General features: G+C 31.7%; 62 protein-coding genes (2 of these 62 cut by a window edge). 34 read left to right on the forward strand and 28 right to left on the reverse strand.

The window, feature by feature from the left end; genetic code table 11:
* The 11 genes from atpA to LW133_RS01015 all read left to right on the forward strand — a co-directional run.
* Positions 1–408 carry the end of a F0F1 ATP synthase subunit alpha gene (gene atpA / locus LW133_RS00965; RefSeq protein WP_233075550.1) on the forward strand. The gene continues 1,104 nt to the left of window position 1, outside the view, so 408 of the gene's 1,512 nt are visible here — the last part of the coding sequence; the start codon falls outside the window, past its left edge; its stop codon occupies positions 406–408.
* A gap of 8 nt (positions 409–416) precedes the next feature.
* A complete protein-coding gene (atpG, locus tag LW133_RS00970) occupies positions 417–1,313 on the forward strand; it encodes an ATP synthase F1 subunit gamma (RefSeq protein WP_233075551.1) in 897 nt (298 codons plus the stop codon).
* Positions 1,314–1,330: 17 nt separating this feature from the next.
* Entirely contained in the window at positions 1,331–2,731 is a 1,401-nt protein-coding gene (gene atpD / locus LW133_RS00975; RefSeq protein ID WP_233075552.1) for a F0F1 ATP synthase subunit beta, read from the forward strand.
* Between the two features lie 9 nt (positions 2,732–2,740).
* The gene (atpC, locus tag LW133_RS00980; RefSeq protein WP_233075553.1) at positions 2,741–3,121 is read left to right on the forward strand and encodes an ATP synthase F1 subunit epsilon; all 381 of its coding nucleotides are present in this window, start codon (positions 2,741–2,743) and stop codon (positions 3,119–3,121) included.
* Positions 3,121–3,672, forward strand: coding sequence for a MotA/TolQ/ExbB proton channel family protein (locus LW133_RS00985; RefSeq protein ID WP_233075554.1), 552 nt, complete (start codon positions 3,121–3,123; stop codon positions 3,670–3,672). The genes atpC and LW133_RS00985 overlap by 1 nt, the downstream gene beginning before the upstream one ends.
* 33 nt (positions 3,673–3,705) lie before the next feature.
* Positions 3,706–4,092 (forward strand): biopolymer transporter ExbD, encoded by a 387-nt coding sequence (locus LW133_RS00990; protein WP_233076174.1) that lies wholly within the window; start codon positions 3,706–3,708, stop codon positions 4,090–4,092.
* Positions 4,092–4,868 (forward strand): TonB C-terminal domain-containing protein, encoded by a 777-nt coding sequence (locus LW133_RS00995; protein WP_233075555.1) that lies wholly within the window; start codon positions 4,092–4,094, stop codon positions 4,866–4,868. Before LW133_RS00990 ends, LW133_RS00995 begins: the two co-directional genes overlap by 1 nt.
* Complete coding sequence (gene tolB, locus LW133_RS01000; protein WP_233075556.1) at positions 4,861–6,117, forward strand: Tol-Pal system protein TolB; 1,257 nt, start codon at positions 4,861–4,863, stop codon at positions 6,115–6,117. Before LW133_RS00995 ends, tolB begins: the two co-directional genes overlap by 8 nt.
* 73 nt (positions 6,118–6,190) lie before the next feature.
* On the forward strand, positions 6,191–6,688 hold the full coding sequence (gene pal / locus LW133_RS01005) for a peptidoglycan-associated lipoprotein Pal (protein ID WP_233075557.1): 498 nt from the start codon (positions 6,191–6,193) through the stop codon (positions 6,686–6,688).
* Positions 6,689–6,704: 16 nt separating this feature from the next.
* Positions 6,705–7,655, forward strand: coding sequence for a tetratricopeptide repeat protein (locus LW133_RS01010; protein ID WP_233075558.1), 951 nt, complete (start codon positions 6,705–6,707; stop codon positions 7,653–7,655).
* Positions 7,642–8,190 carry an FKBP-type peptidyl-prolyl cis-trans isomerase gene (locus LW133_RS01015; protein WP_233076175.1) on the forward strand — a complete coding sequence of 183 codons (549 nt, stop codon included), beginning with the start codon at positions 7,642–7,644 and terminating at the stop codon, positions 8,188–8,190. The genes LW133_RS01010 and LW133_RS01015 overlap by 14 nt, the downstream gene beginning before the upstream one ends.
* Before the next feature lie 126 nt (positions 8,191–8,316).
* On the opposite strand, the gene hisA is transcribed toward LW133_RS01015, so the two are convergent.
* Positions 8,317–9,036, reverse strand: a complete 720-nt coding sequence (hisA, locus tag LW133_RS01020; protein WP_233075559.1) for a 1-(5-phosphoribosyl)-5-[(5-phosphoribosylamino)methylideneamino]imidazole-4-carboxamide isomerase — start codon at positions 9,034–9,036, stop codon at positions 8,317–8,319.
* Positions 9,037–9,132: 96 nt separating this feature from the next.
* On the opposite strand from hisA, the gene LW133_RS01025 reads away from it, so the two are divergent.
* Genes LW133_RS01025 through xseA form a run of 11 tightly spaced genes read left to right on the forward strand, consistent with a single transcriptional unit; the run spans position 9,133 to position 17,875 of the window.
* Positions 9,133–10,809, forward strand: a complete 1,677-nt coding sequence (locus tag LW133_RS01025; protein ID WP_233075560.1) for an N-6 DNA methylase — start codon at positions 9,133–9,135, stop codon at positions 10,807–10,809.
* Positions 10,806–11,261 (forward strand): acyltransferase, encoded by a 456-nt coding sequence (locus LW133_RS01030; protein WP_233075561.1) that lies wholly within the window; start codon positions 10,806–10,808, stop codon positions 11,259–11,261. The genes LW133_RS01025 and LW133_RS01030 overlap by 4 nt, the downstream gene beginning before the upstream one ends.
* Positions 11,258–11,443, forward strand: coding sequence for a hypothetical protein (locus LW133_RS01035; RefSeq protein ID WP_233075562.1), 186 nt, complete (start codon positions 11,258–11,260; stop codon positions 11,441–11,443). The genes LW133_RS01030 and LW133_RS01035 overlap by 4 nt, the downstream gene beginning before the upstream one ends.
* Positions 11,444–11,502: 59 nt before the next feature.
* Positions 11,503–11,709 carry a flagellar biosynthesis anti-sigma factor FlgM gene (locus LW133_RS01040; protein WP_233075563.1) on the forward strand — a complete coding sequence of 69 codons (207 nt, stop codon included), beginning with the start codon at positions 11,503–11,505 and terminating at the stop codon, positions 11,707–11,709.
* Positions 11,710–11,750: 41 nt separating this feature from the next.
* Positions 11,751–12,179 carry a hypothetical protein gene (locus tag LW133_RS01045; protein ID WP_233075564.1) on the forward strand — a complete coding sequence of 143 codons (429 nt, stop codon included), beginning with the start codon at positions 11,751–11,753 and terminating at the stop codon, positions 12,177–12,179.
* A 2-nt stretch (positions 12,180–12,181) separates the two neighbouring features.
* Entirely contained in the window at positions 12,182–14,002 is a 1,821-nt protein-coding gene (gene flgK / locus LW133_RS01050) for a flagellar hook-associated protein FlgK (RefSeq protein WP_233075565.1), read from the forward strand.
* Between the two features lie 7 nt (positions 14,003–14,009).
* The gene (locus LW133_RS01055; RefSeq protein ID WP_233075566.1) at positions 14,010–14,765 is read left to right on the forward strand and encodes a TIGR02757 family protein; all 756 of its coding nucleotides are present in this window, start codon (positions 14,010–14,012) and stop codon (positions 14,763–14,765) included.
* Between the two features lie 59 nt (positions 14,766–14,824).
* A complete protein-coding gene (rpmB, locus tag LW133_RS01060) occupies positions 14,825–15,013 on the forward strand; it encodes a 50S ribosomal protein L28 (protein ID WP_233036840.1) in 189 nt (62 codons plus the stop codon).
* Between the two features lie 30 nt (positions 15,014–15,043).
* Positions 15,044–15,568, forward strand: a complete 525-nt coding sequence (pgsA, locus tag LW133_RS01065; RefSeq protein ID WP_233075567.1) for a CDP-diacylglycerol--glycerol-3-phosphate 3-phosphatidyltransferase — start codon at positions 15,044–15,046, stop codon at positions 15,566–15,568.
* Entirely contained in the window at positions 15,568–16,623 is a 1,056-nt protein-coding gene (rseP, locus tag LW133_RS01070) for an RIP metalloprotease RseP (RefSeq protein WP_233075568.1), read from the forward strand. Before pgsA ends, rseP begins: the two co-directional genes overlap by 1 nt.
* Positions 16,616–17,875: an exodeoxyribonuclease VII large subunit gene (xseA, locus tag LW133_RS01075; protein ID WP_233075569.1), complete on the forward strand. Its 1,260-nt coding sequence runs from the start codon at positions 16,616–16,618 to the stop codon at positions 17,873–17,875. The genes rseP and xseA overlap by 8 nt, the downstream gene beginning before the upstream one ends.
* Here xseA and LW133_RS01080 read toward each other — a convergent pair.
* The 6 genes from LW133_RS01080 to LW133_RS01105 all read right to left on the reverse strand — a co-directional run bounded on the left by LW133_RS01080 (position 17,862) and on the right by LW133_RS01105 (position 22,695).
* Positions 17,862–18,701, reverse strand: coding sequence for an ankyrin repeat domain-containing protein (locus LW133_RS01080; RefSeq protein WP_233075570.1), 840 nt, complete (start codon positions 18,699–18,701; stop codon positions 17,862–17,864). The genes xseA and LW133_RS01080 overlap by 14 nt on opposite strands.
* Positions 18,702–19,196, reverse strand: coding sequence for an HIT family protein (locus LW133_RS01085; RefSeq protein ID WP_233075571.1), 495 nt, complete (start codon positions 19,194–19,196; stop codon positions 18,702–18,704).
* A gap of 8 nt (positions 19,197–19,204) precedes the next feature.
* Positions 19,205–20,425 carry a UDP-N-acetylmuramoyl-tripeptide--D-alanyl-D-alanine ligase gene (locus LW133_RS01090; RefSeq protein WP_332908883.1) on the reverse strand — a complete coding sequence of 407 codons (1,221 nt, stop codon included), beginning with the start codon at positions 20,423–20,425 and terminating at the stop codon, positions 19,205–19,207.
* Between the two features lie 259 nt (positions 20,426–20,684).
* Positions 20,685–20,954 (reverse strand): acylphosphatase, encoded by a 270-nt coding sequence (locus LW133_RS01095; RefSeq protein WP_233075573.1) that lies wholly within the window; start codon positions 20,952–20,954, stop codon positions 20,685–20,687.
* The gene (locus tag LW133_RS01100) at positions 20,954–21,661 is read right to left on the reverse strand and encodes an alpha/beta fold hydrolase (RefSeq protein ID WP_233075574.1); all 708 of its coding nucleotides are present in this window, start codon (positions 21,659–21,661) and stop codon (positions 20,954–20,956) included. The genes LW133_RS01095 and LW133_RS01100 overlap by 1 nt, the downstream gene beginning before the upstream one ends.
* A complete protein-coding gene (locus tag LW133_RS01105) occupies positions 21,661–22,695 on the reverse strand; it encodes a D-alanine--D-alanine ligase (protein ID WP_233075575.1) in 1,035 nt (344 codons plus the stop codon). Before LW133_RS01105 ends, LW133_RS01100 begins: the two co-directional genes overlap by 1 nt.
* Positions 22,696–22,909: 214 nt before the next feature.
* On the opposite strand from LW133_RS01105, the gene LW133_RS01110 reads away from it, so the two are divergent.
* Complete coding sequence (locus tag LW133_RS01110; RefSeq protein ID WP_233075579.1) at positions 22,910–24,193, forward strand: citrate synthase; 1,284 nt, start codon at positions 22,910–22,912, stop codon at positions 24,191–24,193.
* Between the two features lie 243 nt (positions 24,194–24,436).
* Here the strand turns inward: LW133_RS01110 and LW133_RS01115 are convergent, their stop codons facing one another.
* Positions 24,437–25,636 carry a saccharopine dehydrogenase family protein gene (locus LW133_RS01115; protein ID WP_233075580.1) on the reverse strand — a complete coding sequence of 400 codons (1,200 nt, stop codon included), beginning with the start codon at positions 25,634–25,636 and terminating at the stop codon, positions 24,437–24,439.
* Positions 25,637–25,834: 198 nt separating this feature from the next.
* On the opposite strand from LW133_RS01115, the gene murG reads away from it, so the two are divergent.
* On the forward strand, positions 25,835–26,869 hold the full coding sequence (murG, locus tag LW133_RS01120) for an undecaprenyldiphospho-muramoylpentapeptide beta-N-acetylglucosaminyltransferase (protein WP_233075590.1): 1,035 nt from the start codon (positions 25,835–25,837) through the stop codon (positions 26,867–26,869).
* 9 nt (positions 26,870–26,878) lie between these two features.
* Here the strand turns inward: murG and LW133_RS01125 are convergent, their stop codons facing one another.
* The 9 genes from LW133_RS01125 to mltG form a co-directional block, all read right to left on the reverse strand.
* The gene (locus LW133_RS01125; RefSeq protein WP_233075592.1) at positions 26,879–28,153 is read right to left on the reverse strand and encodes an L-cysteine desulfidase family protein; all 1,275 of its coding nucleotides are present in this window, start codon (positions 28,151–28,153) and stop codon (positions 26,879–26,881) included.
* A 164-nt stretch (positions 28,154–28,317) separates the two neighbouring features.
* Positions 28,318–29,385, reverse strand: coding sequence for a translation elongation factor Ts (gene tsf / locus LW133_RS01130; RefSeq protein ID WP_233075593.1), 1,068 nt, complete (start codon positions 29,383–29,385; stop codon positions 28,318–28,320).
* Positions 29,386–30,177: a 30S ribosomal protein S2 gene (gene rpsB / locus LW133_RS01135; RefSeq protein ID WP_233075596.1), complete on the reverse strand. Its 792-nt coding sequence runs from the start codon at positions 30,175–30,177 to the stop codon at positions 29,386–29,388.
* A 125-nt stretch (positions 30,178–30,302) separates the two neighbouring features.
* Complete coding sequence (locus LW133_RS01140; protein ID WP_233075598.1) at positions 30,303–31,937, reverse strand: AAA domain-containing protein; 1,635 nt, start codon at positions 31,935–31,937, stop codon at positions 30,303–30,305.
* A gap of 5 nt (positions 31,938–31,942) precedes the next feature.
* On the reverse strand, positions 31,943–32,491 hold the full coding sequence (locus LW133_RS01145; protein ID WP_233075600.1) for a 2-oxoacid:acceptor oxidoreductase family protein: 549 nt from the start codon (positions 32,489–32,491) through the stop codon (positions 31,943–31,945).
* A gap of 1 nt (position 32,492) precedes the next feature.
* Positions 32,493–33,317, reverse strand: a complete 825-nt coding sequence (locus LW133_RS01150; protein WP_233075602.1) for a 2-oxoglutarate ferredoxin oxidoreductase subunit beta — start codon at positions 33,315–33,317, stop codon at positions 32,493–32,495.
* Between the two features lies 1 nt (position 33,318).
* The gene (locus LW133_RS01155) at positions 33,319–34,443 is read right to left on the reverse strand and encodes a 2-oxoglutarate synthase subunit alpha (protein WP_233075603.1); all 1,125 of its coding nucleotides are present in this window, start codon (positions 34,441–34,443) and stop codon (positions 33,319–33,321) included.
* A 21-nt stretch (positions 34,444–34,464) separates the two neighbouring features.
* The gene (locus LW133_RS01160; protein ID WP_233075604.1) at positions 34,465–34,773 is read right to left on the reverse strand and encodes a 4Fe-4S binding protein; all 309 of its coding nucleotides are present in this window, start codon (positions 34,771–34,773) and stop codon (positions 34,465–34,467) included.
* 244 nt (positions 34,774–35,017) lie between these two features.
* Complete coding sequence (mltG, locus tag LW133_RS01165; protein WP_233075605.1) at positions 35,018–35,956, reverse strand: endolytic transglycosylase MltG; 939 nt, start codon at positions 35,954–35,956, stop codon at positions 35,018–35,020.
* A 49-nt stretch (positions 35,957–36,005) separates the two neighbouring features.
* Between mltG and LW133_RS01170 the strand changes: the two genes are divergently transcribed.
* The 9 genes from LW133_RS01170 to LW133_RS01210 all read left to right on the forward strand — a co-directional run bounded on the left by LW133_RS01170 (position 36,006) and on the right by LW133_RS01210 (position 44,078).
* Positions 36,006–38,876 (forward strand): YhdP family protein, encoded by a 2,871-nt coding sequence (locus LW133_RS01170; protein WP_233075606.1) that lies wholly within the window; start codon positions 36,006–36,008, stop codon positions 38,874–38,876.
* A 3-nt stretch (positions 38,877–38,879) separates the two neighbouring features.
* Positions 38,880–39,107, forward strand: a complete 228-nt coding sequence (locus tag LW133_RS01175) for a FeoA family protein (protein ID WP_233075607.1) — start codon at positions 38,880–38,882, stop codon at positions 39,105–39,107.
* Entirely contained in the window at positions 39,104–39,742 is a 639-nt protein-coding gene (gene nth / locus LW133_RS01180; RefSeq protein WP_233075608.1) for an endonuclease III, read from the forward strand. Before LW133_RS01175 ends, nth begins: the two co-directional genes overlap by 4 nt.
* A 52-nt stretch (positions 39,743–39,794) precedes the next feature.
* On the forward strand, positions 39,795–40,196 hold the full coding sequence (locus LW133_RS01185) for a chemotaxis protein CheX (RefSeq protein ID WP_233075611.1): 402 nt from the start codon (positions 39,795–39,797) through the stop codon (positions 40,194–40,196).
* 1 nt (position 40,197) lies between these two features.
* On the forward strand, positions 40,198–40,542 hold the full coding sequence (gene fliN / locus LW133_RS01190; RefSeq protein WP_233075613.1) for a flagellar motor switch protein FliN: 345 nt from the start codon (positions 40,198–40,200) through the stop codon (positions 40,540–40,542).
* Entirely contained in the window at positions 40,539–41,210 is a 672-nt protein-coding gene (locus LW133_RS01195; RefSeq protein ID WP_233075615.1) for a hypothetical protein, read from the forward strand. Before fliN ends, LW133_RS01195 begins: the two co-directional genes overlap by 4 nt.
* Positions 41,200–42,039, forward strand: a complete 840-nt coding sequence (locus tag LW133_RS01200; protein ID WP_233075616.1) for a TonB family protein — start codon at positions 41,200–41,202, stop codon at positions 42,037–42,039. Before LW133_RS01195 ends, LW133_RS01200 begins: the two co-directional genes overlap by 11 nt.
* Before the next feature lie 97 nt (positions 42,040–42,136).
* Positions 42,137–43,090, forward strand: a complete 954-nt coding sequence (locus tag LW133_RS01205) for a helix-turn-helix domain-containing protein (protein WP_233075617.1) — start codon at positions 42,137–42,139, stop codon at positions 43,088–43,090.
* 139 nt (positions 43,091–43,229) lie between these two features.
* Complete coding sequence (locus LW133_RS01210; RefSeq protein WP_233076176.1) at positions 43,230–44,078, forward strand: NHL repeat-containing protein; 849 nt, start codon at positions 43,230–43,232, stop codon at positions 44,076–44,078.
* 137 nt (positions 44,079–44,215) lie between these two features.
* Here LW133_RS01210 and mnmH read toward each other — a convergent pair whose 3' ends face one another.
* From mnmH to LW133_RS01255, 9 genes are all read right to left on the reverse strand, one after another.
* Positions 44,216–45,232, reverse strand: coding sequence for a tRNA 2-selenouridine(34) synthase MnmH (gene mnmH / locus LW133_RS01215; RefSeq protein ID WP_233075618.1), 1,017 nt, complete (start codon positions 45,230–45,232; stop codon positions 44,216–44,218).
* Complete coding sequence (locus LW133_RS01220) at positions 45,229–47,076, reverse strand: LTA synthase family protein (RefSeq protein ID WP_233075620.1); 1,848 nt, start codon at positions 47,074–47,076, stop codon at positions 45,229–45,231. Before LW133_RS01220 ends, mnmH begins: the two co-directional genes overlap by 4 nt.
* 110 nt (positions 47,077–47,186) lie before the next feature.
* Entirely contained in the window at positions 47,187–47,732 is a 546-nt protein-coding gene (locus LW133_RS01225) for a hypothetical protein (protein WP_233075624.1), read from the reverse strand.
* On the reverse strand, positions 47,729–48,880 hold the full coding sequence (locus LW133_RS01230; protein ID WP_233075626.1) for an exo-alpha-sialidase: 1,152 nt from the start codon (positions 48,878–48,880) through the stop codon (positions 47,729–47,731). The genes LW133_RS01225 and LW133_RS01230 overlap by 4 nt, the downstream gene beginning before the upstream one ends.
* Before the next feature lies 1 nt (position 48,881).
* Positions 48,882–49,391, reverse strand: coding sequence for a chemotaxis protein CheW (locus LW133_RS01235; RefSeq protein WP_233075628.1), 510 nt, complete (start codon positions 49,389–49,391; stop codon positions 48,882–48,884).
* Position 49,392: 1 nt separating this feature from the next.
* Positions 49,393–51,729 carry a hybrid sensor histidine kinase/response regulator gene (locus LW133_RS01240; protein ID WP_233075630.1) on the reverse strand — a complete coding sequence of 779 codons (2,337 nt, stop codon included), beginning with the start codon at positions 51,727–51,729 and terminating at the stop codon, positions 49,393–49,395.
* Positions 51,730–51,786: 57 nt separating this feature from the next.
* Positions 51,787–52,542 carry a UDP-2,3-diacylglucosamine diphosphatase gene (locus LW133_RS01245; protein WP_233075632.1) on the reverse strand — a complete coding sequence of 252 codons (756 nt, stop codon included), beginning with the start codon at positions 52,540–52,542 and terminating at the stop codon, positions 51,787–51,789.
* 11 nt (positions 52,543–52,553) lie between these two features.
* Positions 52,554–53,558, reverse strand: coding sequence for an N-acetyl-gamma-glutamyl-phosphate reductase (gene argC / locus LW133_RS01250; protein WP_233075633.1), 1,005 nt, complete (start codon positions 53,556–53,558; stop codon positions 52,554–52,556).
* Positions 53,555–54,070, reverse strand: coding sequence for a DUF4149 domain-containing protein (locus tag LW133_RS01255; protein WP_233075634.1), 516 nt, complete (start codon positions 54,068–54,070; stop codon positions 53,555–53,557). Before LW133_RS01255 ends, argC begins: the two co-directional genes overlap by 4 nt.
* 72 nt (positions 54,071–54,142) lie before the next feature.
* On the opposite strand from LW133_RS01255, the gene LW133_RS01260 reads away from it, so the two are divergent.
* Complete coding sequence (locus tag LW133_RS01260) at positions 54,143–54,877, forward strand: YaaA family protein (protein ID WP_233075635.1); 735 nt, start codon at positions 54,143–54,145, stop codon at positions 54,875–54,877.
* Positions 54,878–54,971: 94 nt separating this feature from the next.
* Here the strand turns inward: LW133_RS01260 and LW133_RS01265 are convergent, their stop codons facing one another.
* Positions 54,972–56,330, reverse strand: coding sequence for an outer membrane family protein (locus LW133_RS01265; protein WP_233075637.1), 1,359 nt, complete (start codon positions 56,328–56,330; stop codon positions 54,972–54,974).
* Between the two features lie 35 nt (positions 56,331–56,365).
* A protein-coding gene (aldA, locus tag LW133_RS01270) for an aldehyde dehydrogenase (protein WP_233075639.1) crosses the window boundary here: on the reverse strand, positions 56,366–57,671 show its 3' portion. The gene runs 134 nt beyond the window's last position; the window shows 1,306 of its 1,440 coding nt (coding positions 135–1,440); its start codon lies beyond the right edge, outside the window; its stop codon occupies positions 56,366–56,368.

The following is a 57,671-nucleotide window of genomic DNA, read 5'->3' on the forward strand; positions in this document are numbered from 1 at the left end:
GGTGCTGCTCAAATCAAGGCTACAAAACAAGTGGCAGGAACATTAAGACTTGACTTGGCCCAATATCGTGAATTGCAGGCTTTTGCACAATTTGCTTCTGATCTTGATGAGGTAAGTAGAAAACAACTTGATCGTGGTCAAAGAATGGTTGAAGTTTTAAAGCAAGGACCTTATTCTCCGTTGCCAATTGAAAAGCAAGTAGTGATTATTTATGCAGGAGCTAAAGGGTATTTAGATGATATTGCTGTAGATAATATTGTAGAATTTGAAAAAGGTTTATATGGTTTTATTGAAGAGAAAAAGCCAGAAATTTTTGAAAATATTAGAAGTAAAAAAGCATTAGATTCGGAAATAGAAACTATGTTAAAAGTTATTCTTGAAGAATATAAAAATGGATTTAGTAACTAGGAATAGAAATGGGAAATAATCTGAAAGAAATTCGTAAAAAGATTGTTAGCGTTCAAAATACACAAAAGACTACAAGAGCAATGAAGTTGGTTTCAACCTCTAAGCTTAAAAAAGCAGAAGAAATGGCACGACAATCTAGACTTTATGCTGAGAAGTTAAATGAAGTTTTTGATGACTTGATTGCAAAACTGAAGGCTAGAGGACTAAACAGCATTAACTCAAAATATTTTTTAAAATCAAATGAGCATAATGTTGGTGTGATTGATATTATTGTTGTTACTTCTGACAAGGGCCTTTGTGGTGGGTTTAATGCCGCTACAATTAAAGAGGCTATGCGTTTAAGAAGGTATTATCAAGATAAGGGGATTAAAGTTAGAATTCGTGGCATAGGAAGAAAGGGGATAGCGTATTTTACTTTTAATAATATTGAAGTATTAGATAAGGCAATTGGTTTATCTTCTATGCCAGATTATAACAAATCTACTCAATTTATTCGCAATGTGCTTGAAGATTTTTTAAGTGGAAAGACTGATGAGATTATTGTTTTGCATAATGGTTTTAAAAATATGCTTACTCAGGAATTAAAATCTCGAAAAATTATCCCTTTTGATTTGAATGATTGTGAAGAAGTAAAAAAAGATGACTTTATTTTAATTGAACCAGATGATGAGGAGGATAAAGTATTAGAAGAGCTTGCAGAAAAATATTTTGAATATAATATGTATTATGCCTTAATCGATTCTTTGGCTGCAGAGCATAGTGCAAGAATGCAAGCAATGGATGCGGCTACTAATAATGCAGGTGAGCTTGTAAAGAGTTTGACAGTTTCTTATAATAAAGCAAGGCAAGAGGCAATTACTACGGAGCTTGTAGAGATTAATGCCGGTGTTGAGGCGATGAAATAAAAAAATAAGGAGTTAGAATGAAAGGAAAAATTACACAAGTTATTGGTCCAGTAGTTGATGTAGATTTTGATACATATTTACCAGCTATTAACGAAGCTTTAGATATAAATTATGATGTGGATGGTGAGAAGAAGAATTTGGTTTTAGAGGTAGCCGCACATTTGGGTGATGGTCGTGTTAGAACTATTGCGATGGATATGACCGAAGGACTTACAAGAGGACAGGAGGTTATTGCGCGTGGTAAAATGATTGAGGTTCCTGTCGGTGAACAAGTATTGGGAAGAATTTTTAATGTTGTTGGAGAAGTTATTGATGGTGGTGAAGAGTTAAAGAATGTGCAAACTTGGCCTATTCATAGAGAAGCACCAAATTTTGAAAATCAATCTACAAAAACAGAAATGTTTGAAACAGGAATTAAGGTAGTTGATCTTTTAGCACCATATTCAAAAGGCGGTAAAGTTGGTTTATTTGGCGGTGCTGGTGTAGGTAAAACAGTTGTAATTATGGAACTTATTCATAATGTGGCATATAAGCATAGTGGATATTCTGTTTTTGCTGGTGTTGGTGAGAGAACTAGAGAAGGGAATGACCTGTATCATGAAATGAAAGAGGGTGGTGTTTTGGATAAAGTTGCTCTTTGTTATGGTCAAATGAATGAACCACCAGGGGCAAGAAATAGAATTGCATTTACTGGTTTGACGATGGCGGAGTATTTTAGAGATGAAAAAGGTCTTGATGTTTTGATGTTTATTGATAATATCTTTAGATACGCGCAATCTGGAGCTGAAATGTCAGCGCTTCTTGGACGTATACCATCTGCAGTGGGTTATCAACCAACATTAGCAAGTGAAATGGGGAAATTACAAGAAAGGATTACATCTACTAAAAAAGGTTCTATTACTTCTGTTCAAGCTGTTTATGTACCAGCAGATGACCTTACAGACCCAGCCCCAGCTTCTGTCTTTTCTCATCTTGATGCAAAGACAGTTTTAAATAGAAAAATAGCAGAAAAAGGAATTTATCCAGCAGTTGATCCATTAGATTCTAGTTCAAGAATATTGGACCCACAAGTGGTAGGTGAAGAGCATTATAGAATTGCTACAGGTATTCAACAAATTTTGCAAAAATATAAAGATCTTCAAGATATTATTGCTATTTTGGGTATGGATGAACTTTCAGAAGAAGATAAAAAAGTTGTCGAAAGAGCAAGAAAAATTGAAAAATTTTTATCTCAACCATTCTTTGTTGCAGAAGTATTTACAGGAAGTCCTGGTAAATATGTAACCTTAGAAGAGACTCTGGAGGGCTTCAAAGGAATTTTAGAAGGCCAGTATGATCATATACCTGAAAATGCATTTTATATGGTAGGAAATATTCAAGAAGCAATTGAAAAAGCAGAAAAGATGAAAAATGCTTAAGGAAAAAAAATGGCTTTAATGGTTAATGTTATTGCGCCCTATGGTAAAATTTTTAGTGATACTGTTGAAAGTATTACACTCCCTGGCAGTGAAGGTGAATTTGGTGTTTTAGATGGTCATAGTGACTTGTTATCATGTTTGAAAGTAGGAGTGATTGAGATTAATAGAAAATCTCAAAGGTCTCTTATTGCGATTAATTGGGGATATGCAAAAATTCAAGCCCATCAAGTTGATGTTTTGGTTGATAGTGCAGTATTGGTGGGTGATACAACAGGAGATATTGCAGAAGCAATAACAAAGGCACATAAATTATTAGAAGGAGCATCAAATGATAGACTTATCTTCTCTAGCGTTGTATCTAAGCTTGATAGTGCAGTGAAAGGAAAATAATGTTTAGTTTGCAGGGTTTTATTCATGATAGTGGAGTGATTACAATTCTTGTATTGTTTTGGCTTTCTATTTATTTTATTGCTACAGTATGGATTTTTATTTATAGATTTAAAATATTAAGAAGTATTTTAATAAATCAAAATACTTCCTTAAATTCTATGTTGAATAATAAAACTAGACTACCTCTTGATTCTTTTTTTAAGGATAAAGTGGAGGCTTCTAAAGATTTTGTGTTAATTTGGAAAAACAATCTTTTAAAACAAACTACAAGCGGATTGATTTTTCTTAGTATTATTGCTTCGACAGCTCCTTTTATTGGATTGTTTGGAACAGTAGTGGAAATTTTAGATGCTTTTGGAAAACTAGGGGGTAGTGGTCAAATTTCTTTTGACGTAATTGCTCCAATTATTTCGCAAGCATTAGTGGCGACGGCCGCGGGTATATTGGTTGCTATACCTGCCTATTCTTTCTTTTTGGTATTAAAACGAAAAGCTTTCGAGATTAATATTGCTGTGCAAATGCAACTTGATGTTATGCAAGAAAAGAAATAAGTTTTTGGAGATAGAGTTGTGAATCGTGATTTGATGGATTGGGATGAAAAACCAGAATTGAATATCACACCATTAGTGGATATTATGCTGGTTTTATTAGCAATACTAATGGTAACCACTCCGACTGTTGTTTATAAAGAACAGATTTTATTGCCACAGGGAACAAAAAAAACTAAAGTTGGTAATGATAAAAAAATTGAAGTTCGTATGGATATTGATAGAAATATTTATGTTGACAAAGATGTATATACTCTTAGTAATTTTCCAGACAATCTTAACTTATTGGCCAATCGTTATGATAAAAGTTCGAATGTATATATACGAGCTGATAAGAATTTGCAATATCAAGATGTAATTTTTTTGTTAAAAAGTATAAAAGAAGCTGGTTTTAGCAAAGTATCTTTGGTGACTACAAATTAATGACACAAAATATTAGACATTTTTATACTTCTGGGATTATTTCCCTATGTATCTATGTGGGATTAATTTTTTTCTTTATAGCAGGTTTTGTGAATAAAAAAAATATTGATCATTATGTTATGAAAAATGATACGCAATATGATCAGGCAATTTCTATAGACACAGTGATTGAAAAACCTATACCAAAAATCCAGGAAAAAGTGGAGAATGTTATTAAAGAAGATGAGGAAAAAAATATACAGCAGGAGAATGTAAATTCCCCAGTCCTAAAAGATTTATTTTCTGAAATTCCTGATTATGAAGGCGAGGTTAATAAAAATAGAGAGCGACAAAAAAAAGAATTAGAAAGACAAAAATTCTTGAAAGAACAACAAAGATTAGAAAAACAAAGAGAGATGCTTCAGAGTATCCAGAAAAATCTTACTTCATTCAATAAAACACTAGGTGTAATGAATATGGGAATTGATATAAAAGCAGAAGTTTTGCCAAATCAAGATAATGGGCTTTATGATGAATGGATCGCAGAAATTTATAAAATTTTATATAAAAATTGGACAGCAACATTTTATCAAGATGCTACAATGAGTGTTTTGATCAATATTACAAATACAGGAGCTTTTGCTTATAAAGTATTAAAATATTCTCCATATAGCGATTATAATAATGGAGTTATTGAAATTTTGGATCAGCTTAAAGAAGAGCAATTGCCTCCATATCCTGTAGGAAAATCCATTAGTATAGAGGTAAATTTTAAAGCAAAGGCAAAAGATGAATAAAATATTGTTTTCCTTTTTGTGTGTATTAAATCTTTTATGGTCTGTAGATGCGACGATTGATTTGATTAAAACTATACAAAAGACTCCTGGTATACAGGTCACATATTTAGATAATAAAAATGCAAACTATGCGAAGAATGTTTATAAGGTGTTGCTTGGAGATTTGAAAGTTAGTGGGCATTTTTTGGTACGTGAGGGAGAAAAATCTAAGATTAATCCAGATTATACAGAATTTGTACAAAATAAGACAGATCTCTTTGTGAATGTAGAAGTGCTTAGGGAAGAAAATGGAATTAAGGTAATTGCGAGGTTGTATGACATTAATATGCAAAATCTTGTTTTAAATAAAGCATATACTTTAGATGATGAAAAACTTTATCCTTTTGTTGCACATAAAATTGCAATTGATGTTAATGAATATATTAAAGCTCCCTCTATTGATTGGATGAAGCGTTATGTTGTGTTGTCGGCAAGTGTAGATTCTGGAAAAAATGATATTTTGATTAGCGATTATACCTTAACTTATCGTAAGACAATTATCAATGATGGAGTAAATATTTTTCCCAAATGGGCCAATGCAGAACAAACAGAAATCTATTATACGAAAATTATTAAAAATTATCCCGCAATTATTAAGTATAATGTTTATACAGGTGTGAGTACAGAGATTCTTAAGAGTAAGGGGATGGCTATTGTTTCTAGTGTTAGCAAGGATGGAAAAAAGCTGTTAATGACTTTATCTCCAAATGGGGATCCGGATGTTTATCTTTATGATACAGAAAGTGGTGAGAAAACACAGATGACAAAATATCGTGGTATTGATGTTTCGGGAAATTTTATTGATAATGATACTGCTATGATTTTTATTTCTGATCGTCTTGGATATCCAAATGTGTTTACAAAAAAACTTGAAGAAAATGCTCCGATTGAGCAAGTGGTTTTTCATGGAAAAAATAACAGTTCTGTTACATCGCACAATAATTACGTGGTCTATACTAGCCGTGAAACAAACAATGAATTTGGCCCCAATGTTTTTAATCTTTATCTAATTTCTACACAAAATGATTTTATTAGAAGATTGACCACTAATGGTATCAATCAACTACCTAAATTTTCTGATGATGGTGATAGTGTTATGTTTATTAAAAATTCTTGGAATCAGAGTGCTTTAGGCGTCATACGATTAAATTATAACAAGACTTATCTTTTTCCTTTAGATAAGATACAAATTCAATCTTTTGATTGGTAAAATTAATATTATTTTGAAGTAATTTTTATAGTATAATTATGATTTAAAAAAAAAAGATAGAATAAGGATTCTAATGAAGAAGATTATTTTTTCTCTTTTTGTTGTGTTATTTATAGTTGGATGTGCTAAGAAAGAGATTGCTATTAATGAAGAATCTGCTATGGTAGAAGAAGAGCCTATCGAAACAAATATTGCAGAAGTGCAGGAAGTAGAAAAAAAAGACGTTGTTGAGGATGGGAGTATTATTGGTAGTATTTATTTTGATTATGACAAATTTGATATTCGTCAAGATATGGTTGAAACACTTGATGATAGTGTTGAAAAAATTAACGATAATCCAGAGATGAGTATAGTAATTGAAGGTAATACAGATGAATTTGGTAGTGATGAGTATAATTTTGCTTTGAGCAATAGAAGGGCTTTGGCAGTTCAGAAGGCTTTGAACACAAGAGGGGTGGCTAAAGATAAGATTTCTATTGTATCGTTTGGGAAAACAAAGCCCGTTTGTATGGATAAATCAGAAGAGTGTTATCAGAAAAATAGACGGGGGGATATTAGGCTGATCAAATAGCCTTAGGGTTTTCTAGATGAAAAAAGAAATTATACTATTGAGTATGGCTATTTCATTTTTAGGCGCGGAACCATCTGCGTTTGAATTGCAAAGTGGTGCAACAAAAAAAGATTTAAGTACCCTGCAATCTAATAATAAGAATTTACAACATATTGCAACAGATGTGCAAGCAAGACTGGAGATTGTTGAACAGACACAAGATGGATTAAAAAGTCTAATTGAAGGACAAAATTTGAGAATAAAGCAACTTGTTGATGAAAACAATGTATTAAAAAATCATGTTAGCTCGTTGCAAGCGCAAATTGAAGTGAATCAGGAACAAAGCAGGGAGCAATCAGAAATTATAGATTTGTTAAAAGTGCAGATTTTGTCACAACAAGATGAAATTAAGAGGTTGCAAGAGGCTCTTAAGGAACTCAATGAGGTCGTTGTAAAAAATAATGATGAAGTGTTGCAACAATTAGAATTGTTTACTAAATTTTTGATGGAAAAAAAACAAACCCTAGAAAATAATAATAAAAATTCAATTGAAGGTGCTAAAATAATAGAGCAGGATGAAGATGAGGATTTGCAAAAAGATCATCAAACTCTCTTCATAGATGCAAAAAATGCTATAAATAAAAAAGATTATGACAAAGCTGAAAAGATTTTATTTTTTTTGATAGATAAAAAATTTAGAATTGCTGAATCTTATTTTATGCTTGGTGATATTGCTTATTCAAAAAAAGAATACCAAGTAGCTGTTGGTTTGTATAAGCAAAGCTTTGCATTGGATGAAGATGCAGTGTATATGCCAGTGTTGTTATGGAGAACAGCTTGGTCTTTTAAGTATTTGAAAGATATGAAAAATTATGAAAGATTTACAGATATTTTGGTAAGGCTGTATCCTAAAAGTGAGCAAGCTCAAAAAATATTAGAATTAAAACATAAAGAGAAAAGGAAGTACGATGAGCATGATAGAAAATAATAAAGTTGTTTCTATAGAGTATAGTGTAAAAGATAAAGAAACGTTGGATTTGATAGATAGTAATGTTGATGGAAAGCCGCTTGATTTTCTTATGGGTGCAAGCCAAGTAATTATTGGGCTTGAAAAAGCATTATTGGGTAAAAATGTTGGAGATAAAATGCAAGTTGAAGTCCAACCAGAAGATGCTTATGGTGTACATAGGGTAGATTTTTTACAAGAAGTTCCACGTGAACAATTTGAGGGAATTGAATTAAAAAATGGTATGACACTTTTTGGTCAAGGAGAACATGGAGAGACTGTTCAGGTGATTGTGCGAGATTTTAATGAAAAAGTTGTAATGATTGATTACAATCACCCATTAGCTGGAAAAACTCTTATTTTTGATGTAACAATTTTAGATGTTCGTGATGCAACAGAACAAGAGATTTTAAATGGTGGTGTTGGTATGTCAGGAGGTTGCGGTTGCCATGATCATGGTGATGATCATCATGGTGAAGGTGGTGGATGTTGTGGTGGGGGCTGTGGTTGCCATTAAAGTCAAATAGGGTTTTTAGATATAGGAAATGAGAACTAAGATTCTGCTTATAGAATCTTAGATAATTCCTTGGTAAAAGAATTAAAATATTAATTTTATATTTTGATTGCCTATTGGTTTTTTTTGTTAAATTGTTTGAAGCACTCTCTCCAGATCAATTTGTTTTTCATAAAATGCTTTTCCTATGATTACTCCTCCATTAATTTTGTGTTGAGCAAATTCTTGTTGTAGTAATTTAAGATTTTCAATATTATTAAATCCACCACTAGCAATGCAGTATTTATTGCTTTGTTTGGCAATTTCTATGCTAAAGGGGATGTTAATTCCATTAAGTGTTCCATCTCGTGAAATATCTGTGCAAATGATTGCTTCTACTGCTGTATTTTTAAAGGAAGCCGCAAAATCTTTAGCAAGAATATTTTCTGTTTTTTGCCAACCATGGATAGCAACTTTACCATTTTTAGCATCTATGCCTATAGCAATGGGGTATTTTTGTGACATTTTGATAGCAAAATTTTGATCTTGTAGTGCAATAGAGCCAAGAATAATACGCGAGACGCCAAGTTTTAAGTAAGCCTGGATATGTTCTTCTGTGCGGACGCCCCCACCAATTTGAACACGAATATTTGTATGTGTAGTAATTTTTTTGATAACTTCAAAATTTTGTGGACTTCCTTGAAAGGCTCCATTGAGATCAACAATATGTAACCATTTTGCACCAATTTTTTCAAAATATTTTGCAAACTCATAAGGATTGCCATAGGTGATGGCGCTTTGTATTTTTCCTTTGTGTAGTCTTACTGCATTTCCATTATTAAGATCAATAGCGGGAAAAATTTCAAGCAAAATAGCTCCTTTTTTGGTTTTTTCGATGCTTGATTATAATTAAAAAAATATGAATTTTTGATAAAATAACTAAAAGAAACTTAGAAGATTTTAGTGGTGCAGATAGATAGTTTAAAAAAATTAATCGATTGTTTTGAATATTTAAAGCGTTATTATACAGATATTCTAGATGTGTTGCGAGCAATTTTAGAGTTAATTTTATTGCAAAAAACATATAAAATATTTTATATGGAGAACAAAAAAGAAGTATCTCGAGAAAACTTGCAGTACTTTATAGAGAAGTTGGGAATTGAAAAATCTTTGGTTTTGCAGGCAAATTTTAAACTTTCTAAACTTGAAAAATTTTTTAATCAAATTAATCTAGACTTATATCTTATCGAAGAATTTTTTTATATTATTACACAACAAAAAACCTCTAACAAACTTTATGGTTATTCTACTCCTTTACAAATTAATCATCTTTTGAGTGGCTTGCTTGATGTGCAAGAAAACGAGACAATCTATAATCCTTGTTATGGGATGGGAAGTATTTTTTTTAGTCTCGTGCAAGTGCAAAAAAACATTAAACTTTATGGTGAAGAACTAGATTATCGATTATCTAGTATTGCATTTTTGATTTTAAAAATTTGTGATATTAACACTGCCACGCTTTATGTAAATGATTTATTAAAATCACCAAAGTTTATTAAAAAAGATGGTGGGAGACTTTTTGATAAAGTATTGTGTAATCCTCCATTATACGCTCATGTAGGGATAGAATTTTTGAAAAATGATCAGCGTTTTACGCATATCGGTGCTATCGCAAAACATTATCCGGAATTGGCGTTTTTAATTCATTCTCTTTCGCATCTTAAAAAAAGAGGTGTTTTTATTGTGCGAAATCAAGTGTTACAAAAAAATTCTTTAGAGGCTAAGTTGCGAGAAAAGTTGTGTAGTGAAAAAATGATTAAGGCAATTATTGAGTTGCCTAAAAATATTTTTCCACATCAAAATAATGATTTTTCTATTTTAGTAATAGAGCCAAATAGTAAGGAAGTTTTGCATATTAATGCAGCACATCAATTTTTTTATAAAAAAGAAGGAAAATACAATCATCTCATTCATCTTGAAGAAATTTTGAGAATCTTTAGAGAGTATAAAGAAGGTAGGTTTTCTAAAATTACCTGTTTGGAGAAAAAATACAGTGGCGATTTGCGTGCTAGCCATTTTGTATCCAAGGAAGAGAAACCTAAAAAAAATACCCTTAGGCAATTAGGGTTTGTGGCGATGAGGGGACAGAGGGTTTATGGTAGCAAAAATGATGAAGAAGTAACTTTTTTTGATGTGGGTATAGCGGATTTTAAATCCTTGGGATTTTCTGAAAAATTTGAGAATCTTAAAAAAATGGGAGATAAAAATAAGATAGAAAAATATCGATTGCATTCTTATGATCTCTTGCTTTCATTAAGGGGAACGGTTCCAAAGGTTGCAATTTTGGGGGAAATTAGGGAAGTTTGTGTTGCAAATGCAGGGGTTGTTGTTTTACGACATAAGGATGTCCAAAAAAATATTGCACTATATTGTTTTTTATTTAGTCTAAAGGGTGAACAAAGATTAAAAAAGATTTATCAAGAAAGTAGTGATGGGGTTTTAAATATTAATTATCTTTTGGATTTAGCATTGCCTAAGGATTATGAAATACTTTATTATAAAAAAATGCAAAATATCTTGAAACTTTCCAAAGAGATGGATAAAATTGAGCAAGAAATTTTAGCGTTAAAGCAAGGCATATGAAAATTATAGAATCTGGTGTGCGGGATGTTAGAGTAGAGGAAGATGTTGTTATTATATCACCATCAAATCTTTATGGATGTACATTGCAAAAAGGGGTTTTTATTGGACCATTTGTAGAAGTACAAAAAGATGTTGTAATTGGAGAGCGTACACGTGTACAAAGCCATAGTTTTATTTGTTCTTTAGTAAGTATTGGTAAGGATTGTTTTATTGGCCATGGTGTAATGTTTGTCAATGATGTTTTTGCAAATGGTCAATTAGCAGTAAGTGAGTTAGAGTGGAAAAAAACTAAAATTGGAGATCGAGTTTTGATTGGGAGTAATGCTACAATTTTGCCCGTTAGAATTTGTGATGATGTGGTAATCGGAGCAGGGAGTGTGGTTACAAAAGATATTACAGAAAGTGGAACTTATGCAGGTAATCCAGCAAGAAAAATCAAAGGTGATACATGAAAGACTTAAAAATTTGGTTTTTTCCTAGTATGTGTTTTTTGTTATTTTTATATGGTATGACATTTTTATTTATCTATACTTATAGTGATAATTTTGGGAGGGAGTTGTTTGAAGAAAAGAAAGTAAATAGCAAAATTGACGGTGAAGTGATAAAAAATGAATTAAAAAAGATAGCAAAGTAATAAAAAAACTATTTTTTTATCCGATATTTGCATTGAAGAATTATTTAAAAGGAGTTTAGATGATAAATTCTGTAGGTTACAAACCTATAATAGCTAGCGGTGTTGATACAAATCAAATAAAAAAACAAAACGAGATTCAAGCAAAATTACAAGACGTAGAGCAAAATAAAGTACAAGAGATGCGTAAAGCAATCAAAAAAGGTGAATACAAAGTTGATTTACAAGCAACTTCTGAAAAAATGGCACTAAATTTGCTTGGCTTATAAAAACCTTTTTAATAAAGGCAATTTATAAGTTAGGAATAAAAATGTTGCAGAAGTATTTAAAGGGTGCAATTGGTGATCTTGATGCTCTTATAGAATTAACGCGGGTTGATATTGAAGAGATTAAGCAAGCCAAACATGAATCTGTTTTTGATCGTAATTTAAAAAAACAACCTTTGATGGTATCTTTTGAAAATAAAAAAAATATGGCGCAACAAGAAATTATTAATTTAAAAAATCAAGCTCCTCACAAACCCTTATCTGAACTCCTTGATGAAGAAACTAGCACTCTTTTGGGGCTAATGCGAGAGAAATTACAGGTTCTTAAAGAAGTGAATACAAATTATGCGCGTATGGTGTTTGCAGTATCAGAATTTTATACTTCTTTAATGAGTAGGATTGTCCCTCATGAAATTACAGGTTATGGTAGTCCTAAAACTGCACAAAGTACATTTTTGAAAATTGAGGCATAAAAATGGGTGGCATACTAACTTCATTAAATACCTCATATACAGGTTTGCAAGCCCATCAATTGATGGTGGATGTCACGGGTAATAATATTTCTAATGCAAGTGATGAATTTTATAGCCGACAGAGAGTAATAGCTTATCCAGAAAAGCCTTTGGTTCTAGGAAATAATGTTGTAGGTAGAGGGGTGGATGTGCAATCTATCCAAAGAATTCATAATGAATTTGTATTTGATCGCTATGCCAAAGCGGCACAAGATTTTAACTTTGCTGATACAGAATTTAATCATCTTCGGGAAGCGTCAAGTCTTTTTCCTGATGTAGATGGAGTTGGGCTTTATAATGATCTAAAAGAATATTTTAATGCATGGAAAGATCTTTCAAAAAGTTCTAATGATTCTGCACAAAAACAAGTTTTAGCAGAAAAAACAAGAATTTTTACAAGGCACTTGCAAGATGTGCGAAAAAAATTAAGTACATTGCAGAGCAAGGCATCAGAGGATCTTGAAGTGCGTATTAAAGAAGTAAATGATATAGGAGCACAGATTGTTAATCTTAATAAAGAGATTAAAAAACTAGAAGATAATCAAGCCTATAAGCGTGCAAATACACTGCGAGATAGAAGAGATCAATTAGAATTTAATCTAAGAGAATTAATAGGTGCAAATGTGTATAAATCAAAACTACAATCCCAAGGAGGGGTAGATCATGATTCTGTGGATTTTGAAGAAGAATATGTGTTAAATATTGGAAATGGGTTAAATATAATAGATGGGACAAGTTTTCATCCTATCGTGTTGGATAAGGAAAAAAATTCTAATTATTTAAACCGCTTATATTTACAAGGATATGATTTTAAGCAAGTTGAAATTACAGATAAGATTACACAGGGAAAAATTGGTGCTTTAATTGATTTGTATAATGATGGGCACAATGGTACAAAGGTTGGAAAATTTCAACATTATATTGATTTGCTTGATAGTTTTGCAAAAGGATTTATTGAGGCAAGTAATGCAATTTATGCCCAAAGTGCAACGCAGAGAATTGAGAGTTCACCTTTGCAAATTGAAGATAATGTTGCCTTTAGGGATAGTGAATATAATATAAAAAATGGAAATTTTGATGTTATTGTGTATAGTACTAATGGAGATATAGTTGCGAAAAAAACTATTGAGGTAAATGAGATTACCACAATGGGGAGTATTGTTAAGCAAATCAACGCAAATACAGATGATAATAAAGATAATAATGCAAAAAATGATGTGAATAATTTTTTTAAGGCGTATTATGATAATGAAACTAAAAAATTACTTATACAGCCGCTAAGGGAAGCAGAAGGGTTTTTTATTTCTATTAAGGATAATGGTACAAATTTTCCTGGTGCTACGGGAATTAACAAGTTTCTTGAGGGTGATAGTGCGGAAAATATTTCACTAAATTATTTGTATCAGAAAGATGCGACAGCAATTAGGAGTTGGCTGGCTCCTGTTTCAGGGAATTTTGAAATAGCTAATATGATGCAACAGATGCAATATGATGAGATTGAGTTCTATAAAAATAAATCTAATGTTAATAAAATGAAGCTTAGTGAGTTTTATCAGTTTGCAGCAGGAAGGGTGGCGACAGATACGCAAGGTGCTCAAGTAACATTGGATACAAAAAAAGCAGTTTTAGAAACCGCAAAAAAAGAACATTTGGCTATATCGCAAGTAAGCATTGATGAAGAAATGGTAAATCTTATTAAATTTCAAGGTGGATATGCCGCAAATGCTAAGGTGATTACTGCAATTGATAGAATGATTGATACACTTTTGAGTATTAAACAATAGGTTTTTTGTGGAAAATCTTAGAGAAATCTTAGAATTGCATTATCATAAGCGTAATACTACAGAAGATTTTAGCACCCCAGATCCATTGGTTGTTTTGAGGGAATATGAAAAAGATGAGGATTTTGAATATATTGCATTATTTTGTGCACTATTTTCTTATGGCAATGCAGAACAGATTGTACGTTTTTTAAAGAAGATTAACTTTTCATTATTAAGAGAAAAGGAAGAGGTAATTTTACAATCTCATTTACCTTATTATCGTTTTCAAACTTCTAGTGACGTGAGAGGATTTTTACACACTTTGCAAAAAATAAAAATAGGGGCTGGGCTTAAAAATATTGCATTGCAGGCGTATAAAAAACAGGGAATTTTGGGTGTAATTGATGGAATAATTGGGAGTTTGTATGAAAACTTTGAAGGCAATATAACAAAAGGAATCAAGCATTTGTTTGGAAAAATTAATCCTTTGCAAGAAAAAAATCCTTCCGCCATGAAGCGCTATAATCTTTTTTTACGCTGGCTTGTTCGAAGGGATAATATTGATTTTGGATATTGGAAGGAAATTGATTCAAAAGATTTGATTATTCCGTTAGATACGCATATTTTTAAAATTGCAACTAGTTTGGGGCTTTTGGAACGAAAAACTTGTGATTTTAAGTCTGCAGAATTAATTACAAAAGCATTGAGATATTTTGATTCTACTGATCCTGTAAAATATGATTTCGCACTTTATAGAATTGGGCAAGAAAAAATCGTAATTTAAGCGGGAATTTTATTTTTTTCACTATAATACCAAAAAATTATTTCAAATAAAGGAAAAATATGTCAAAGAAATGTTTTTTAACTGGTAAGGGGCCAATGGTAGGAAATCATGTAAGTCATGCAAATAATAAAAACAAAAAACGCTCATTACCAAATTTAAGAAAAGTGCGCATTAAGCTTGAAGATGGTACTTCCATGCGTATTAGGGTTGCGGCTTCTACATTGCGCACAATGAAGAAGCGTTCTTAATTTTGCTTGATACTTTATATGTAGCAAGCAATGAAAAATATCCCCAATATTCTTACAATATCCAGAATTCTTATCTCTGTTTTAGTAATTTTTGTATTACTTAATGGAGAGGAGTTGGGAATTAGTAATCCAAATTTTATAGCATTCTGGTTGTTTATTTTTGCATCTATTACCGATTTTTTTGATGGGTATTTAGCCAGAAAATTTAATTTAACTTCAATTTTTGGGGCAGTTTTTGATCCCTTGGCTGATAAAATGCTTATACTTGCAGCATTTATTGGACTACTTTGTGTGCATAAAGCAAGCCCTTGGGCAGTATTTTTGATATTTAGTCGAGAATTTTTTATTACAGGTTTGCGCGTTGTTGTGGCAAGTAATAATCAAAGTGTGAGTGCTGGTATTTTAGGAAAAATCAAAACCATTCTACAAATTATTGCAATTTGCTTTTTATTGTTAGATTGGTATGGGCAGAATGTTATTCTTTGGGGTGCTACTTTGATTACTCTTTATTCAGGTTTGGATTATGCAATACGCTATTATAAAAATATAAAGTAATGTTTATTATTCTCGCATTTTTAATTCTCTCATTTTTAGTGTTTTTTCACGAACTTGGTCATTATATTGCGGCAAGAATTTGTGGTGTTAGAGTGGAAACTTTTAGTATTGGATTTGGAAAGAAAATTATTTGTAAAACTTATAGAGGGACTGATTATGCCTTATCTTTAATTCCTCTTGGAGGATATGTAAAACTTAAGGGGCAGGGCGATTTGAATCCACTAGAAAAAGATGAAGCAAAAGATAGCTATAGCACTAAAAAACCTCTTATAAAAATTGTGATTTTATTTGCTGGACCATTGTTTAATTTTATTTTAGCTTTTGCAATTTATTTAAGTATTGCATTATATGGAGGTATAGAGGGGGTTTTACCAATTGTTGGTGAGGTAAAAAAAGATATGCCTGCTTTTGTGGCTGGATTAAAAGAGGGGGATCAGATTATAAATATTAATCAAAAAAAGATTCGTAGCTGGAATGAAGTACATGCATTAATTAGCAGCGAAGCACGGGTGGATATGGAGATAATGCGTCAAGGAAAAAAACTAAGCTTTAGCATTCCTGCGCAAATACAAAAAAGAGAGAATGTGTTTGGTGAGATGGTGGATATATATGTGATAGGTATCGTTGCTAGGGGAGATGTAGGGATAATTTATCAAGGTCTTTTGGATTCTATTTATTATGCTTTTATGGAGTTTTATAAATCTTCTAAAATGATTTTGATGGGTATTCAAAAAATGTTGATTGGTGTTGTGTCTTTGAAAGAGATTGGTGGACCAATTATGATTGTAGATAGCATTGCAAATTTTGCACAAAAAGATTTGACAATTTTATTTTTATGGGTAGCACTAATTTCAGTTAATCTAGGAATTTTGAATTTATTACCCATTCCCGCGCTTGATGGAGGACAGATTCTTTTTAATCTTTATGAAATATTGACTGGTAGGATGATACATGAGCAAGGGGCTAGATATTTAACTTTATTGGGATGGGTGATTTTATTTAGTTTAATGCTACTTGGCGTATTTAATGATTTAAGAAGGATTTTTGGTGCTTAAACCTCTTAGTGTCAAAGAATTAAATACTCAAATACAATCATTAATAGAGACTACTTTTATTGAGGTTTGTGTGGAGGGTGAGGTTAGTAATCTTACAAAGCATAATAGTGGACACTTCTATTTTAGTATTAAAGATGAGACTTCAGCAATTAGGTGTGTACTTTTTAAGGGGAATGCGCTTAAGGTAAAATTTGATATTCAAAACTCACAAAAAATTGTTGTACGAGGTAGTATTAGTGTGTATGTTCCGCGTGGAGAATATCAAATTATTTGCAAGACAATTGAGCCTGTAGGGCAAGGAGCGTTGCATTTAGCTTTTGAGCAACTAAAAAATAAATTTTATACTTTAGGGTATTTTGATTCTTCTTATAAAAAGTCTCTCCCGTTATTTCCTAAAAAAATTGCTTTAATTACTTCTGGCACGGGTGCTGCACTACAAGATATGCTTTTTGTTGCAAGAAAAAGATGGGGATTGGTAAAAATTGTGCATTTTGATACCTTGGTGCAAGGAGAGGGAGCAAAAGATAGTATTGTTAGTCAGATTCAAAGGGCAGATAGTTATTATGGAGGTCAAGATGCTTTTGATGTGATTATTGTAGGTCGTGGTGGTGGAAGTTTGGAGGATTTGTGGGCATTTAATGAAGAGGTTGTTGCTAGAGCTATTTTTGAAGCAAAAACCCCTATAGTCTCTGCTGTTGGTCATGAAGTTGATTATGTAATTAGTGATTTTGTGGCTGACTTGAGGGCACCTACTCCTTCTGCAGCTATAGAAATGGTTTTGCCAGATAAAGTGAGTTGGCTTTTGAGACTTGATGAATTGGGTGAGGAGTTGCATGCTAAATTGCCGAGGCATTTTAAGAATTTGGGGGAAAAATTAAGAGAGTATGGATATTTTTTTGAAAATTATAATATTGAAAAAAAGTTTAAATATAATTTTGAAATACTTGTTCAATTGTTTGAAGGATTGGATTCTAAGATAAGATCTTGTATTGCACAAAAAAATATTTCTATTTTGATGGAGCAAATTGATTTGGTTATGCAAAATTTTTTAGCACGTAAAAAGTATGAATTAGAGAGAGTGGGAGGGGAGTTGGCTGCAAGAATAGAAGGTGTTAAAAAAGGCTATGCTCAAATTTTATTACAAGGAAAAATCGCTGATTTGGAGATGTTGCAAAAAGGTGAAAGTATTGAATTGGTAAATGAAAAAGGGATGGTTTTGGCAAAAGTAGAGCAGGGATTCACCAAGCTCTAGTATTGTTTTTTGTAACTTTATAAAGAGTTTTTCTGGAATTGTCGATGAGGTATTCTATGGCAAATCCATATTGTATGCTCGCATTTCCGTTTCTTGAAAGTCGAATGTTTTGATAAGTTTCTCTGGGGATCGTAAGGCTTACAAGACCTTGACTTGAACGTGGCGCAATTGTTTTATTGACACTTGATTCGGTAATAAGGTTACCATTGATATAAAGCGCAACGCTAGTTATGGTAATAAAGGATTCTGTAAGGTTACTAGCACTTACACCTACAGCGCCGTTACTGACGCTAAAAGCAGTGCTAGCAATTACAAGGTGTTTATTGTCTACTTTTACAGAGGGAATTTGAATTTTTGAGAGAATGTATTTTGCAGGTGTGTCACCTATGTTGTTAGGGACATTTAAATCTGCACCTTCTTTTACTAGTAGGCGTATCATATTAATATCGTTTTTTGCAACGGCATAATGTAATGCTGTGTTGCCTCTAATTTGATCTCTAGCATTGACTTTTGCACCAGCTCTTAATAATGCATCCGCAATACGCAAATTGCCATATTGTACAACTTTATGGAGTGCGGTTTCACCATGACAAATCGTATTTACATTTGCACGATAATTAATCAATAGATACACTGCTTGCATATTATTTCTTCTGGCAGCATCATAAAGGGGTGTATTTCCTCTTAGCATTGTATTTACATTTGCACCTCTTTGTAAGCCTCTTTTGACTTCTTGAACATTATTGCTAAAAAGTAAATAATCATATTGATTGGCAAAAATGAAAGTTGAAAAGAAAAATAATATAAGGATATGTAACTTCTTCATTTATATCTCCTTGTATAAATATTTTTGTGCTAAAAGTTTGATTTTTTGATAAGTTTTAAAAAAATCAACCCCATAAACTCTAGAATCCATAATGCTGGTAATAAAATTTGTATCTCCATTATATCGTGGTAATAAATGTAAATGTAAATGTTCGGGAATTCCAGCACCACCTGCTTTTTTTATATTGATACCAAAGTTGATTCCATGTGCTCCATATTCATAAAGCATTGGGGTGGCTTTGTGGATTACTTTATGCAAATGAAGCCATGTTTCTTCGGAAAATTTTTCTGGACTATCTTTATGGATATGAGGAATAAATAGCAAGTGTGCAGGGGTGTAGGGGAAGCGATTCATTACGCCATAACAAAGAGAGTCTCGATAAAAAACAGCATTTTTTTCATCATCTTGTGGATTTTGTGAAATTTTACAAAATACACAACTTTCCTCACTGCGCTCAAAATATTGAGAACGCCACGGTGCGTAGATATTCTCCATTAAAATCCTTAGATAAAATTTGGTGCATCATTAGCAAATAAAATCAAATCCCCTTTATATGTGAGAACTTTTAAAAAATTTGTTAATTGTGTTTTGTCTTTTAGGATGACTTTTTTGGGTTTTCTGATATATTGAGAGAGGATTTGAGAATTTAACTCTCCTGTGATAATTGCCATATCAAAATTTGCATCAATAGCTTTTGCAAGTTCAATATTTGCTTGATCTGTGCTCTCTACAATTCCTGGGGTGATAATAACTTTTCTGCCATCATAAAGGCTTGCTAAACGGATGGATTCTAGCATTCCTTTGAGATTACCATTAAAACTATCATCAAGAATAATCTTACCATTTGCAATATTTTTTTCTAAGCGATGTGCAACGGGTTGTAGGTGTTGTAGTGTTTGTTGTAGAACAGGAATTGGAATCCCAAGGTGATGTGCAAGTAAAATAGCCACGCTTAAATTATCTACATTAAAACGCCCTAAAATATTTGTTTTAAAAGCGTGAAATACACCATCAATTTCCAAATCAAAGGAAGTGCCATCTAGTGTTGCAGCGATATTTGTAATTTTATTAGGATAGAGAGTTATCAAATCTTTTTGCTCTTTTGAGAGGTTGGCAGGTAGGGTATTTTTTTGAAAAATAAAAGATTTTTTTATATTTTTACTTTCTAAAAGCTCGAATTTTGTTTGTGTGATGTTTTCGATATTTTTAAAGTATTCTAAATGTTGCTCGCCAATTTCTCCAATAATTGTATATTGCTGCTGTAATAAATGAGAGATTTCTGCAATATCTCCTCTTTGTCTTGCACCTGCTTCAGCAATATAGATTTCTGTTTGCAAATCAAGATTATTGTTAATATCGCTCACAATACCTTTTATAGTATTTACGCTTCTTGGGGTGGCATAGATTTTATATTTTGTTTTTAGCATCTCAGAGAGGAAATTTTTGATACTTGTTTTGCCATAACTTGCTGTTATGGCAATTATTTTTAGATTTTTAATTGTATTAAGTTTGTTCTGTGCAAGTTTTTTATAACGGTTAAAAAGGATTTTTTCAAAATAAAAAGAACATATGAAACTAAAAAATAAAGAAAAAAGAAAAAAGATATTATTGTTATTTTGGATTACAAAAATTGAAATAAGTTGTTGCAATGTGAGAAATATACATAAAATTGCAAAAAAAGTTTTTATTCTATTGGTAAAAATAAGTTTTTTGTCTAGATCCATAGCCCAATTAATAAGTAATGGGAGGTAAAAAATATATAGCCCAACAAACAAAATTGTAGGCGAGTTAAAATATGAAACACAGAGAAAAAATATGAGGGGTATAATAAAATAAAAAATATGCCAAGTGTATTTATGATGTTTTGTAATTACTCGATAAAAGCTATAGTTATACCATTGTAAATTTGTAAGAATGTAATATGCCAAGGCAAAAATAAAAATCCAATTAGAAAAATAATAAAAAGCTACTAACCAATTCACCCTAATCCTTTAAAATTGTAAAATCATGAAATTGCTTTTGTGGAATCGCTTGGGTATGTACTTGATCAACCCTTGCACGCTCAGGCCCTATTTTTAGTAAAGAGATAAAGGCTTCTAAAAATTCTGCATCACCATTAGCAAAAATTTCTACATTAAAGTCCTTGAGATTTTTTACGCTACCAGTGATGCCTAATTCATCAGCTTTTTTTTTAGCAAATTTTCTGTATCCAACTTTTTGAACAATCCCAGAAATAATGATATGCAAAGTCATTATAATCCTTTTTTGTAGAGATCATCAATAATTTTTCCTTGCTTGAGGAAGAAAAAATGATCACCATCTAGTGGATAGAATCGACTATTTTTAATAAGACTTGAGATTTTTTTTCCAGATTCTAAGCTCGTGGCTTTATCACTCTTGCCCCAAAAAATTGTCGCTTTATATTTAAAAGATGAAAATATTTTTTCAAAATCTTCATCAACTACATTTTTAAAGGTTTCATACATTTCGATATTTAGGTTATTCGCATCCTTGCTGCGTAAAAAAGAGGAGTTTATATGGAGGAATTTAAAGATTTTTGCACAATAGATTTTTATTTTTGTGATTAGCGATTTTTTTTCCAAGATTCCTGCTGAACTAAGTAATAAAATTTCAGAATCTAATAAAGCAGCTATTTTTCCACCAAAGCTATGTCCTATGATTAAATCGGGTGTAAGTTTGAGATCTGTAAAAAACAATCGCATGATATTTGCATAATCTTTGGTGATCAGTACTTGATTATTAGGGCTCCTACCAAACCCTGGGAGATCAATATAATAGTGGTTAAAATCCTTGAAGCTTTCTCTAAATGCCAGAGACATTAGTTCTTTATTGCTTCCCCATCCATGCAAAAAAACAATATTTTTTTCTTTTTGATGATTAATGAAGTCATAAGCAATTGTAAAATCATTTTGCTTATAGATAATTTTTCTAATTGCCATTATTTTGCTTTTTGAATCTTTTTTATATAGCGATAATCGATGCAAATAGGTTTTTTTGCTGGGAGGTTTTGTGCTAAATTTTGGAGAATTGTTTTAAAGTCATCAAAAAGATAGTTTGCCATGCTTCCAGGGATAGGGTTGATTTCGTTGAGATAGAGTGTGTCATTGTGGACAAAAAAATCACATCGAATTAAAGCTCCTTCAAAACAATTTTCATAAATGTATTTAAAATTCTCTTGCATTTCTTGTTCTAGTTGTGGTGTAATGAAAGCTTGAGTTGTTTTCTTGTCTCTTGAAAAATCTAGATATTTGTCTTCAAAATTTAAAAGATCTTCTTTTTTTGGTTCTTCAATAATGGATAAACAAAAAGAATCTTTTATCTTACATCCTGCTAGATTATACTCTTTTATACCCTTATAAAAAGGTTCAATTAGCACTGTATCGTCATATTCAAAGGCTTGATCTAGTGTAAAATCAAAGCTTTTAGAATCTGTGGCAATTCCAATTCCAATAGAACTACCTAATTTTGCAGGTTTGATAATTACAGGAAAATTAAAGGAGGTTTTTCTAGAATCTTTTTGAGTAAGAATTTCAAAAGGTAGTGTTTTGACATTTTTTGCTTGTGCAAAAAGTTTTGTATAATATTTATTATAGCTAAGCACGCTTGCTTCAATCCTTGGACCAATAAAAGGAATATTATAAAAATCTAAAAGACTGGCTAATACTCCATCTTCCCCATCTCCACCGTGAACAAGATTAATGAGTGTATCAAATGTTAGATATTTTTTTGTAAAGAAAGTAGGGATGTAAAAACCCTTAAAATCGAGTTGCAAGGGCTTTTTATTCTTGTATTTTTTGTTGGCAAAAAAATCAGCTTGCATTTCCTGTTCAAGCACTTCATAAAATTGATGATTATCATCGACAAAGATAAAATGTTTGATCTCTTGTTTTAATGTATTTTTGATTGTAATAGCACTTACAATGCTAATTTCATGTTCCCAACTTAGACCACCAAATAAAAGACAAAAAGACATAAAAACCCTCTATTTTTAAAGTTAAATTTTGTTAATTATAACAGCTTTTTTTTATATATTTAGAATTTCCATGAGAGATTTTATTCTAGTTTTTTGGAAAACTTAATAGGTTTTAGTTTTTAAATTTACTAAAAATTAATAAAAAACTTGTATAAATGTTTCAAAATTAAAGTAATCTTTGATTTATTTTAATCGCACAAACAAAGGAGCAATAATGGGTTCTATTACATTGATTAATAATGAAACAGGGGATAAGTTTGATTTTGATCTTATTGATTGCACTAGAGGTCCAAAGGCTGTTGATTTTTCTAAACTTTTTGAAACAACAGGAATTTTTTCTTATGATCCAGGATATAGCTCTACTGCGGGATGTAAATCGACAATTAGTTTTATTGACGGCAAGAAAGGCGAATTGCTTTATAAGGGTGTAGCAATACAAGAATTGGTGGATAAGTATAAATTTACTGATGTGTGTAAATTTTTAATTAGCGATTCTTTACCTCAAAATAATACAGATTCTTTGGAGTTTGATTTAGAGTTACGTCATCGTAGTTTTTTGCATGAAAAATTAAAAAGAATGTTTGATGTTTTTCCAGATAGAGCACATCCTATGGCAACTCTTTCGGCATTAGTTTCTGTACTGGCAACACTTTATGTAGATCATAAAGAAATTGTAAATGAAGAAGGTTATCAGACGATGGCACGTAGAATCATTGCAAAGATTCCAACGATGGTTGCATATTGCTATCGAAATTCCGTTGGAGCACCATTTATAGAGCCAGATGTTAGCAAAAGCTATGTGGAAAATTTTCTTTATATGTTGCGTGGATATCCACATGGAAGGATGAAATATAGTAGGGATGGTGAGCAAGAAATTAGCACACTTGAGGTTGAGGCACTTGATAAGATTTTGACATTACACGCAGATCATGGGCAAAATGCTTCTACGACTACTGTGCGAAATGTCGCCTCTACAGGGGTGCATCCCTATGCTGCAATTTCTTCAGGGATTTCTGCTTTATGGGGTCCTGCACATGGTGGCGCAAATGAAAAGGTATTACGACAGCTGAGCGAAATTGGCGATGTTAAAAATGTGGATAAATTTATTGAAAAAGCTAAGGATAAAAATGATCCTTTTAGACTTATGGGGTTTGGTCATCGTGTGTATAAAAGCTATGATCCAAGGGCAAAAACTTTGAAAAAAATCAAAGATGAATTGGATAAAAAAGGAATCAAGATGGATGCCCATCTTAGTGAAATTGCACAAAAAGTAGAAGAAGTAGCATTGAAAGATGATTATTTTAAAGAAAGAGGGTTATACCCAAATGTAGATTTTTATTCTGGCATTATTTTGACTGCTTTAAAAATCCCAGTGGAATTATTTACACCAATTTTTGTTATGGGGAGAATGCCTGGATGGTGTGCACAACTTATTGAGCATAACAAAAATCCTCATGCTAGAATTACACGACCAAGACAAGTATATCTTGGAAAATAATTTTTAAATTTAAATTATTTTCCTAGTAATTAATTTTTTTAATTACTTTGATAAGGGATTTTTTAAATCCCTTTGATTTTTTCTATATGACCCATTGATTTTGAAATTTATTTGATATTTGCTTATAAAATATAGTCTAGTCACTGAGTTTTTTTAAAATATTTTCTAATATTATTTAGTATTTTATTTTAAGTTTTTTGGAAGTCTTTAGCCTTTTTGGAAACAAAAAAGGCTTAAAATTTCTTATGTATTAATTTTTTCAATAATATTCCAAGGTAATCCTTGTTTGTTTAATTCTTCCATGAAAGGATCGGGATTGAGTTGTTCCATATTCCAAACCCCAGCAACATCGCCCCAGATTCCATCGCAAATTAATTTTGCACCAATCATGGCAGGAACACCTGTAGTATAGCTAATTGCTTGGGCATTTACTTCTTTATAAGATTCTTCATGATCACACACGTTATAAATATACGCTGTTTTGTCTTGACCACCCTTGGAACCGGTAATGTAACAACCAATATTGGTTTTTCCCTTAGTGCGTCCTGCTAAAGATGCGGGATCGGGAAGCAATGTTTTAAGGAATTGTATAGGAATAATTTTTTGCCCATTGTGTTCTACTTCTTTAATTCCTAACATTCCAACATTTTCAAGGCATCGCATATGGGTAATGTAATTTTGTGAAAAAGTCATAAAAAATCTAATACGCTGTAAGCCTTTGATATTTTTGATTAAAGATTCTAATTCTTCATGATAGATGAGATAAGAATCTTTTTCTCCAATCTCTGGATATGCCCATACCTGTTTGATTTCGAGGGGTCCTGTTTCAACCCATTTTCCATTTTCCCAGTATCTTCCATTGGCACTTACTTCTCTGAGGTTGATTTCGGGGTTGAAATTTGTTGCAAAAGCATAGCCATGATCTCCAGCATTGCAATCTAAAATATCAATTGTGCGTATTTCATCAAAAAGATGTTTTTGCGCATAGGCACAGAAAATATTTGTTACACCGGGATCAAATCCGCTACCCAGTAAACCAAAAATTCCTGCTTGTTTAAAGCGGTCGTTATATGCCCATTGTTCTTTGTATTCAAATTTTGCAGTATCAGGATGTTCGTAATTTGCTGTATCAAGATAATGTGTTTTGGTTCTTAAGCAAGCTTCCATAATAGTAAGGTCTTGATAAGGAAGAGCTACATTAATCACAATTTTTGGTTTATACTTTTCAATAAGTGTGACTAATTCTTCTATGTTATCAGCATCAACACTTTCACAAATTATTTCTCCTAAACCCTTTTCTTTAATGCTTTTTGCAATATTAAAACATTTTGTAATATTTCTTGACGCAAGAACAATTTGACTAAAAGTATTTCTATTTTGTGCAAGTTTGTGTGCGACAACACCGCCAACTCCACCAGCCCCAATTTGTAAAACACAACTCATCTTAATTTTTGCTCCTTAACTTTTTTCTTGGGATTATTTTATGAGTATTATAAAAAAATATAGCAAATTTTTTTATAAAAAAATTTGAATTTTTATGGTGTAGTTATAGAATTTTGGGAATTTGAGATTGTTGTACAGATAAATATTTGTGGTAAAATATTATTGCTTTTATATCGTATTTATGGAGGTTTATGAGGTATGTATGTGATCACAGGAGGAGGGACAGGAGGGCATTTGGCTATTGCTAAAGTTTTAGCAACAGTTCTAAAGAAACAAAAACAACCAGTGATATATATTGGGTCTTTACAAGGTCAGGATCGTGTATGGTTTGAAAAAAATGACTTATTTGATTCTGTGTATTTTTTAAATACAACGGGAGTGGTAGATAAAAAAGGTGCATTTTTTATTAAAGCAATTGTTTTGCAAATTCGTGCTATTTTGAAAGTTAGGGCAATTTTTAAAACACATAAAATACATACAGTAATTAGTGTGGGAGGTTTTAGTGCTGGTCCTGCAAGTATTGCTGCAATTTTATCAGGCAAAAGATTTTTTATTCATGAACAAAATGCCATTAAGGGTAAATTAAACCAAATGCTTACTCCATTTGCAAAAAATATTTTTGGTAGTTTTGAGGATAAGAGCAAACAATTTTTAAAAACTCCTTATCCTGTGAGACAAGAATTTTTTCTAGAATCTCGAGTGCGAAAAAAAGTACGAACAATTTTGTTTTTAGGGGGAAGTCAAGGGGCGGTTGCTATTAATGAATTTGCACTTAATGTGGCACAAGATTTAATTTTGAGAGGTTATAAAATCATTCACCAGTGTGGAAGTAGAGATTTTGAGAGAATGAAACAAGAATATATTAGAATGGAGCTTTTTGGTAAGATTGATTTATTTGATTTTAGTAGTAATATTATCACAAAAATTAGTGCAGCTGATTTGTGTATTTGTAGAGCGGGCGCAAGTAGTGTGTGGGAACTTGCAGCAAATGGTTTGCCTTGTATTTATGTACCTTATCCTTATGCAGCGGGGAATCATCAATATTATAATGCATTGTTTTTTGAAAATAAAAAACTAGGTTTTATTGTTGAACAACACAATTTAACACAAAAAAAAGTTTTTGGTTTGCTAGATGAGATGGAGGCGGATTTAGAAAACATAAGCAGAGGATTGCAAAATAGCATTCAAAAAAATGGTGCGGAAATAATTATAAAAAAGATTATGGAAAAATAAATCTAAAAACTAATGAAGATTTTTTGACATCATAATCTCAAGAATTTGAGAATCTACATTTAACATGCTTTTTGAAGCAATATCGCAAAGATTTTGGATACTTTCATCCACCTTATTTGCTACAATACCTTCTTTGCCATTAATAGTAGAATCTTCTAAAGCAAGCAAAAGAGCCTTGAATGCTGCTTGTGTTGTTGTAGAGACTTTCATGGAGCAGCCACTTCCTGCACCATCACATAAGATTCCACTAATATCTCCAATCATATTACAAATGCCTTTGGAGACAGTTTTGAACTCTTTAGTAAAAAGCCATGCGATTCCTGCATAGCTACCGATACCTGCGGTGGTTACAGCGCATAATGCAGAGAGTTTTGGGAGTTTGGAGTGAATATAGATAGCTGTGAGATGAGAGAGAAATAAGGCACGATTTAAATCCTTTTCTTTTTGCAAATGTTTTGCCACGACAACAACAGGTATGGTGGCAGTGATTCCTTGATTGCCAGATCCGGAATTTGTCATAGCAGGGAGCGGTGCACCTCCCATTCTAGCATCAGATGCAGCTGTTGTTTGAATAAGGATTTGCGTCATAAGATCATTGGGGACTAGTTGGGATTGGATATGTTTTTGAAAGGTGCGTCCAATTTTTAATCCATAGTCTTTAGAGAGACCTTCTTGGGAAAGTGCAGTATTTAACACTGCAGAATCTGCAATAAAGGCAATTTTTTCTTCATCTATTGAACAAGCAAGATTATAAATATCTTCAAGATTTAGAGTTTTAAAAATTTCTTGTTGTGAGTAATTTTGTTGAGTGTATGTATTATGTAGTAAGATTTTTTGATTTTTTTCAATCAGTTTAATAAAGGTATGTTCATGTTCTATAATCACTTTTACTATGTTATTTTCCGATTCTCCTATAGCTTCTATGTAGAGGTTGGGGACATTTTTCTTGAGGTAGACAGCGACTTTTGATAATAGATTTTTTGCAGCTTGTTCGTCTTGTGGGGTAGCATATTTTAATACTTCAAGTCCTAATTTGCTATCACCGCAAACATAACCCATGGCTGCTGCCATTTCAATACCAGAGGAAGAGGTGTTGGGGATTGTAACAGCCATTGTATTTTTCAAAAGATTCCCTGAAGGAAATAGGGTAAGTTTTTTGAGGTCTTCTTGTAAATATTCCTTGATAATTGCACAAGCTAACGCAGTGGATATGGGTTCAGTGCATCCTATAGCAGGTTTTACTTCTTGTTTAACAATTTGTAAAATTTGTTCTTCTAAAGTCATTTTATATAATCCAAAAATTTTTAAAATTTTATCTTTTTGTATGAATTTTGTAAAGTAAAAATTAATGATTAGTTTTTAAATTTGGAATTACTAATACTCTATAGGTAAAAGTAAGACATAGTATAAGGGTAGGAGAGGTGTGTGGAGTAAATTCCACACACTATTTATTGTATTTGTGCTGCAACTTCAGAGGCAAAATCCTCTACTTTTTTCTCAATTCCCTCGCCAAGTTCAAAACGAATATATTCTAGAATTTCAATTTTATCGTTAATTTCTTTTGATTTATCTTCGATAACCTGTGCAATTGTTTTTTTATCATCCATTACAAAGAATTGACCCATAAGAGTTAATCTTTGGTCAATTAGTGTATTATCTGCAATAAATCTATCCATTTGACCAGGAATAATTTTATCCCAAATTGCCTCAGGCTTACCTTGCTTTTTTAGTTCCTCTTTAAGTTTTGCTTCTTGTGCTTGCAATACTTCTTGTGTAAGTTCACATCTGCTAATAAACTCTGGAATTACTTTTAAGGGTTTACCAAGGCGTTTGAGTTCTTCATTTTCCTTTTCTAGTTCAGCTTTTAGGGCAACTTTTTCTTTTTCAATAAAATCCTTTTCAAAAGAATTGTAGTTTAGTACTTGTGGCTTCATTGCTGCGGCGTGCATGCAGATATTGCGAATAAGATCAGAAATTTTTTGTGCATTTGTTTGCGATGAACATTTTACAGAAAGTAAAACACCTACTCTAGCGTTGGAATGTACATAGCCCGTGACAATTCCATTATTATCTGCTTTAATATTTACTAGTCTTCTTACAACTATATTTTCACCAATTTTTGCAATTTGACTATTGAGATAATCGCTAAATTTCTCACCATCAATTATTGCATCTTGTAGTTTTTCTACAGAAGTGATATTTTGAGATTCTGTATTTTGTGTAGTTTTTTCTATAAGTGCTTTGAAAGCATCATTTTTTGCAACAAAATCAGTCTCGCTATTAATTTCAAGCATTACGGCATTTTTTAAATCTTGACTTACTTTGACAGAGATAACACCCTCAGCCGCAATTCTATCTGCTTTTTTTGCTGCTTTACTTAATCCTTTTTCTCGTAAGAATTCCATAGCCTTTTCAAGATCACCATTTGTTTCAACAAGCGCTTTTTTGCAGTCCATCATTCCTGCATCTGTCATTTCTCTAAGTTGCTTTACAAGTTGTGCACTGATTTCAGCCATTTATTCTCCTTTTGTCATTTCTTTTTCAAGTTCAGCAGTTACCTCTTCCATAAGCTCTTGTTTTTCGTCTTGAGTAGCTGGTTCTGCTTCTTGTGTTACTTCTCCATCATTTCCCGCCATTGCACGACCTTCAATAATTGCTTCGCTCATTTCTTTGCAGAAAAGTTGAATTGAACGAATAGCATCATCGTTGCCAGGGATTGGATAGTCTACAACATCGGGATCGCAGTTTGTATCAAGTGGTGCTACAACAGGGATACCAAGTCTTCTTGCCTCAGCAACAGCAATTTTTTCTTTTACAACATCGATAACAAAAATCATATCAGGTGCTTTTTTCATGTGTCTTACACCACCAAGATATTTGTTTAATTTTTCTTTTTTTCTAAGAATCATCAATTTTTCTTTTTTTGTAAGCATGTCAATTTGTCCGCTTGCTTCCATTTCTTCAATAATTTCGAGTTTTCTGATAGATTTTTTGATTGTATTGAAGTTTGTTAGCATACCACCAAGCCATCTGTAATTTACATAAGGGATTTGGATTTTTTCAGCATATTCTTTTAGCGTTTCACTTGCTTGTTTTTTTGTTCCAACAAACATAATGGTTTTGCCTTCAGCAGCCGCATCTCTTACAATATTGTAAGTGTATCTGAAATATCTTAGGGTTTTTTGCAAATCAATAATGTGAATGTTTTTTCTTACACCAAAAATAAATCTTTTCATTTTTGGATTCCAGCGTCTTGTTTGATGGCCGAAATGCACACCACATTCCAATAAATCTTTCATTGTTACCATTTTATGCTCCTTCTAAATTAAATTTTGGTTTTTTCCTCCACGCTCATTAATAGCATTGCTACACCGTAATGAAGAATTAGCGTGTGTGAATTTAAAATGGAGCTAAATTGTATTGTAAAAGTGCTTTATTTTTGCTTAAATTCGTAGGGTTTTGCCTGTTCTAAGAGTTTGCATAAAAGTTGATTTTTCTGTTTGATCCAAAAGTTATAATCACAAACAATAATTAGACGCTTTTTTAGTCTCGTGATGGCTACATTTAGAGTATATAACGCTGTTTTATTTTGACTATTGGTACAATAGTGATGTAACGTGACAGGTGAGAGAATTATGGTGTCAAATTCTCTACCCTGTGATGAATGAATAGTCATAACATTGGGGGAGTGGATAAGTTTTTGGATATATTCTTTTTGTTTGTTAAAAGGGGTGAGAATAGCAATATCTTCATGTTTTAATTCTTGATAAATTTTTCTTGCAATTTCAGCTTCACTTGAAGAAAAAAGTTCATTGGTATGGGAAGTTGAGGGAGTGGCATTTGCATAAAAGATTTCTGTGTGATTGTGGGTGCTTTCTAGTGTGGTGTAAATATTTTCTGCTAAGATTTTTGCCAGATTTTTCCCATATCTGTAAGTTATATTTAATTTAAAAAGCTGCATTTTATCAAATGAAGGGTCTGGTTTTATGTTATCTAGGTTATTTAGAAATGTAGGCTCGAAAAAATCTTCAAGATAAAGAGCTGAAATACTCCATAGTTTTACACTTTTATTTTTATTAATCATTTCCTGATTTGGCATTTCACATATAGGAGATAATTGTTTGTGGTCACCAAGCAATGTAATAGGAGTGTTGTCAACACAGAGTGCAAGTGCTTTAATTAGTGGAGTGAAGGCGCTTTCATCTAAAAAGAAATGAGTAAAATTAATTTCTAAGTCTGAATACTTTCTAATAAAACCATCGATAGTCATTCCAAAAATTATTGCATTTTCATAGCGTTTTTTAATAGGGGTAGAATAAGTAGAGTAATTAAATAAATTTGTTTGTTGTGGTGGAGTGTATTCACAGGTATCAGAAAATTTGTTAAAAAAAGTTGTTGTGGGTATACCTAGACGAATAGTTTTATCGCGATTAAATTTTAGATTGTCAAGTTGTGTGATAATAGTTGAGAGAATCTGTTCTAAGGCATTATTTGTTGGTGCGATTACACAAACTTTTTTATTAGTTTCAATGAAGTGCATAAGGATTTCAAAAAGAACAAATTGAGTTTTGCCTGTCCCTGGCGGTCCCCATATATAGCTTAAAGTATTATTTAAAGCACCATAAATTGCTTGTTTTTGTGATTCATTTGTGTGGAGTGTTAGTCTAGTAGTGTGTTGTGGAGTTTTTGTTGGTAGGGAGATATTGTATTTTTGAAAAAAATCTCTTAGATTTGTGATAAGAAACTTGAGATCGGTATAGATTTTAAGTTTTTTGCTTTCAAGAGCATTGGAAAGCAAGGTGAACAAAGAAGGCTTGCATTGTAGTGTTAAGATTTGATTATTTTCATCATAGGTTTTATTGATAATTTCGTCGTGATCGAGTAAAAAAGAATAATCATCTATGGCAATTTGTATATAATCTAGCGAAAATCGTTTTTGTCGTAATTTGATAGTAATAAAATTATCTTGAATATAATGAGAGGCAATTTGAATATCCTGCACCCCTTTATGATTATTATTTAGATAATCATAATAGGCGTTGCAAGATTGAATTAATAAATCACGCATAAGGTCTATAGAGCCTTAAGAGCGTATTTTTCACCTAATTCAAATGCTTTTTTATTAAGATCTGCGACTTTTGCAGGAACTTTTGAAATCATGGTTTCAAAAACCAAATCTCTATCAACACATTTTGTAAAAGTCACAGTTACTGCCAGGGCTACAACAGATTGCGTGACAACATTTCCTACTTCTTCTTTAGCAATCGTAATAATAGGAATTTCATAGATTTTGAATTTTTCATAATCCTCTTTTGTGGGCGTAACAAGATTTGGTTCCACGACAATAATACCACCTTCTTTTACGCCTGATTTAAATTGATTAAAACTAATTTGCGCAGTGGAAAGCATAAAGTTAATTTCACCTTCATTAGCATATGGATACAAAATCTCTTTATCATCTAATAAAATATCTACTTTTGTGGGACCACCTCTTACCTGAGAGGTATAGGTGGAAGCCTTGAGACCATAACCTCCACCACGGATTCTTGATTCTGCTAAAATTTCTCCCGCAAGCAAAACACCTTGACCACCAACACCTGTAAATCTTAATTGATTTTCCATTTTATCCCCTTTTTGCTTGTGCTTTTTCTATGATTGTTTGATAAGCATCAGTATATTCTGTTTTGCTTATATCGTGTTTTAAAATACCAGTAGGGAATTTTCCAATCTTTTCTTCTTCGCTAAGTTCATCGTACTTGCGTTTAGAAATTGTTCTAGAATCAATCCATTTGAGTGTTTCTACAGCCTCGCCCATTTTGTTTTTTCTTCCAAGATTGATGTGGCAATTGCTATGGATATCAAAAAAACTAAATCCTTTATGCTTGAAACCTTCCGCTAAAACCTTTTCAATTTTTGCAGAATCCAAAACACTTTCTCTAGCAATAAAGGTAGCACCAGCAACATCTGCTAATTTACAAGGGTCGATATTGTTTTCTATATTGCCATATTGTGCAGTAACAGTCCACATTCCTTGCGGTGTAGTTGGTGAGGTTTGAGAATTGGTTAACCCATAAATAAAGTTGTTTACCAAAATAAAATTTATATCAATATTTCTTCTACAAGCATGCATTGTGTGATTACCACCGATAGCTAGCGCATCGCCATCCCCACTTACTACAATTACATGTTTATCAGGATTAGCAAATTTAATTCCTGTGGCATATGCTACTGCTCTACCATGAGTGGTATGCACTGTGTTGCAATTAACATAAGAGCTCATTCTACCACTACAACCAATTCCGCTTACCAGGCAAACATCTTTCATGTCCCAACCAACATTGTGAATTGCGCGCACAATAGACTTGAGTATAACACCATCACCACATCCCCAACACCAAAGTGTAGGTAATTTATCTACGCGTAAATATTCATCATAATTAAAAGCCATTTTACATCTCCTCTATTTTTGCAATAATCTCATTAGGTGAAATACTTCTACCATCCGCTTTGCCAAAGAACTCTACTTTTTTGCATAGAATACGTTCAATTTCTTCGACATATTGCCCCTTGTTTAGTTCAACTACCAAGATTTTCTCAAATTTTTTTCCTAATTCTTCTAGTTGTTTTTTTGGGCTTGGCCAAATAGTGATTGGTCTAAACAATCCTACTTTTTTTCCTCTTTTTTCTAATTCAATCATTGCTTCTTTTATGGCTAAAGAAGCGGAACCATATGCGATGATAGCAATTTCTGCATCATCAAGGTTTTTAGTTTCAATATGAGTGATTTCATCAATTCTAGAATCGATTTTTGCAAAAAGACGATCAATGAGGGCTTGAGCCATTTTTGCATCTTCGGTTGGGAAACCAATCGGACCATGATGCAATCCTGTTACATGATAACGATACCCTTGAAAGAAGGGATTAAGGATTGCTGGTTCATTTTGTGCAACCCCATAAGGTTGATAATCTTTTGGATCACCCTCAAAAACTTTACGATTTATAATGCCTTTTTGAATATCTGTCAAATCTGGAATTGTAGCTTTTCCATACATGTGACCAATTGTTTCATCCATAAGAAGAAAGACGGGTGTCATTAATGTTTCTGCAAGATTAAAGGCTCTGATGGTTTCTGTGTAGGCCTCTTCAAGTGTTCCTGGAGCGACCGCAACAGCTTTAAAATCCCCATGACTAGGATTTTTTGTGAAATTAATATCTCCTTGTGCAACGCGTGTAGGCATTCCTGTTGAAGGCCCTGAACGCATAACATTTGCAATCACTAATGGGATTTCTGCCATAAAACCATAACCGATTTGTTCAACTTTGAGTGATATTCCAGGACCTGAACTTCCAGTCATAGCTTTGGTACCGCTCATACTTGCACCTAATGCTACAGAAATACCGCTAATTTCATCTTCCATCTGAATAAATCTTCCACCATTTTGTGGAAGTTTAACGCTAAGTTCGTGCATAATATCAGAAGAAGGAGTGATAGGATAACCGCCATAAAACTTACAACCTGCATCAATAGCAGCCTGTGCTACTAATTCGTTTCCACCAGAAATAATTTCTCGCATTGTCTTTCCTTAATTTGATATCTATAAAAAGTAGTTATTTTGTTTAATTTTTACAGCTCTTTCTTGAGCTTCTTGAGTAATTTTTGCAAATTTAAATTCTTTGCGATCTGCTACATAAATTGCAAAATCTGGGCAATGTAGTTCACATTCTCTGCAACCAATGCAGCTTTCAGGATGGATAACTTTTATAATCTTCCCTAAGACCTTATTGGAATCTAATTGCATACTTAAGACACCGGCTGGACATTTTGAAACACAGATGTCACAACCTTTGCAACGCTCTTCATTTGTCCAGACTGCCACGCCTTGTGGGGCTACTATATTTGACATAATATTCTCCTAAAATCGCCAAAGCATTTTTTTTGTTTAGCATTAAAAACTATTTAGACTAATATATCGTAAAGTTTATCGAAACTTCTTTTTTATTTATATTAAAAGTTTTAATAAATTTTGGATATATGTTTTTATTATATTGCTTTTAAAAAATTAAAAAGTAAATAAAAGTAAAGATTTTTTTTACCAAAAAATTCTTAGGGCTATTAGCGGTAATTTAGGGGAGTTTTGATTTAAAATTTTATTTCTTTGTAATATTGTTTTTATGTTCTTCATAGGTTTCGCTAAAGGTGTGTAAACCATTTTTGTTTTTGACAAAATAGAGATATTTTACATCTGCTGGATTGATTGTGGCTTTTATAGCATCAATACTGACACTTCCTACAGGAATTTTTGGTACCCCTTTATTTTTATAAGTGTTAAAAATTGTGTTATCTGTACGGATTCTTTCTGCACTAACTTTGGTATGAGAATATTTTCCGTAGTTTAAACTACCATCCATTTGTAGAGGCATGCCTTTTTTAATGCGATTGTAAATTACTGCACTGATTAATGGCATTTCGCTAGTGTTTGCAGCTTCTTTTTGAATAATTGATGCAATACTAATGAATCTAAACCATTGATTTTCATTATATTCTCTAAGAACCTTATGGGATAGTTCTTGATGTCTTTTGAGAGATTTGTTCACTAAAAATTTCATTAAGAAATCAGCACTTGCACCAACAGGAAGTTTGTAGGTGTCTGCAAAAATTACTCCATCATCATAAGGTGCATATTTTTTATAGGCTTTTTCTAGATCCCTGGGGTCAAGATTAAAATTTTGTGCCAGAATTTTGTTAAAGAAATACATAGTTTCTCCAGGGATTAATGTAACTTCTTTTAGTGATGTTTTGGAATTTGCTAATGCATATAAAAAATCAGCCTTACTTAAAAAGGTATGTTTGATATCAATAAAACCACTTTGCGGTTTTCCTATTAAGATTAAGAAAAATCTGTCGATTTTATTGATATCATAAGCGTGATTTTCTAGGTATGTTATAATGCTTTTAATAGAGCCTCTGGGAATGAAAATATCTTTTTGTGAAATTATAGGAATATTGAGATAAAAAATTATGGTGAAAATTGTGAGTAGAAAAATATCTAAAAAAATATTAAGTTTGGTTATATTCTTTTTAGTCATCTTAATCCTATTTTTTAGTGCCTATAAAATTCTTTCTCATGGAATTTCTTTGGAAAAAATTACTATTGGCAAGATTCGTGTCTCTCAATTATATCTAAAACTTGATAATAAGCTTGTTTTGCAAATTGAAAAGCTTGACTTACAAAAATTTTTACAAACTCCAAGTAAAAAGCCTATGGATATAGAAAAACTTAGCAAATATGTGCGTTATTTTACTTGGGGAATTGCATATTTTCAAGATCTTTCAATTAAAAAAATTATTCTAGATAAAGAAAATATTGCAAATGTCTATTATGATGGTAAAAAATATCGCTTGCTTTTTCCAAAAATAGAGGCAGATTTTGATATACAAGAAGATGAGAGTAAATTAAAACTTAATATTCAAACATTAAAACTTGTTAAAATGGATTTGCATACCAAGGGCAGGATAGTCTATGTGCCTAAAAAGAACGAAATTGCATTTGATTTGTCTACAGAATACAAGCCTACAGGAGATAGAGTTTTTGCACAAGGTTATACAAATCTCAAACGCTTGCATTTGGATCTAAAAACCAATGAGTTAAAAAATTTAGAAATCACTAAACCTTTTGTGCATTCTATTGATAATCCTGCGTTAAAAGACTGGCTATACCATAAGATATTTTTTGATAAAGCAAAGATAGAAAGTTTGAGTTTTAGTACAATTCTTACTCAAAAAGGTTTTTTGGCAGGGGTGGAAAAAACACTGAAGGGCAAAATTAAAATCAATATCGCGGAAGTGAGTTTGTTTAATGGTTTAGATTCTATAAAAGCACAAGAAATTAATGCTACGCTATCTAGGCAGAAAATTACATTGGCATTAACAAAACCTACATATGGTGAGACGAATTTAGATGGTTCTAGTATTGAATTCTCTAATCTTTTTAATTCTCCAAAAATGATATTTTTCATTAAATCCAACACCTTTAATTATTCTACAAACTTATTGGACTTATTGGCACATTACAATATAAAAATCCCTATAAAAAGTATACAATCTCCTCTTAGTGCAGACCTTAAATTAAGTTTGCAATTTTTGCCTAATCAACAGCATAACTTGAGTTTAGGAGGAAATCTTGTAACTTATTCTGCCATGGTGGATATGTTTAACATACCTTTTTTTGCTGATGAGATTAAAGTAGGATTTGATATTACACCGCAGTATAAATATGTCTATATTTCTGCAAATAAAGCATATTATTATAATATGCTTTATGCAGATGTTGATGGGGTTTTAGATCTCAAGGAACAGACTTATAAGGCGAGATTGAAAGTGCATTCTGCACATATTAATACAAATCAAGAGATAAACTACCTTCAACCATATTTACAAGAAAAAAAATTAAATCTTATCTACCAAAACGAGGAAGAAGATGAAGAAGAGGAGAGAATCCCAAAATATTTTAAACCTAGTGAGCTCTCTCCAGTATTGTTAAAAAAATATATTTTAGCTTCTCTTAAAGAAGATGAGAAGCCCTATACACAAGAGATATTAAAAATTGCAAATCAAGAGAATTTTATTACAGATTTAAATATTAATTTTTCAGATTCTGAAAATATTGAGATAGTAGCGCCTGAATTCAAGGTAAAAATGTTGATACAAAATAATCTCTCTATTATTACTTTTGATGATTTTTCATTATTTAGAAATTATTCACCTTTGTTATCGTATTTAGATATTAGAGGGGGGAATGCAAGAGTAGAGACTAGTGACTTTAAGACATTTGATATACTTTTTAGTATTGATAATTTATGGTTACCACTTTATGACAAAAAAACTGGTCAAAATATCACTTCCTTAGAATTTAGCGGAAGGATAGATGGTGATGAAATGCAAATAGATACTCTTGATAAAAGCATTACATTTCGACGAAAATTTGCACAAAATAAAATTAAGATTAAAAATTATGATTTTAATGTAAATGAGTTTTTAGATAGCAAGATTCCTGCTATTCAGCAAGCTTTACATGGCAGTGATAAGGAATCTGAAGATAATAATGTTTCTATGACAAAAGAACAGGTTGATGATAAGCTTGAATTTTTAAGATTAAAACACCAATATCAGCGTCAACATGGCATAAAAGCACAAATGACAAATATTGAAATCGAGGATATGATGCTTTATTATGATAAATATAAAGTGCCTGCGGACGAGATTAATATTCGCTTTAGAGATCAAAGAATTTTGGCAGATTTGACTTATAAAAATGGTATTGCTAATATAGATTTTATTGATGGTGATATTTATGTAAGAGCAAGTAATTTTAGTGCAGATTTTGTAAATCTTGTTATGCAAAAAAATATTATACATGGTGGTTTGTTTACTTTAATTGGTGCTTATAAAAATCATACTTTTAGTGGTGAATTGAAAGTGCAAAAAACATTATTTAAAAATTTTGTAGTTTTGCAAAACCTTATTAATCTTATTGATACTGTGCCTTCTTTGATTGTTTTTAAAAATCCAAATTTAGGTGCAAAGGGGTATCAGGTTTCGCAAGGTAGTATTATTTTTGGGATTAATAAAAATTATTTAGGGTTGGAAAAAATCCATCTTATTGGAGATTCTATGGATATTGATGGTAATGGTGTGGTGCAATTAGATAGTAAGGAGATGAATATTAATCTTGTAATTTCAACTATTAAGAATCTCAGTAATATTTTGAGTAAAATACCAATTATTGGTTATCTTGCATTGGGTAGTGATGGTAAAATATCTACGAATGTAAGCCTAAATGGAACGCTAGATAATCCAAAAACAAATATTAGTTTGGCTGAAGATGTGGTAACCGCTCCTTTTAGAATTTTAAGACGCGTGTTTGATCCATTAAATCTTATGGTAGATGAGATAAAAAATGAAATTAAAGATGATAAATATCGACAAGAAGATATAGAAAAGAGGTGAAAAATGACATTGATGCAGGGTGATAAAGAAACAGATTACAGAATTGTTAAAATTATAAGTAGTGATGAGAACTTATTGCGAAGACTATCTTCTTTTGGAATTACAAAAGGCAGTATAGTGAGGCTTTTGCATTATTCTTTAAATAAGACAAATTTAGCAATTATTGTGGGGAACTCTCAGGTTGCCCTTAGAGATTGTGAAGCCAAACAGATTTATATTGAAAAAGTATGAGAAAATTACAAAAAGCACAAATAATTAAACAGATTTTTTTGGAGCATTTTCCTGCTCCAAAAACTGAGCTAAAATATAATAATATTTATGAACTTTTGGTTGCAGTAATGCTTTCGGCTCAGTGTACAGATAAGCGTGTAAATCTTGTTACTCCCGCACTTTTTGCAAAATATCCAAGTGTGGAATTTTTGGCAGAAGCCTCGCTAGAGGAGGTAAAAAGCTTGATACAATCCGTATCATTTTATAACAATAAGGCAAAAAATCTCATTACAATGGCACAGCAAGTAATGCAGGATTTTAGAGGTAAGATTCCGCAAGATCAGATATCATTAAAATCTCTTGCTGGTGTGGGGCAAAAAACTGCAAATGTTGTGCTTATAGAATATTTTGAAGCTAATTTAATGGCGGTGGATACGCATGTATTTAGAACTTCACATCGCTTGGGATTGAGCAAAGCAAAAACTCCTACACAAACAGAAGAAGAGCTTTCTAAGCTTTTTAAGACAGATTTAGATAAATTGCATCAAGCATTTGTGCTGTTTGGGCGTTATACTTGTAAGGCCTTAAAACCAGAGTGTGAAAAATGTTTTGTAGAAGAATTTTGTATTACAAAGAAAAATTTTAAGCCCTTATAATTTTAAAAAAGTAGTTATAATTGAATTTTAATTCTTGTTTCTGGAGTGTGTTTTGGAATTATTTAAGACAAGTTTAACAGAAGTGCTGGAGAAAACAGCGGGAATTGTCCCAAAAGTTTCACAACAAGCTTTGATGCAAGGATATGTTTCAGGTATTAAACTTTTGGAAACTCAAGAAGAGGTGTGTATTGTTGCAAATACGGATTTTTTAAAATTTCTCTCTGAAAAAATGATTTTTGAAGAGAATCCTAGTGCAGAAGTTTTAGAGGACTTGATCAAAGAATTTGCAAATCTTGTTGTAGGGCATGCAAAAATGATTGCAGAGGAAAGGGGGCAGAATTTTCATATTTCTACTCCATATTATTATGGTGTTTGTATGATACAAGACTATGTAAAAGCAATGCATTTTAATATTGATGATGAAAAATATTGTAGTATTTTTTTAAAGGTGTGATATGGCAAAGATGTCTGGAATTGAGCAAGATGAGCAAAAAGAACAGGAACTAACTACCTACTTAGAAGATATGATCCAAAGTTATGAAGGATTGTTGGATATTGAAACCATATTTACTGCTGAACTTGGATCTACAAAACTTACTTTAAAAGAAATTTTAAATTTTGAAAGAGGTTCTGTGATAGATTTGGGAAAACCTGCAGGGGAAAGTGTGGATGTATTTATTAATACACGTATTGTGGGAAAGGGCGAAGTGATGGTGTATGAAAAAAATCTTGCAATACGATTGAATGAAATTTTAGATTCCAATGCAATTGTGTATTATTTGACAAAAGAGTTACAATGAAAAAAATATTTTTATGGATTATGCTTTTGTCTTTATTGCAAGCAGCATATGTGCGAGATATAAAAATTGCTAGTCAAGAAAAATATAATGATGTATTTTTGATTTTTCAATCTCCTTTGCAACAAAAACTTGACTTAAAATATGATGAAGAACACAAAACCTATGCTATTAAAGGTCTTTCCAATAAAGAAATGTTTTTAAAAAATTTTTTACAAGGTCCAATTCGACAAATTATTATCAATGCTAAGGCAAATGTGCTTTATATAAGACCTTTAGCAAAATCAAAATATAAGTTAGATATAGCACTATCACATGATAAAAAGATTTTAAGATTACGCTTTATAGAGAATCAGGAAAAAAGTTTGCAGTTTAAGGAGATGAAACAAGGGCAAGTAGGTGTATCGCCTTGGCAATATGTAGTAGTTTTGATTATTTTATTGTTTTTGATTTGTGTGTTGCTTTTTGTGCAAAGAAGATTAAAAAGAATAAAAAAGTTAAATCCTATTTTGCATGTTAAAAATTATCCTATTGATTTGAAAACAAAAATTATGGAAGTTCAGTTGCATAATCGTTGTTACATTGTTTTAGAAAGCAATAAAAAAATCCTGTTGCTTGATCGTATAGCTTTGGGAAGCAATAACAAGCTTCCTAAGAAAAATGAAAAATAAGATAAAAGATCGTTTTGGAATCTCTTTTGTTTTATCGCTCATTATACATGCTTTATTGTTTGGCATAATATTTTTGTGGCCATTTGATATAAAAACTCCTGAACCTCAAAAAGTAAAATTAGAAAATTTGCTTGTTTTAAAAAGAGGACAGAGTGAAGATAGGAGTAAAAATACGCAAGGTGCAAGAAAACCTGCTTTGGCTGCTAAGCAATCTCAGGGAAATATGATGCAAAATACAGCTTCTTTAGCACCACCTATGCGACCCAGCACGCCTGTTTCTAAGCCTACTTTAAACCCATCTAAACCAGAGCCAGAAACCAAAAAAAAGCAAAAGGATTCAGAAAAAAAAGCTCTTGACACTTATAGGGAAAATCTTACGGATCCTAGAAATCTTTCTTTTTTATCACAAAATAGTTTGTCTTCATTTACTGCAAGTGGTGGAAGATATTCGATTCAAAATGATAAAGGTAATGACGCACAGACTATTAAAGAGATTGATGAACTTTATGGCGAGGAGTTTGGTGATTTAGGTGAAGCAGAAAAAGAATATATTCGTGATAATTTACGCCATATCGGGCGGATTACACAAGGATATTTAGAGTATCCTAGGGTTGCGGCATATTTTGGACAAAGTGGTGTAAATGCAGTAGAATTTTATTTGCATCCTAATGGAGATATTAGTGATCTAAAAATTATTAAGACTTCAGGACTAAATTCTTTTGATTACAATACGCTAAAAACCATTGAAATTGCTTATAAAGACTACCCTCGCCCTAAGGTAAAAACTCTTATACGCATTAATGTTACATATTCTTATTATGGAAATTAAAATCAATTTAAAAAATATTTTTTTGAAAACTTTTTTTGAGAAAAAAATCAAAAAACTTATATAATAACACAATATTAAAAAAATACTAGGATGATTGATGGAATCAAAAATTTATCTTTTTCCAAAAGATTTGAAAAAAAATAAGAATATTCCTTTGTTTATGGGAGAACATATTGCTTTTGCAGCCTACAAACAAGAAACTACCGGTGTTTCAAGAGTGCATGTACAGATGCATTGTTTTATTCTTATTCAAAAAGGTAGTAAGATTTTGCATACTAAAAATGGTGATGTAAAAATTCAAGCAGGAGAAGGGATGTTTCTCAAAGCAGATCATTATACCTTGAGTAATATTATTGCAGAAAATTCCCCATATCAGGCAATTTTGTTATTTTTTGATAATGTTGCATTGATAGAATTTATTGCAAAATATAAATATAGATTCCAAAAAATTCCTATGAAATCTAAACCCCAGCAAGCAGATTTTAACTTTAAAAATACTTTTGAGATTTTTAGGCTTTTAGCTACGCCAGCACTATCAAGCATTATTTCGAGTTTTGATCTATATATTAATGGTTTTGTGACCACAGATCAAAGAGAGGCTAAAAAATCTTTTATATCTTGCAACTCTTCATTGCTATCTTTGATTATGCATAAATTTGAGGAGTTATTTTTGTATCTGGGAATGGAATATGGAGAAGTGTTTAATGCCTTTGTACAGAGTGTTTTAAGGGAGTGTAATTTAAATCTTGATATCGCGTTATCACTTTGTCAGAGGGATTTTATCAATGTATGTGAGATGGCAGAATTAGCAAATACAGATCAAGCAAGTTTTAGTCGTAAATTTAAGCAAGCTTTTGGGTTGAGTCCTAAAAATTGGTTAGATGAAAAGCGTTTTGAAAAAGCAATTATGTTATTACAAGATTCTACAAAAAACATTCAAGAAATTTGTACAGAATGTGGATTTAGTTCTACTTCATGGTTTATTGAGCGTTTTAAAAAGCGTTACCATCAAACTCCAAAACAATATCAAAAATCCCACTTATCCATGTAGGACTATTCTAGGAATTTGGAATAAAAATCAAAAAACTTGTATTTTTTATCATAAAAATTACACAATTGAAGGTAAAAATATCCTAGAATATTTTCCAAGCAAATAATTTGCAAATTTTGATTCTAAGGAGAAAGATATGTTGAAAAAATCATTAATTTCAGCAGCACTTTGCTTAAGTTTAGCAAGTGTGACTTTAAGTGCGAAAGATTTTACAGGATTTTCTCATCCAGAGAGTGTGTATGGCAAAAAAGAAGTAGTTTTTGTTAGCAATGTGGGAGAAAAACTAGAACCATTAGCAAAAGATAAAGATGGTTTTATTTCAAAGCTTGATAAAGAAGGTAATGTAATTGTAAAAGATTTTATTAAAGATCTTGATGCACCAAAAGGTATGAATAGCATTGGTGATATTCTTTATGTGGTAGATATTGATAAGATCAAGGGCTTTAATATGAATGATGGCCAAGAAGTTTTAAATATTGATGTTAAAGGTGCAATTTTTCTAAATGCAATTGAGGTATTGGATAATAAAACTTTGCTTGTTAGTGATACCGGTACAGGAATTATCCATAAAGTTGATGTTGCCAATAAAAAATATGAAACTTTTGTAAAAATTGATTCTAAATTTGGTGGTCCTAATGGTCTATTGATTGATCAAAAAAATAATCGTGTAATTACAGTGGGATACGATCCTATGGGTAAAGAAAAAGGGAGTATTGTTGCAATTGATCTAAAAACTAAGAAAATATCTTTATTGAGTAAACCTCTTGGTGCATTAGATGGTATTGTTGTTGCAAAAAATGGAGATTTACTTGTTAGCGATTGGGGTGAGAATCTTAAGGGCGTGATTTATCGTATTGATTTTAAGGGAAATATTACAAAATTAGATCTTGAAGCTATTGGTGGTCCTGCAGATATGTTTAGTGATGGAAAAAATCTTTGGATTCCTGCAATGGTTGACAATAAGATAATTAAAATTGATTTACCTTAAGGATTTATAGTTTATTTTAGAAAGTTTATTTTGTTTATTTGGTTTCCTCTTCTTGAGAAGAAGAGGAAATTGTTTTTTGCTTCTATTATGTATTCTATCAATAGTTTTTTTTAATTGTTTGAGATTTTATGAATATTTTAATATTTGAAAGTAGATGTTAATTTGGCAATATTTTGAAGCTGTTGAATGCTTTTTTCTATATTATCATTATAGATATGATAGTGATATGTGCTTTTTTTATAGACTTTGTCATAATATTGTGTGATCAAAAGTTCCGCAACATCATGTAGTTGATTTTGTTTCCAAGAAGTAATTACGGATTGAAAAATTTTATTGCTAATGTAGGGTTTAATTTTTTGCATAGCTTGTAAAAAATCTTGCTCTTGTATAGGGTGATATAGTTTAATGATGCGCTCTATTCTTTGCTGCAAGGGTGCGGTAATAAGGATTTTTGTTGTATTTTGGTATTGTGTAAAAATTTGTGCCGGAATAATAAGATTACCTATTTTTTTACTTTCTGCTTCAATAAATAGAGGGATATTTTTTTTGTTATATAGAGCTTTTGCCAGGATATTTTCAAACATTTTTTGTGTAGGTTGATCTCCTAATTTTTGTGTGGCAAGATGCCCAAAACTTGAACCATAATGATGAGCTAGATTTTCTAAATCAATACTATATGGTGATAAATTTTGCAATAATTCACTTTTTCCGCAACCTGTAGGACCGCAAAGAGTGATGAAAGAATAAGAAGCTTCTAATTCCTTAAGAATCTCATTGCGATATCCTTTGTAGCCCCCCTGAAGTTTATAGACTTGAAAATTAAGATTGTTTAAAACCTCATAGAGTGCTTGACTTCTTTTGCCTCCTCTAGCACAATAAATTAAGATTTTATTTTTGTGTTGAAAAATATCTTGCATGGTTTTTTCTTGTGCAATTTTTTTAAGAATCTCTGCAATATTTTCACAAGCAAGACTAGCTCCGATGATTTGAGCTTGCATGGTATTTTTTTTATATAAGGTGCCAATAAATTTAAATTGATTATCATTTAAAACAGGCATATTGTAAGCATTGGGGATATGAGAATGTGCGTATTCGCTAGGACTTCGCACATCAATATACACATCAAAATCATGATAACTTGTGGCAATTCTCATTTTGATACCTTGGAGTTTTTAAAAAGTAGATACCAACTTATGGCTCGTGCTTGATTGAGTCTTGTATAATCTTTTTGTGCTTGTAGAATATCAGGCGTAGAATCTGAATTGTATAAAAAATAATCATTGTTATCATATAGCATTTGATGGTTTGCGATTACAAAATATCCTAGTGCAATGTGATTTTGGATTTTGAAATGTGGATTAGTGCTTGCAAGAGGTCTGCCAAAACTCGGATAGGAAAAATTTTTTGGTGCGATAATTTCTAGAATAGTAGGGGTAATATCAATATGTGATCCTAGGTTTGTGGTTTTGTGTAATATAAGATTTGGAGCATAGATGATGAGAGGGATTTGTTTAGTAATGCGTAAATTAGCGTTCTTGGGATAGTTTCTATCATAGTGGTCTCCCGTGATAATAAAAAGGCTATCGGGGTATTTTTTACTCATATTTTGTATGAAGTTTGCCAAAATTTTGTCATACCAATAAACATGCCCAAGAATTTTTGGATCTATAGAAAGCTTTTGGTCTTTTATAAAATGTGTAATTTTTTCCATAGGGACATTGTATTTTTCTAAAGGGATATCATAAGGAGGGTGGTTTGATGTTGTCATAATCATGGAAAAGCTGGGGGTTTTTGTAGTGTTAGTTAAAATAAAATCAAATAATACATTATCGCTAATTCCCCAGATATTTTCATAGGGTTTTGGCAGAATTTGAGATTGATTTTTAAGAAAGTCCAAAAGATTGGTTTTATCAATAAAGTTGTCAAACCCCTGTGTTTTACTAAAAGATTCTAGTTTTTGCCAATTTGCGCCACCACCATAATAAAATGTTGTTTTATATCCAAGAATTTTTGCTTGATTGGCAATTGCGGTTTTAAAAGTTGGGATTTTTCCTATGAGATTTTGTAGAGGGATATCAAGTTGCAATAATCCTGTTATTTGGCTTTGGAGGCTTTTTGCAGTAGATGGAGCATTTTCCAAAAAAGTATCAAAATAAAGTGCATGAGGATTGTTGTTGATTATTTTTTTGGTGGCACTAAGCATATCAATGGAATCATATAATGTATCAAAATGCCACTGACTAAGGCTTTCTGAAACAATATAAAAAATATGGTTAATTTTTTGTTGTGATGTGTTGCGAGAGTATTGTTTTAAAAGTTCATAAATTTCTAAATTTTCTGGTAATTTTTTGAGATTAAAATATTGTTTTAAGGTAGTGTAGATATCTTGAGGATAAAAGTCTTGCATTTTAGAATTTTGAATGGCTTTATATCCTTTATATACAAGATATAGAGAACGCAAAGAATCTGTAGTGATATTTTTGAGAAACAAGTCCCGTGAAAAAGTGATTTGTTGATCAAGTGATTTGCCCTTAAGGCTAAAAGAGGCATTAATCATAAAAACAAAGCTAAAGAGAAGGCAAATTGTGCTAATTATGATAAATGTTAGTGACGGAGTAGAGATTTTTTGTAAGAGAGAAAGGGATTTTTTATAGCACCAAATACTAAAAAAGCTAAGCATTATAGCGCATAAAATTTTGATACTTAAAAAATATTCTCCGCTAATTCCGGTTTGAAAAATTGCTTTTTTGTCATCAAAAATAAAGCCTAAAAGATTGGAATTAAAAGTATCATCATAAATGATATAAAATAGCATGTTGGAAATATTGAGAAAAATATAAAAACTATAGATTATGCTAACATAAATTCCTATCCCTTTGTTTTTTAAAATAAAGCTTAATAAAAAGTAAAGGATACCAAAAAATGCAATATTACGATTATCATATTGCATGCCATTATAAAGGCAGAGGAGGATATCAGCAGTATCCCAAGAGGGCATTTTGTGGTGATATACCCCAAGGTATAGAATAAAGGTGATTTTTAAAAAAATAGCAAGTAGAATTAAAATTCCAATAAAACCAAAAGTTTTTAGAGTATTTTTAAAAAGCATTATTTTTTTCTTATTTTGGAATAAAATAGCATAATAAGAGCCGCAAGAATACTGGGAAGATCGAAAAAATAATCTAGAATATTATTGCTATCAAAAAGTTTAATGGTATAGACAAAAAGTGTCAAAAGATAAAGAATAGCAAGAATTTTGTCAAAAAAATACGCAATAATTGTGATGGAGCAAGCAATAATTAGGGCAATGTGTTGATCTTGATAGTAGAGATTTATAGGGATAATGTTTAAAAAAGTTAAGAAAAATAAAGAATTAATGCTAATGAGAAAGAATAACCCTTTTTGACTAATGAGAAAATAGTTTTTATCGCGAGTGGTTTCTAAAAGTATAATTGTGCAAAATGCCAAAAAGACAAAACTTAAATTTCCAATAAAACTAAAGGTAAAATCATTAATGCTTAGATCTTTAAACAAGGGTAGATTTAAAAAAATAGCAAGGATAAATAATAAAGGATAAAAAAAATTTTTTTTTCTTGGAAGCAAGAGCGCAAAAAAAGCCAAATAAGGCAGTGTGAGAAGATAATGCATTGTCATAGCGCATCCTCCAGAAATTTGATATTTAGTGTGATGTAGCGGATAAATTTTCGATCTATGGTGTAGGTGATATGAATGATTCCATTTTTATGATCAATAAGTGTAGTTGGATAACTCACTTCACCATTAATAGTATAGGTTGTATCAAGATCAAAGAGCTTTTCAAATGTCTCGTAATTTTTCATTTTAGCAAGAGTGAGGTTTGCGCGCGGAGAATTTTGTTTTGCGGTATTGTAGAGCAAAAAAGTTTGTTCATTGATTGTAAAGAGATTTAGCGAATTATCTTTGTTTTCAAGGTTTGTTTTGATGAGGCCAGAATATTTTAATTGATTATTGCAAGCTTGTGTATAGAGAATGGAATTAGCCTTTTTGTGTGCTCGATAGGCAAGGAGGCAATGTGTAGAATCTAGTGCAGTTAGAGAGGGCTGTAAAAGACCTTGTGCATTATTTGGTTTAGAGATTTGTAAAATTTTTCCTTGAGAGTCCATTATAAGATTAAGTGCGTATTTGTTAGCAATTTCATGATAGATAGGCAGAATAAAGCCTTGTTGATTGTTGCGAAAGGTGATTTCTATGGGTTGGGTGCGTACAAGATTGCTAATGTTGAGTAGAGGGCTTAAATGCAGAGCTTTTTGGAAATGGAAAGTAATTTTTTCAGAATCTGTGCGAGCAGTGTAGTGGTAGATTTTGCTTGTAGCCCATCCACCCATGCTTACACCTACGACAAAAAGATGGATAGTATTGTTAATAGTGTATAAAACAGGGTTGCCTATTTTACTGATATATTCTCTGGCATCTTTGCTTAGGGTTTTTCTATCTAGGATTTTAAATGGCTCCTGCCATGTGGCAGATTCGGGATTGTTTTTGTCAATGAGAATATTTGCATAGATTGCAACATCTTTTGCTCCTTCTTTGGATCCAGCAAAATATGCACTTAAAAGGCGAGAATTATCAAGTATTGCTAAGGTGCTAGAATGTGCAGATGGGATATTCTCTGGCATCGGGATATCTAACTGGTGTAGTAATTTTTTTGATGGTGTGGCCGTGGAATTAACATTGAATACAAAATCTTCTTTTTTTGGAATCTGAAAAAAGGCAATGCCTCCAATAAGAAGAACAGATAGGAAAAATAAAAGAAAACCTTTCATTTTAGAAAGTTTTTTTCAACAAAATCTCTGTTTTTAAAATAGTAATAAGACGATCCTCTCTTTTTCCTATGCCCTGCATACTTTCCATGATATTTTCTTGTTCATCAAAGGTTTCTGGGATAGGATCAATCTCAGATTGTTTTAATCTGATTGCCTCTGTAAGTTTGTCGATTACAAAACCTGCAGTTTTATCTTCGTGTTTGATTACAAGATATCTTGTATCTTTATCTTGTGCAATCGCAGGAAGTCCAAATTTCAGTCGTAAGTTGATAAGAGGGAATACAGTACCTCTGAGATTGAAAACACCTAAGACATAATCTGGAGTGCCTGGAACTCTAGTGTATTCTATCGGTTTAACAATTTCAATAACATTTAAGATAGGGATGGCAAATTCTTCATCGCCAACAACAAATCCGATGACTTGCAGAGCGTCTTCAATATTGTCTTGATCATTATTTTTTGTGTAGTTTTGTTGTTTTTTAAAAATTTCTTTTAGATTTGTCTCGTTCATTTTATTCTCCAGTGATGCTTATATTAATATTCCGCTTTACAACATTAACAAGATATTCTGCACTATAAGGTTTTGTGATATATTCTGTCATACCAGATTCTACACCACGTACTCTATCTTCTCTACTGGTTTTACTTGTGATAGCAATAAGAGGTAGATTTTTAAATTTATTAAATTTTCTAATTTCTGATGCAAGAGTGTAACCATCCATTTTTGGCATTTCAATATCCAAAAGCACAGCATCAAATTTTTTATCACTATTTTTTAGGATTTCTAAACCTTCCATTCCATTAGAAGCTTCTTTGATGGTAATACCCAGGGTAGAGAGGTATTTTTTGGCAACACTTCTATCAGTAGCACTATCATCTACAATCAAAATACAATAGTCACTTGGGTGTTGTTTGCTACTATTTGAATCGGCATCATCAATAAGTTGGTTAATATTGACTTTTACTTCTTTTGCCATAGTGATTAATGCGGGAACATCTACAATTAAAGTAATTTTTCCATCTCCTCTGACTGTTGCACCTGCAATTCCTGTTGTACCCTTGAGATAATAGCCTAGAGATTTAATAACCACTTCTTCTTGACCAATGAGATAATCGACAATAATTCCTACTTTTTGATCTGCAATGCCAATAATCACAACATAAACCTCATTGATATTTTCTAGAATACAATCTACACCAAAAATATCTGCCAATCTTACAAGAGATAATACTTCATCTCTTAAACGCAATACACTTTTGCCATTAATAGTATAAATTTCATCCTGATTTACCTTTACAGTTTCTAGTACTGAGGAAAGTGGAATAGCATAATATTCTTCTTGAACACCTACAAGTAGCGCCTGAATAATCGCAAGAGTAAGAGGAATTTTTAGTTTGATTGTAGTACCAACATTTTTTTCAGATTCTATTTCAATCATTCCATTGAGTTGTTCAATATTAGTTTTTACAACATCCATTCCAACACCACGACCTGATACATTTGTAATCTTTGCAGCAGTAGAAAAACCAGGTTTAAGGATTAGAGAAAATGCCTCTTTATCGCTAAGTGTTTCTGCTTCGGCTTGAGAAATTACATTCTTTTCTATAGCTTTGCGTTTTAAGATTTCAGGATCTAATCCCTTGCCATCATCTTCAATTTTGATCACAATATGATTACCTTCGTTATATGCACTAAGGTTAATTGTTCCTGTGGTTTCCTTACCTTTTTCTTGTCTTTCTTCTGGGGTTTCAATTCCATGATCACAAGAATTTCTAATGATATGCACCAAAGGATCGCCAATTTCTTCTACAATGGATTTATCCAACTCGTTTTCTTCACCACTAATAATAAGATCAATATCCTTATTAAGATCTCTAGCTAAATCTCTAACCATTCTTGGGAATTTATTGAAAACCTTACTGATGGGGAGCATCCTTGTTTTCATAACTGCAAGTTGCAAATCTGTGGTTACTGTAGATACCGAGGATACTACTTGATTTAGTTCTTCTAAAAATCGCTCACCATCATAGCGTTCCTCGACATCGCCATAGATTCTAAGTAATCTGTTTTTGCCCAATACAAGTTCCCCGATGAGGTTCATTAAGTGGTCTAATCTTTTGACATCAACACGGACGGTCTGTTCAACCGTGTTAGCCTTATTGTCTTTGCTGCTAGTGTTTTTCGCAGTATTTTCTTCGCTAATTTTTGCCTCTTGTGCTTGCTGCATTTTTTTTCTAGCTCGTTTTTCTTTGTCGCTTGCTTGTCTCTCTTGCAAAAGGCGTTGAATTTCATTTTCTACTTCTTCTGCACTCATATTTGAATAATCTTCTTCTTGAGATTCCATAGGTGTTGTAGTTTTAGTATCTTCTTTTATTTTTGAAGTTTCTTTATCTTTTTTTGAGGATGTTTTTTTTGCAGACTTTTTGTTATTGCTTTTGTGAGTATCTTTATTGTATTCATTATTTTGAATTGCTTGAAGTTTGACAACACAATCATGGATATCTATTCCACTATTGGCATCTGTTTTATTTGCACGAATAGCATTGAGTAGACCCTTCATTAGATCTACGGATTCTAAAATAACATCCATAATATCTGGAGTGATTTGAAGCTCGTTTTTACGCGCTTTATTGAGTACATCTTCCATATTATGTGTTAAATGTGTAAGAATATCAAAATTTAAAAACGATCCTGATCCTTTGATAGTGTGTGCAACTCTAAAAATTTTATTTAATAAATCTAAATCTTTAGGGTTGTGTTCAAGTTCGACAAGATCCTGATCTAATTGATCAATCATTTCAAAAGCTTCAATTAGAAAATCTTCCATTATTTCCTGCATTTCTTCCATTTCAACCTCGAATAAAATAAATAGCGTTTCGTATATTTTACAATGTAAATGTTTAATTTAAGCTATAAAAGCTTCAAAATCATTATTAATTATTCTCAATATTTTTTTTTGACAGAAAAAAGATGGAATTGCTTTGTAGTTTTGATTTTCTAGTTCGCAATGAAAATGTCCTTCCAAAATTTTAGTATAAGATAAAGAATGTTTTTTTGCATAATTTTTATAGGAACCTGTTCGTTTAGAAAGAAAATTTTTGGGATTTTTGAGTGCAAAAATTTCTTTTTGCATAATTTTATTTTGCACTATTTTGTAGAGTTTTCCGAAAGTAATGCAGTCTAAAAAAAATAAGCCCTTAAGGATAATGGGGTGTGTAATAGCTTGGATATAAAATTCATATGAGGGCGATATAAAAATATCTCCATGTGCTAAAAGTAAGGTTTTATTTTTATAGTTAAATTGCATGGGTTGGTTTTTTCGTTTGATGATTGTGGTATAAGGAAGCGTTTTTTGCTGGATTCCAAAATCATGATTTCCTTCAAAATAAAATACTTGAGTGATTTGACTAAGTTGATTGATTTTTTTAAGAATTGTTTGATGATCTTTGAGGCTAGAAGAAACACTTCCAATTAAAAGATGAAAAATATCACCCATAAAAAATACTTGTATAGGAGGATTTTTTAGCAATTCTTCAAGAAGATAAAGTGCCTTAAGATCATTAGGGCCAAAGTGTGCATCAGCGATAAAAATCGCCCCATCAAGAATTTCAAAAATGGGATTTTGTGTGAATTTAGAAGGGTTTTGCAAAGTTTTTTTCATAAAAAAGTATGTTATCCTATGATAGGGATCCCTGTTTCTTCTTGAAAACCAAACATTAAATTTGCATTAACGATAGCTTGAGAGCTTGCTCCACGCATAAGGTTATCAATACTTGTACATACATATAAATCATTATCCAAAATTTGTGCATAGATATCACAAAAATTTGTTCCCCTAACATTGATGACATCAACACTTTGTTTCCTAATCCTAATAAATGGATCATTAGCATATTGATTTTTTAAGATTTCTAAGGGATTGATTTTTTCTTTGAGTGTTGCAAAAATGCTTACTAGCATTCCTTGTGTAAGGGGTGTAAGATGGGGGACAAAGTTAATTTTTACTTCTTTTTTACCAATGAGAGAGCATTTTTCTTTGATTTCGATTTGGTGACGATGTTTTAATGGATTGTAAGAAAAAATATTTTCATTAATAAAAGGATAGTGTGTTGTATTTGTGAGTTTTTTACCTGCACCACTCACACCACTTTTTGCATCGATAAAAACACTGGAATCTATGTAGGGTAAAAAGGGTAATAAACCTAATAAAGATGCTGTAGGGTAGCAACCTGGATTTGCAATAAGTGTAGCATTTTTAATATTTTCTCTTTGATATTCTACTAGTCCATAGATTGCATGTTTGAGATTTTCACTATCGCTATGTGGACCATAATTAGCTTCATAATTTTCTTTATTAAGGCGATAGTCCGCGGATAGATCAATAATTTTCATATTGGGTTTTTCATCTAAAATTTCTTTGCAAAATTTTGCAGATTCTTGATGAGGTAATGCGAGGAATAATAATTCGCATTGTTTGATTGCTTCTTTAGCGTCAGCTTTTACAATAGAGTGTTGACTGACTTGAAATAATGCGGGATGTATATTTTCTAAAGTATCCTCTCCACTAGAATTTGCAAGATAATTGACTTGAAATTTTGGGTGTTGCAAAAGAATTTTAAGGAGTACAAAGCCTGTGTATCCACTAATTCCTATGATTCCAACAGGTATTTTTTTCATTTGTTTTTTGCCTTTGTTTGAATGTTTTTATAAAGCACAATTACACGCCATACCAAATTAATGCTTAGTAAGATTAATAAAAATTGAAAAACATATTCGCTTTGGTGATGGAGGCTTGCAAATTCTGGAGTTGCTACTGATGCGGCTCCTTGTTCTTGTGCTTCTATAATCTTTGGAGTGTAGAAAAATGTAAAAGTAAAAATTAGATACACAATAATTCCATTAAGCAAAAGTGGAAAAAAATCTTTTTTGTTTCTAAAATTAAATATTAAAAGCTCATAAATTAAAATAATAATCGCACTAAAATTTAATAAAGTATTAATTTTTAGAAAGATTTGTGTCATTAATATTCCAGAATCAAAATTTGTAATTCCTAGATCGGGTAAAAAAGTATAAGCTTGAAAAATTACAGGTGCGACAAATGCTCCAGCGGTGATAATAGCTCCAATATTGATACCAAGAAGCCAAATATAAAGTGCATGAATAAAGAGTACAAAAGCATTTCTTTTCATAAAAAATCATCCTATTTTTTTGTTAAAAAGTGATTAAAAAGTTTATAATCATAGCAAAAAAGTAGGATAAAAATGAAAATATTACTTAGTCCTAGTGAAGGAAAAAATAAAAATCTCAAATTTATAGAACAGGAAAATAATTTTTTAGAATCTTTGACGCCTAAATTTGCGGAGAGAAAAGATGTGGTGATTTCTTATTTGGAGGCATTAAATGGTGAAGATAAGGAGATTTGCAAGATTTTTGGGACAAAGAGTGTGGGAATGGATGATTTGGCTTTGTCAAAAAATATGTTTTATCTTGAAAGTATGCAGGCAATCCAGCTTTATGATGGTGTTGCATTTAAAGCATTAGATTTTGCAAGTTTGAATCAAAAAAGCAAGGATTTTATTTTCAATCATGTGTGTATTTTTAGTAATTTATTGGGAATGATAGAGGCAAAAGATAAGATTCCTTATTATAAATTGAATCAAAACTATAAAAATAAAAATTTTGGATTAAATACAATTTATAAAAAAATGACAAAAGTTTTAGATGAGTATTTTAGCGATAAAAAAATTATTGACTTGCGTGCAGAGGTTTATATCAAGGCATATCCTATCAAAAAAGAACATATTGTTGTGGAGTTTTTAAAAAATGGTAAAAAGGTGAGCCATTATGCTAAACATTATCGTGGAGTATTTTTGAGGGATTTGGCATTGCATCAAGGCGATATTACTGCATTAAAAACATTGCATGAAATGGAGTTAAAAGACATTGTGCAAGAGAAAAATAAAAACATATATATTTATGATGTTATAAATAATTAAATGGGAATTTATTTGATTCCCATTTGTGGCTTAGATTCTATTTTGCAAGATTGAGATTTTTTCATAGCTTATCAAGATCTATTTTTAGGTAGTTTTAAATTTTTGCAGTGATATACCAAAATACCATACTTTTATCTGTATATACATCTTTTTGTAAAAAAGTTTGTGAAAGTAGATAGCCTTTATGATTGGTGGTTCCTGCCCATTCAAGTCTTAAATTTAAATTTATATGTTTTGTGATATCATAGTTTAGTAGTAAGGCTAGTGAATTTTCATTAGACCGCATTGAATGCGTGTATCTTGCTATAAGATCCCAGCCAAATTGATTATATTTTCCTCCACCAAATAAAAAGACATTGAATGCATCGTGAGAGAAAAAATCACTCCAAGTTGGCCCTGTCCCATAGAGTGTATATACCCAAGTATTTAATCCAGTAGGGTCACCATAAGATCCGATAAGATCATTGGGATTTCCAAAATTTTTATAGATTCCTGCACCAACATTGTGACGATTAATTAAAATATCTTCGCGTAAAAAAAGTGTGATTCCACCTTTTCCTCTTGTTCTTCCTAAATATCCTGATGGGTTATAAGGGGTTATTGATGTCAAATCAAAGATTGTTTCATAACCCCAATCTTGCCCAGAAATTTTATTAGATGCATCTTTATTATGAAAAGAAAAAAGTGTTAATAAGGTAGTTTTAAAATTTATCCCTTGATGGTTAAAATTTTTATTGCTATCCCAGACTACTTTAAATCCTGTGCTAAAAAATGCATTTGGTTGATAATAAGAATAATAGCGTAATAAAAGTTTTTGATTTTTTAATAGGGGATTATAATCAATTCCAAAGGTAAAGATTCCAAATAAATTTAAATCACCATTTCGCGGATCAAAATGATTGAGCCATTCCCCGCCAGAAGAACTTCTTGCATGTGTATAGACTGCATATGTTTTAAAATTTTCATTACCGATAAAAAATTCTACACCTTGATTGTGGCCACTCCACCAATCTAGATTTGCAAAACTATATCTTCCTAATTTAATTCCAAAATATTCTTTATACTGATAACTAAGATATGCGTTAATAATCTCGCCCCATGCGGGCATGTAAATTTGTGAAAATTTTCCAATTTCATTACTGTTTAATGTGGTATTAGATGGAAAGAGTGTAGAATCTTTCCTTGTGGTATCTAAACCAACTCCCCCTACCATTCCTTTTATTCCTATATTGAGTTGATGATCTTTTTCTAAAAGATTGAGAATAAAGCCTAGTTGTGCACTCAATGCCCAAAAACTATTATTAGGATAAATGGCTTTTTTTGGATCAACTTTTTTATTATTACTCAATCCTATGCGTGTAATGGAGGTAAAATTTCCATCAACTTGATATCCAATAGCCTGTAAAAAATTAATAGTAAACAGCATGAGAATTAGCATAATAAGCCATCGCATATTCTCTCCTTTGTGTTGTTTTGCTTGTTATTTTGTTATTGAATTTTTAGATTGTGTTGGATATAGACAACATGTGTTGCAAGATATTCTTCCAACCCATGCTTACCATCTGCACCACCAATTCCGCTTTTTCTAAATCCAGCATGGAATCCTTGCATTGCTTCAAAATTTTCTCTATTTATATAAGTTTCACCAAATTTGATTTCTTTACAAGCACGCATTGCTACATCAAGATTTTGCGTATAAATAGAGCTTGTAAGACCATATTCGCAATCATTTGCCATATCAATTGCTTCATCTAGTGTGTCAAATTTCACAATAGGCAAAATAGGTGCAAAAATCTCTTTTTGCATAATTTCATCGCTATGTTTTACTCCTGTAACTACTGTTGCTGGGAAGAAGTATCCATCAGTATTTTGAATTTTTCCACCAACTTCAATTTTTGCTCCAGATTGTGTTGCACGATTAAGCATTGCTAAGGCATTATCTACACCAGCTTGATTGACTAAAGGTCCCATGTCAAAGTCTCCTTGCATGGTATTTCCAACGCTAACTTTGCTCATTGCTTGAGAAAATTTATCTACAAATTCATCATAAACACTTGTATGAATATATGCTCTTTCAGCACAATTGCACACTTGCCCATTATTGCAGATTCTACTAGCTTTGATAGCTTCTACTGCAAGGTTAATATCTGCATCTTTACAAACAATAGCAGGGGCTTTTCCACCAAGTTCAAGCGATACTTTTATGATATTTTTTGCTGCTGCCTCCATAATTTTGACACCAGATTCTACACTTCCTGTAAGGCTTACCATTCCTACATTGGGGTTGCTAGCAAGTTCGTGACCTACAACACTTCCCTTACCACCAACAAGATTAAATACTCCATTTGGAAGATTGCTTTGTTGTACGAGTTTTGCAAACTCATAAGCATTATTTGGAGTTTCACTACTTGGTTTTATAACAATTGTGTTACCTGTGATGAGTGCAGGTGCCATTTTTCTTGCAATAAGAAAGAATGGAAAGTTCCAAGGCAATATACCTGTAGTAACGCCAATGGCTTGTTTGAAAAGAAAAATTTGCTCATTTGCACGATCGCTTTGAATAATTTCTCCTTCATATCTTCTAGCCCATTCGCTCATATAATCCATATAATCTGCGGTGAAATTGATTTCAATTTCTGCTAATGTGCGTGTTTTTCCTTGTTCTTGCATGAGTGTATCTGTAAGCATTTTTGCATTTTTTCGAATGAGTTCTGCAATTTTTCTTATATAGCTTGCGCGTTCAATTGCAGGTTTCATTTCCCAAGATTTTTGTGCGATTTTAGCTGCCATGATT

Origin of the sequence: Helicobacter anatolicus, from assembly GCF_021300615.1 — a bacterium.
GTDB classification, from domain to species: domain Bacteria; phylum Campylobacterota; class Campylobacteria; order Campylobacterales; family Helicobacteraceae; genus Helicobacter_H; species Helicobacter_H anatolicus.

Coding starts and splice junctions, on each gene's coding strand:
- atpC (WP_233075553.1), top strand. CDS start 2,741: ATGGCTTTAATGGTTAATGTTATTGCGCCCTATGGTAAAATTTTTAGT.
- LW133_RS01010 (WP_233075558.1), top strand. CDS start 6,705: ATGAAAAAAGAAATTATACTATTGAGTATGGCTATTTCATTTTTAGGC.
- LW133_RS01150 (WP_233075602.1), bottom strand. CDS start 33,317: ATGGCTTTTAATTATGATGAATATTTACGCGTAGATAAATTACCTACA.
- LW133_RS00990 (WP_233076174.1), top strand. CDS start 3,706: ATGGATTGGGATGAAAAACCAGAATTGAATATCACACCATTAGTGGAT.
- LW133_RS01155 (WP_233075603.1), bottom strand. CDS start 34,443: ATGCGAGAAATTATTTCTGGTGGAAACGAATTAGTAGCACAGGCTGCT.
- LW133_RS01145 (WP_233075600.1), bottom strand. CDS start 32,491: ATGGAAAATCAATTAAGATTTACAGGTGTTGGTGGTCAAGGTGTTTTG.
- LW133_RS01095 (WP_233075573.1), bottom strand. CDS start 20,954: ATGACTTTGCATATCATTATTTCTGGGATTGTTCAAAAAGTTGGATAC.
- atpG (WP_233075551.1), top strand. CDS start 417: ATGGGAAATAATCTGAAAGAAATTCGTAAAAAGATTGTTAGCGTTCAA.
- LW133_RS01265 (WP_233075637.1), bottom strand. CDS start 56,330: ATGCGATGGCTTATTATGCTAATTCTCATGCTGTTTACTATTAATTTT.
- LW133_RS01110 (WP_233075579.1), top strand. CDS start 22,910: ATGGGTTCTATTACATTGATTAATAATGAAACAGGGGATAAGTTTGAT.
- LW133_RS01035 (WP_233075562.1), top strand. CDS start 11,258: ATGAAAGACTTAAAAATTTGGTTTTTTCCTAGTATGTGTTTTTTGTTA.
- atpD (WP_233075552.1), top strand. CDS start 1,331: ATGAAAGGAAAAATTACACAAGTTATTGGTCCAGTAGTTGATGTAGAT.
- LW133_RS01235 (WP_233075628.1), bottom strand. CDS start 49,391: ATGAACGAGACAAATCTAAAAGAAATTTTTAAAAAACAACAAAACTAC.
- flgK (WP_233075565.1), top strand. CDS start 12,182: ATGGGTGGCATACTAACTTCATTAAATACCTCATATACAGGTTTGCAA.
- LW133_RS01105 (WP_233075575.1), bottom strand. CDS start 22,695: ATGTCTTTTTGTCTTTTATTTGGTGGTCTAAGTTGGGAACATGAAATT.
- LW133_RS01220 (WP_233075620.1), bottom strand. CDS start 47,076: ATGCCCTCTTGGGATACTGCTGATATCCTCCTCTGCCTTTATAATGGC.
- pal (WP_233075557.1), top strand. CDS start 6,191: ATGAAGAAGATTATTTTTTCTCTTTTTGTTGTGTTATTTATAGTTGGA.
- LW133_RS01160 (WP_233075604.1), bottom strand. CDS start 34,773: ATGTCAAATATAGTAGCCCCACAAGGCGTGGCAGTCTGGACAAATGAA.
- LW133_RS01195 (WP_233075615.1), top strand. CDS start 40,539: ATGAAAAAAATATTTTTATGGATTATGCTTTTGTCTTTATTGCAAGCA.
- LW133_RS01030 (WP_233075561.1), top strand. CDS start 10,806: ATGAAAATTATAGAATCTGGTGTGCGGGATGTTAGAGTAGAGGAAGAT.
- LW133_RS01045 (WP_233075564.1), top strand. CDS start 11,751: ATGTTGCAGAAGTATTTAAAGGGTGCAATTGGTGATCTTGATGCTCTT.
- LW133_RS00995 (WP_233075555.1), top strand. CDS start 4,092: ATGACACAAAATATTAGACATTTTTATACTTCTGGGATTATTTCCCTA.
- fliN (WP_233075613.1), top strand. CDS start 40,198: ATGGCAAAGATGTCTGGAATTGAGCAAGATGAGCAAAAAGAACAGGAA.
- rseP (WP_233075568.1), top strand. CDS start 15,568: ATGTTTATTATTCTCGCATTTTTAATTCTCTCATTTTTAGTGTTTTTT.
- tsf (WP_233075593.1), bottom strand. CDS start 29,385: ATGGCTGAAATCAGTGCACAACTTGTAAAGCAACTTAGAGAAATGACA.
- LW133_RS01205 (WP_233075617.1), top strand. CDS start 42,137: ATGGAATCAAAAATTTATCTTTTTCCAAAAGATTTGAAAAAAAATAAG.
- LW133_RS01040 (WP_233075563.1), top strand. CDS start 11,503: ATGATAAATTCTGTAGGTTACAAACCTATAATAGCTAGCGGTGTTGAT.
- LW133_RS01090 (WP_332908883.1), bottom strand. CDS start 20,425: ATGGATCTAGACAAAAAACTTATTTTTACCAATAGAATAAAAACTTTT.
- tolB (WP_233075556.1), top strand. CDS start 4,861: ATGAATAAAATATTGTTTTCCTTTTTGTGTGTATTAAATCTTTTATGG.
- murG (WP_233075590.1), top strand. CDS start 25,835: ATGTATGTGATCACAGGAGGAGGGACAGGAGGGCATTTGGCTATTGCT.
- LW133_RS01240 (WP_233075630.1), bottom strand. CDS start 51,729: ATGGAAGAAATGCAGGAAATAATGGAAGATTTTCTAATTGAAGCTTTT.
- LW133_RS01100 (WP_233075574.1), bottom strand. CDS start 21,661: ATGGCAATTAGAAAAATTATCTATAAGCAAAATGATTTTACAATTGCT.
- LW133_RS01225 (WP_233075624.1), bottom strand. CDS start 47,732: ATGACAATGCATTATCTTCTCACACTGCCTTATTTGGCTTTTTTTGCG.
- LW133_RS01115 (WP_233075580.1), bottom strand. CDS start 25,636: ATGAGTTGTGTTTTACAAATTGGGGCTGGTGGAGTTGGCGGTGTTGTC.
- LW133_RS01175 (WP_233075607.1), top strand. CDS start 38,880: ATGACATTGATGCAGGGTGATAAAGAAACAGATTACAGAATTGTTAAA.
- argC (WP_233075633.1), bottom strand. CDS start 53,558: ATGAAAAAAATACCTGTTGGAATCATAGGAATTAGTGGATACACAGGC.
- LW133_RS00985 (WP_233075554.1), top strand. CDS start 3,121: ATGTTTAGTTTGCAGGGTTTTATTCATGATAGTGGAGTGATTACAATT.
- LW133_RS01080 (WP_233075570.1), bottom strand. CDS start 18,701: ATGAAGAAGTTACATATCCTTATATTATTTTTCTTTTCAACTTTCATT.
- LW133_RS01255 (WP_233075634.1), bottom strand. CDS start 54,070: ATGAAAAGAAATGCTTTTGTACTCTTTATTCATGCACTTTATATTTGG.
- rpsB (WP_233075596.1), bottom strand. CDS start 30,177: ATGGTAACAATGAAAGATTTATTGGAATGTGGTGTGCATTTCGGCCAT.
- mnmH (WP_233075618.1), bottom strand. CDS start 45,232: ATGAGAATTGCCACAAGTTATCATGATTTTGATGTGTATATTGATGTG.
- rpmB (WP_233036840.1), top strand. CDS start 14,825: ATGTCAAAGAAATGTTTTTTAACTGGTAAGGGGCCAATGGTAGGAAAT.
- LW133_RS01230 (WP_233075626.1), bottom strand. CDS start 48,880: ATGAAAGGTTTTCTTTTATTTTTCCTATCTGTTCTTCTTATTGGAGGC.
- LW133_RS01085 (WP_233075571.1), bottom strand. CDS start 19,196: ATGGAGAATATCTACGCACCGTGGCGTTCTCAATATTTTGAGCGCAGT.
- LW133_RS01125 (WP_233075592.1), bottom strand. CDS start 28,153: ATGACTTTAGAAGAACAAATTTTACAAATTGTTAAACAAGAAGTAAAA.
- pgsA (WP_233075567.1), top strand. CDS start 15,044: ATGAAAAATATCCCCAATATTCTTACAATATCCAGAATTCTTATCTCT.
- LW133_RS01140 (WP_233075598.1), bottom strand. CDS start 31,937: ATGCGTGATTTATTAATTCAATCTTGCAACGCCTATTATGATTATCTA.
- LW133_RS01245 (WP_233075632.1), bottom strand. CDS start 52,542: ATGAAAAAAACTTTGCAAAACCCTTCTAAATTCACACAAAATCCCATT.
- LW133_RS01200 (WP_233075616.1), top strand. CDS start 41,200: ATGAAAAATAAGATAAAAGATCGTTTTGGAATCTCTTTTGTTTTATCG.
- LW133_RS01260 (WP_233075635.1), top strand. CDS start 54,143: ATGAAAATATTACTTAGTCCTAGTGAAGGAAAAAATAAAAATCTCAAA.
- mltG (WP_233075605.1), bottom strand. CDS start 35,956: ATGACTAAAAAGAATATAACCAAACTTAATATTTTTTTAGATATTTTT.
- nth (WP_233075608.1), top strand. CDS start 39,104: ATGAGAAAATTACAAAAAGCACAAATAATTAAACAGATTTTTTTGGAG.
- LW133_RS01015 (WP_233076175.1), top strand. CDS start 7,642: ATGATAGAAAATAATAAAGTTGTTTCTATAGAGTATAGTGTAAAAGAT.